Below are 57,671 nucleotides of genomic sequence, written 5' to 3'. Positions count from 1 at the left end.
TGAGCACCGTGCGCCCCAAACGTCATTACATATTGCAGCGTGAATACGTTATCAGTGGCTTTGTCTTGGTTTTCAACACGTGTATATTGCGCACGTACAGTGCCAAAGTGAGAAGAATCCCAAGCCACCATAGCTTCGATCTCGCTATCACTCAAAGAGGTTAAGTGTACGTGGGTTCCATGAGCATGACCGTCGTAACTTTCAGCATCACTGTAGCGCATACCCGCAGACCAGCTTGGTGTGAAGCGATATACTCCTGATACGTAATAAGCCGCTAGCGTATCCGGGGCATCTTTCTCCCCTTTGAATTTGCTATCCAAAATGTCATCTAACAGCATGTACTCTGCAGATAAGGTGAAATTGCTGTATTTATAATTGCCATTAGGCGCCCATTTCCAGATAAAGTCAGCGCCGTATAAATTCGCGCCAGTCACAGCGGAAGCGTGGCTGTGGTCATGACCGTGTTCATCATGACTGTGCTCTTCAAAACTCGTCACTTTACCATTTTCATTACGTAAGTAACTTAAACCAAACTGCCAACTCGATGATTCAGAGAAGTCATCACCAATCTTTAATGTCGTGGTATATACACCGACGGCGGTGCTATCATCCACAGCAGACATCTTGCTACCACTTAACGCTTCAACGCCTAGTTTTACATACATGTCAGTAGGCAATACGAGGTTGGCACGTAAACCATCATCGTAATAATGAGAGCCTAAGAAAGTACGATAAGCAACAGGTCGCTCAACGAAGCTGTCTGAATGCATATGCTGATTGTTCATGTAACCGAAGTCAGACAGGAAACGACCACCGCGGATATTAAAGCCATATGGCATCGTTAATGTTTGAATGAATGCTTCTTCTAGTAGCAATTCCGTTTCATCACCATGCGTTTCTAACACTGTCGTTAATACACCGTGGAACTTGTCGTCAATATTCGCGGACATGCTAATTTCGGTGTGGCCGAGGCCAAATCCTTCGCTACGCTCTGAGTTATTACGCTCACCATTTTGATAATAGCCATCAAGCACCACACCGATTTGTGGGTTTGACAATGTATTAGCGAAAGCTGGTGATGCCAAAATGCTACTGATTGCGAGGGAAACCAATTTCTTCTTCACTGTTTATCTTCCTTAATTGTTATAATATAACATTTCACATATTGTTATGTTATAACATAACTATACAAAGACAAGCGATAAATATAACTGTATGAAATTTAAACAGTATAAAAATAACGATAAATATTATTAAAATAATGGCGTAAGTGTGAGCGGTATTTACAGGGAGAATAGTAACGTAATTTGGTGTGATTTAACTTTTTATGATCGGGAGTGTTATTTATTCAGTGGGTGCATTTTCTATATTTACGCCTGTATCACCCTTGGTAGCGGATACCATATAAGGGGCTAATACTGTCAGCCAATTATTCGCGATCGTGTCATACTCACTGATACAAAAATCTCCACGTTCAACGGAAAAGCCGGTGTCTTCTAACAAGTACGCATAATTCACATCATCACTACCAAAGACAATCGTTAACGGCTGCGGAAAGATAAACTCTGTATTCATCAAATTAATCGCATCTTGGATACTGCTATCTGACTGCAACTTTTTGGCGATAGATTGTAACTGCGTATCATGGGTCTGCTGATAACGCACAATGACGTTATCGGCAGCAAAACTCACGCTAGAGAAAAGGACAGTAGCGGCAAATAACACCCCACGTTGATAATATTTCATACCTTTCCACTCTATCGTTTATGGCTACTATTGATGCTTAATACGATGCCCAATATTTGCGAGCAATAACATTAGGCTGATTAATTACTAATAATAGGCGTCCAGTTAAATTCAGCATTGTAGCTATTACAATCAAACAGATTGGCTTCGGCATTCGCTACATAGACTTGTTTCTTAGCTGAGCTTGGATAAGCAAGATAGGATGAGCACGTGGCACTTTGCCCTGTACCAATCACCACTTTCGCGCCTGCTTTTAAACTACACAACGTCATTTTATCTAATGGTGACCATTGGTAACATATTTGATAGTCGCGACGATATTGGGCTATTTGTCCACGCGGGCTTTTTAGTGCCCACCAATCCCCAAACTCACTGCCAGGGTTGGTATCATTCCAAGCTCGAAACAGCATTATTTGGGTGTTCTGTTTAGCGACATAGACTTGACCCTGACAGAGTTTGCCTTCATTGGCTTCACCGATAGATTGCGCCAATAGTTCGGGGTCTGATACCGCGGTAAATTTACGACTAAACTCGACAGGTAGCTCCATATCACCTGCACATTCAGCTGCCGATGTTGGCGTTGATAGTAATACCGGAACTTCTGCATCCGCGGGATCAATGACTGGTGGTAGCGGATCTTTCTTTTCTAATAAAACACAGCCAGAACAACTTAAAATAAGCATGCCCGTTATTGTATTTTTCAACATAAACTCTCCTTAGTCTAATGCCGTATTATGGGTCGACATACTAACCTGTCAAAATAATTAAAACAGGAAGTGTGAACCTTGCCCATCTTGGAGTAAATTAGCTAGCGATACAACACCTTGTTGAAAACGCTGCTCGTCATCAATAGCCATTAACGATAAACGGATATGGTTACTTTTATCACTCTGTTGCGAGAAATAACCACCACTGCTCACCAATAACTGCTGATTTTTAGCTTCCATCACAAAATGCTCTTGTCGCCAATTTTTCGGTAACTTAACCCAAATATGATAACTTGTCGGTTGACTCGAACACGCTAAGAAGCCAAGCAACTCTGCTACAAACGCTTGTCGCTGTGCAGCCAATTGTTTTTGTTTATTCGCCATAGAAAACGCCGCCCCCGAATTAATCAATTGGGTTGCCACCGCAAAATTAAGCGGTGAAGCTAGCCAGATAGAGGTACGAATACATGCCCCGACCTTACGGATCTCACTTTTTGGCGCTTTAATAAATGCACAGCGTAACGCCGGACTAATCGCTTTCGACAGACTGGTAATATGAAAGCTTTTTTCCGGTATATAGTTACTGATAGCAGGAATGACGCTTGGATTTAAAAAGCCATAAATATCATCTTCTAATAGCCAGATGTTACCCGCTGCAATCACCTTAGCAATGCTTTCTCTACGCCCTTGCGGCATAGTTACACCCGTTGGATTTTGATGTGACGGCACAATGACAACCACTTTTGGCTTATCGCTAAGCATAGTATCTTTCAGTGCAGTCGGGCACATGCCTTCGCTATCCATCGCTACTTCAACAACACGGCGACCGAGTAAATTAGCGATAGAAAGAATACCAGGATACGTAAAGGCTTCGACAGCAATGCAATCGCCCGGTTTGGTATAGGTCTGGATCAATATTGCCAGTGCATTCTGCGCGCCACTGGCAAGTAGTATATCGTCAGGATCCAATACCGATAAACCAAATTCCGCCGCCCACTTCATCCCCGCTTGTCGGTGGGATAAATGCCCAGAGTGTTCGATATAACCCAATAACTCACTCGGCAATGTCGCATAGGTTTGTTGAAAGGCGGCCTGCAACGGTAAGATATTGTGTTTTAAGCAAGGCTGTAAAATTGAAAAGTTATAATCGGCGTTATCGTCTGGCGCTTGGATCACGGTTTCCAATTCAGCACCACCACAGACAAACGTGCCGCGACCAACAAAGGATTCAACTTTGTTTTTCTCTGCTAATAATTTATAGGCTTTGGACACCGTTGTAGGGGTAGTTTCAAGCTCATCAGCGAGCACCCGATGTGGCGGTAATTTGGTATTAGCTGGATACACACCGGTATTAATTCTAGCTTCAATGGTTTCGGCGATCTGTCGAAACTTAATATCACTCATTCACTTGCCTCTAATGAACACTGCAAAAACATAATCTTAATTGCCCTTAGTTTACCTTGCTGGAATAAAACATACAGAGCTAGATCCATTACATCTGTCTATTTGTACAATTATATTTGTTAATTAATTGTACAAATATAATTGACATACCTCATGGTAATGCAATACCGTATAAATTGACATATGTCATCACAATTCGCCATCCCTGATCCAGTTAAGATCAAATAAAGATCAAATAAAGATCATCAAAATGGCCAAATTACTTACCCCGAGGAAATAATAACGATGGACATTTTTGGATCGGATATTACGTTATGGATACTGCTAGCATTAATGACAGCGGCTTTCGCGGCAGGCTTTATTGATAGCATTGCAGGCGGTGGCGGCCTAATATTGGTGCCGTCGTTCATCTTGGCGGGACTGCCACCACAAGTCGCACTAGGGCAAGAGAAGATAGTAAGTACGCTTGGTACCATTGCGGCGATCCGTAACTTCGTTAAAAATAAAAAGGTGATCTGGACAGCTGCCGCATCAGGGATCCCCGCAGGATTAGTTGGCGCTTACTTGGGCGCAGAAGCGATCCTCTACTTTGATCCTGATACTGTCGGTAAAATAATCCTCGCGATGCTACCCATAGGTATTGTCATCTCCTTTATACCCAAGCAGGATAATCATCACAGTGAACAGACTATTAATACCAAGGTTATCTATTTTGGCGTACCATTAGCGGTATTCTCGATTGGTTTTTACGATGGTTTTTTTGGACCTGGTACGGGCAGTTTCTTGATATTAGTGCTGCACTACTTATTAAAATTTGATTTAGTCTCGGCATCTGCAACATCAAAGTTATTTAACTTCTCGTCGAATATTGGTGCACTGATTGCGTTTATGCTGGCAGGAAAATTACTGTATATGTTAGCGATCCCGTTAGTTTTCATGAATCTGATGGGCAATCATTTAGGCAGTGCGTCAGCAATGAAGTTTGGTCCCGCTTTTGTACGTAAAACATTATCAGTATCGCTGATGTTATTGATGGCCTCATTAGGCTATAAGTTTCTTCTGCTATAGCATTTTCTACTATAATAAAGCTGTGCGCTAAAACTATTCTCATACCATTGAGCTGTAAAGGTGGTTAACATGTTAAGGCATTACTATATCGTCGATTCGGTTGATGAACTGGAAATTATCGAACATGAATTGCAATCCTATGGCATAGATAAAAGCCAGATCCATACCTTAAGCAATAATGATCAATCCCTAGGTAAGCACCATTTATATGAAGTGGATAACTCACTTAAGAAAGGTTTAATTAAGCCCGGTGATATCGGTAGTGTCATTGGCATTGTGTTCGCCATCAGTATCTTGTTACTGACTTATATTCAAGGCTGGTATAATGGCCCTCTGGGCGGCATGCCGATTATCATGTTCGCTTTAATGGTACTGGTTTTTTGTACTTGGGAAGGTGATCATATTGGTATTCAACTGCCCAACATTAATAGCAAAGCATTCAAACAATACCTCGAAAATGGCAAAACCATATTATTTATTGATGTCGAGCAACAGCAAGAATTAACCATTAATAAAATCATGGTATCTCACCCGAAGCTGAAGCCAGAAGGAATCACCACCACAACACCGGAATGGTTCGTGCTACAACAAAAAAAATTACGCCGTTTACTGAAGTAATAGCAAGAGATTGTTATACTTTCAGTCCACAGCACTATAACGGTCTCATCATTAATGCCAGACACAGCAGTATTCTTTAGCCAACGCTTAACCTTTACTTCGCATGCCGACTTTCCGAGCAACGCTGCTAGTGATAGTCGTACTGGGGCCATTGATGCGTATTTATTTAACAGCAATACCATAGAGAGCGAACAGATCACCGCACTGGCTAAGCAGTATTTACACCCCCATGAACAAGTTATATTCGCTAAGCGTAAGCAACTGCAAGCCAAACAAGAGTATCTCGCTAGCCGCTTTATCATTAAGACCTATGCGAGCGAGCATTTAGGCTATGATTTTGACGCATTGTGTGTGCTGTTTGATGACAAAGATACCTGTTTGAATGTCTACCATCATGACGAGATTATCTCCCTACGTTGCTGTATTTCCCACTCGCATGGTCAAGTGCTCATTGCGCTGGTGTCCACAAAAAATATGTCGACGACAAACCAAGCAACAATACCAGCCATTAAACTGGGGGTTGATTTAGAATGGATCTCGACCAAACGCTCTCTCGCCAAAGTCGCTAAGCATTACTACCATGCACAAGAGTTACAAGCCTGTCTGGCTCAAATTGAAGATGACGTTGAAGATAGCACAAACGCTGAGGAGATCGCCAAAGCAGTCCATGCTATGGCCTGGTATCGTATTTGGACATTAAAAGAAGCGTTAGCAAAAGCGATTAAGCAACCGATAGCAAAACTGTTACGTGATAATGTGTTTGAGTCTTGCCAGCCATTAAATGTGTATTCAGGTTGTTATGAAGTGGCTAATAAAGAGCACGGTAAAGCGTTTGATTTAAGCATTATCAGCGATATTGAACTCACTGATAATGCCAATATTCATATCAATATACTAACGGCAAGCTTAGATCAGGATTTTCGTAAGGTTAAATAAATAAAATACAAACTAGCTGCAAACCACAGACCGCCCCACATAAAGGTCGCACCACCCATTTCATTGGCTAACATACGGGCATCAGATAATGAGCCACTATGCACGATGGTATCTTGCCAAATATCTAACGGCACATAAATCATGCTGGCACTGGCAAACGCTAACAGCACGGTTTGCTTAATCGCCGCACTGGCATACTTTAATAACACCATGATCAGCGCAGCAATAACGCCCGCAAAACCAATAGTATATAAGGTGCCACCAAAGAGTATCGCAACCAACAACATGGTAATAGCTAATAACGCTAAGCTAATATCGGTGGTCTTGCGGCGACTACTGGCGGCATAAAATAACAGCCCAAACAGTAATGACCCCAAATAACCCGCACTCAGAATAATAAACCGTGAGCCACCCACAGAGCGAACATGACCACTTTGATAAGCCGAGACCACAAACTCCACAACCTTACCGCCAGTTAACCAAGTCGCCAGTGCATGGCTAAGCTCATGTAAGAACACCACTAGAATTTTAAGTGGTGCAATTAACGCACTTTGCCACATAAAAGCCAGCACTGTGAACACAAGTATAAATAAAATTCGTCTATCTCTTGCGATCATCTTTAATTACTCGGGTAACAAATACCGCTGCCACCTAAGCCGCAATAACCTTGGGGGTTTTTCGCCAAATATTGCTGATGATCGGCTTCGGCATAATAAAAGGGGCCAGCCAGATCAACCTCAGTGGTGATCATCTCAGTACTACCAGCATCAGTCAGCGCTTGTTGATAATAGGCTGCAGAAGCTTTGGCTTCAGACAATTGTTGCTGCGAAGTGCAATACAGTGCTGAACGGTATTGTGTACCCTGATCATTACCTTGGCGCATGCCTTGGGTCGGCTGATGATTTTCCCAAAACAAGATCAATAATTCTGCATAACTAATCACTTCTGGATCGAAAACCACTAACACAGCTTCCGTGTGCCCTGTTTGACCTGTGCATACTTGCTGATAACTTGGATTGACAGTATAACCACCTTGGTAACCGACCGCTGTAGTCACAACACCGGGTACCGACCAAAATAATCGCTCCGCGCCCCAAAAACAGCCCATTGCGAAATAGCATACGTGATATTGGGCAACAAAAGGCGGCACCATATTGGTTCCAGATACATAATGTAACGCATCAACAGGTATTGCCGTTGGGTTATCCGGCAGTGCATCCGATTTGCTGACCATGGTTAGCTTATTTTTTGCAAAAAACATAGTGAACTCCAGCGTTAATTAGTCAAAATTAATCGATCACTTAAACATGTTATCGCCAACTTGATCGATGAATAACTTGCATTTTTGTAAGGTGATCTGTTCAGCTTGCGGCTTGCTCATGCAAACATCAGAACGAATAAATTGGTGTTTTAAATTCTCAGCGTCTACATCGCCGACAACCGGCTTTTCAATTAAACCCGCTACGCGGTATTGACCGGCTTCTTCCTGTGGCATTACAAAGATAAGATAGCCATTATAATGCACCGGTTCAACGCTTGGAGTGTTGTCCACAGGTTTAATATCTGAGTCAGAAAAAAATCGTTTTAATAATCCGAACATGAAATCACAGCCAGTATAATTGTTTGATAGTTAATCAGAGTATAATCAGCAAGCTAGACCAGAGCAATAGTATTTACTAAGAATGAAACTAATTTACATCCTCATTTCATTCGAATCACACTAAGTGTCTGGTCATTAAAACGACAAAGGCTTGTTACCGAAACAGTAACAAGCCTTTATTAGCATAATTTATGCGTTTAACAATCGCTATATTATAAGATACGTTTGAGTAACATATCCAAGCGCGTGGTTTTAATACGGCGCATAAACTTCTGTACTGGAGCAGGATAGTCCGTCATGCTTTCTAAATCAGAAAGGTGTTCAATACGACGGGTATTTTTCAACACATGCTCTTGCTCAGCTTGCAGGGACTCTTTTAATAACTGTTTAGTATCATGGATCAAAATACCATTCTCTAAATCTAAACCCCATGCACGTGGATTTAAGTTATTACCTGTTAATAGGTGATACTTAAAATCACAACATATACCTTTAAGGTGGAAGCTATTACCTTCATCTTTCCATAATCTCACATTAAGCAGACCTTGGTCGATGAAAGGCTGGCAGCTTTTCACAAACTTATACAGATAGCTTTCATAGATATACGGCAACGCAGATATCACTTTAAACGGTTCTGACGGTGGAATGTAGAAGTCGTTCGCAGTTTTATCACCGATGACCAACGTCACTTTCACATTACGTTTTAATAGGCGCTTAATATCTTTGGCGATGGATAGCGGCAAATTAAAATACGGAGTGAAGATCGTAATTTCACTTTCGACCGAACGTAATAAGTTGGTGATAGTTTGATTTAATTTATTACCGTGACGACCAAAACCTGAAATAGGTGTGATACCTACTTCGTTACTTTCTGGTAGCGTGTTGATGTAATGATATTGGGCACTGCGTAGCGTTTGTTTAAACTGACGTATATCTTGTTTTATCGCTTTACTTGACGGGATCATATCATCATCAAGTCGTGTTACCGCGCTTTGACTAACAAAGTAATCTTCTAAATAAGCGACCATGCTATCTGCTAAAGCAGAGTTATAAAGTACATGATAACGATCACAACGGTATTTATCCCCTAGATGTAGATAGATATCATTAATACTCGCACCACTATAAAGCACGGTATCATCAAAGATAAAGCCTTTCAGGTGTAATACACCCAATACTTCTTTACCTTTCACTGGCACTCCAAGGATAGTCACCTTATCGCCCAGATTTTTGCGCATCTCTTTGTAGAGGTCGGCATTACCGCCATGTTCTTTTTGGCCAATGAGACCACGTTGTGCTCGATGAAAATCAACGAACACTTTAATTACTAATCCTGGGTTATTCACTCGGGCTTGGTAAAGCGCGTTAAGGATCTCTTTACCCGCATCATCATCTTGGAGATATAAAGTCGAAATATAAATGCGTTTCGAAGATGAAGCAATTAAGTCTAATATTTTTGTTTTAAAATCATGCGCAGAAAGTAAAACATCAATATGCTCTGCCGACATCGGCAGTTGCTTTAAGTTGGTAATCGTAGATTGATAAAACTCTAATGATTTCATATGTCGTTTCAAGCTGATTTATAAAAATTAATAGATAATTATCACTGATTACAATCCTGATTGCTATTTATCTCTGCAATTATTCGAACTCGGTGCGAAAAATTTACATTTCTTAACAGAAGTTATACTGATAATGTTAAATTCGTCATCAATAGCTAATTCCTATCAATTATTATTCAATAAACAATTTCATTTTATTTCAGAAAAACATATTATGTAAGCATTAAGAGTGAAGTCACTCACTAGCCACTAATACTTGTAACGAAAGTACACATAGCGTGCTAAACCAATTTTATTTTCCCGGAGTATTTAATATTATGTTTACAGTTATCTTTGGTCGTCCTGGTTGCCCTTACTGTGTACGTGCAAAACAAATTGCAGAAACATTAAAAGCTGATAATGAAGATTTCGATTACAACTACATCGATATGCTTGCAGAAGGTATCAGCAAAGCAGACCTAGAAAAATCAGCCGGTGTACCAGTAAATACTGTTCCACAAATTTTCATCGATCAAAAACACCTTGGTGGTTGTTCTGAATTTGAACAGTACGCTAAAGAAAACTTGGGTCTATATGCATAAGGCTTAACTATGTCTTTATTAAATAAAATTCGTTGTATATTTACCCTAGGGCAAGGCGTATTAATCGACTTGCCCGATCTCGATCCCAGTGTTGACCCATTTGAACAGTTCCAAAACTGGTTCAAAGCGGCGCAAGACTGCGGCATCATATTGCCTGAATCCATGACAGTGTCTACTGTGGATGCTAATGGTGATCCTTCTTGCCGTGTTGTACTACTCAAAGAATTGACCAAAGAAGGCTTTGTTTTCTTTACCAATTACGACAGTAGAAAAGGCCAAGAGCTCGCTCATAACCCACATGTCGCGTTAACATTCCATTGGAATATTTTACAGCGTCAAGTGCGAATTCAAGGTGTGGTCGAAAAGATCTCAGCTGAAGATTCTAATGCTTACTTCCAGTCTCGCGGACGTGGTAGCCGAATCGGCGCATGGGCATCACCACAAAGTACAGTGATCAGTTCACGCAAAGTCCTTGAACAACAAGTTAAACAGTTCACCGATAAATTTGCCGATAAAGAAGTACCATTACCTGAATTTTGGGGCGGCTATGTAGTGAAGCCAAGTAGTATTGAATTTTGGCAAGGTAAAGCCGATCGCTTACATGATCGCTTTAGTTATGTGAAAGATGGGGATGATTGGCGTGTTGATCGCCTAGCGCCATAGCCGAATATTATTTCTAGCAGCGCATATACACCACTATATTAAGCAGGTAACAGCGTTTACCTGCTTTATTTACTTTGCCATTCTATTGTTATTTTATTACCGATAGCTAAGCTATACGCCCTACAACCAATTCAATTTCTCGAACATATCACCAACCCGATTTAATTCAGCATCTAGACTCACAGCATGATCATCGGCTTCACCTATCCAGCCTAAATTAGCTAAAAACTGATTAATAAAGCCTTTGTTATCAAACAAACCGTGTAAATAACAGCCATAAACATTACCTTTCTGCCAACCTAAATCCGCTTCGATAAAGCCTTTACAGCCTGTTGATTGGCTAGCATCACTGATCGTAGTTTTACCATGATGAATTTCATAACCGGATAATTTAAAGCCTTGCCAGTTAATATTACGTTGCACTGTGGTTTTGGTTTGCGCATGTTCAGTGATAATAGGCAGTAGCCCTAAACCTTGTTCATCACCAGCTTCAATATAGTGCGGATCAAGGATCTGTTCACCCAACAGCTGCATACCGCCACAAATACCGAAGATTGGTTGACCACGTTGCGCCGCTTTATAGATCTCGTTGGCTAATCCTGATTCACGTAAATGTAATAAGCTCGCTGCAGTATTTTTGCTGCCAGGTAATATTATGGCGTCAAAATCAGTTAATGATTGACCATCACGTAGTGGCACAACACTGACATTATCTTGATGGATCAGATTATCAAATTCATCCATGTTGGCGGCATACGGGTAGGCGATTAAGGCTATATTAATATGGTCACTTTTATAGGCCGCACGATGATGTAAGGTATCCTCTTCCGGTAACTGATGCGGAAAGTAATGGATATTGGCCACCGTTGGTACGCCTGTTTTGGCTTCTAACCAGTCCATTGCATTACCTAGCAATAGCGGGTCACCGCGGAATTTATTTAATACAAAGCCTTTAATCAGTTTCTGCTCAGCTTCGGCAAGACACATAAAAGTGCCAAGTAAATGCGCAAATGCCCCGCCTTTATCAATATCAGCAACCAAATAAACATCGGCATTACAGGCCAATGCAACACTCATATTGACGATATCACTGGCGCGTAAGTTAACTTCTGCCGGGCTGCCCGCGCCTTCAATGATAATTTGTTGGTAGTCTTGTTGCAGATCAACAAGGGCTTTCTCAACATGATTAAAGAGGTATTCTTTACGCTCCATCCAAGGGATATTACTCAATTCAGGGGCTGGTTTACCGTTTAAAATGAGCTGGCTTTGGGTATCAGCACTAGGTTTAAGTAAGACTGGATTCATACGTACGTCAGGGATAACTTTAGCAGCAATGGCTTGTAAGTATTGGGCGCGGCCAATCTCTTTACCTTGAGCGGTAACGGCAGCGTTATTACTCATATTTTGCGCTTTAAAGGGAGCGACACTCACTCCTCGGTTGGCAAACATACGGCACAAACCAGCAACCACGAAACTTTTACCCGCGTCGCTCGTGCAGCCCATTATCATGATTGGCTTTGTCATTTCATATCGTTCTGATTACAAGTGAATATCAGCAGTGTAACGGGAAGCCTAGTCGGGGTAAACAGGCAGGTAAGATTATTGGAAAGACAAGTCAGATAATTTTAAATAAGCCCAACGTTTGCCTTTTTTATAGACTTCAATTTTCGCTAGTTGATAATCCAATTTCGGTACAAACCAGAAATAAGAAATACGATTTTTCTTGGTTACTTGCTTAAGCTTCACGGCTTGCATTTCGCCAAAGATCGTATTAATGGTTTCTTCTTGTAATAACTCGAACTCAATGGCTTCGACCTTCTCTTCAAATACCCATTGGTAATTGAATGCTTGTTTGCCAAGCTTAAGGTCATTTTGCAACAGAATAGTCATTGCGCCAACATCCATCACATGGGATTGTAATTTCACTTGCACTTGATTGTCATCGTAATCCATGACGATATTGCCTTCATCATCAAAAATACCCGATGATACCGAGCTAAAACCAACCACGGTAGTTTCATGTTTGTAACGTTGCGCGGTTAATAAACCATTGTGTAATTTAAACCAGGAGTTATTTTCATAACTGCCCGACCCTAACAATACCGAAGCAGTACTTGTTAATTTATAATCATAATTATTTAAACGGCGTAATAAACGTTCACTATTACCGAATTTTACGTCTTTGTAATAGACCGAATACTTAGCTTGAAAAGGATATAATTCAGCCTGTACGGCAGATGCAGTCATAGCATAGGTCCCTATACTAAATACGATAGTGTAAAACAAGGTGGATAAAACGTTCATCGAGCTGACTCCGTCCAAAAATAGCTCGCATAAGACGATGCGAGCCTTAACCATTTTAGTCTATAAACAGATTGGTGGTTGATAATGCTATTTTTTAGTAATTTGATAATCACGTAATTTATTCGCAATCGCAGTATGTGATACTCCTAAGCGTTTTGCCAATTGACGTGTACTTGGGTAAGACGGATATAAGCGTTGTAATAATAGTTTTTCAAAACGCTTACAGGCTTCATCCAATGAGCCATCAAACAAGGCTTCATCATAGGCTTCACTCTTGGCTTTCGGTAAGTTTAAATCACACAAATTTAGGGTGTCACCTTCTAACAAGGTTAACGCGTGATATAACACATTACGTAATTCGCGCACATTCCCCGGCCACGGATAAGATTGTAATAACTCTAATACATTACGGCTTAACTGTGGCTTAGTACGTTGCAATTCATGGCTAAACACTGTGCAAAAAGAATTGCAAAGCGGAATAATGTCTTCTTTACGTTCACGTAGCGCAGGCACCGTCATCGATAACACATTTAAACGATAATATAAATCTTGGCGGAATTTTCCGTCACTGATAAGCTTAGGTAAATCGTTTTGGGTGGTGCAAAAAATACGCACATCAACACGCACTTCTTGCTCATCACCGACGCGGCGAAAACAACCAGTTTCGAGCAAACGTAAAAACTTGGTTTGCAAGTACGGCGACATATCACCAATCTCATCCAGCAATACCGAACCTTCATTAGCCAGTTCAAAAATACCACGTTTGGTTTCACCATCATCTGTCACGACGCCAAACAATTCAGATTCGGCAACTGCATCAGGAACGGCAGCACAATTGAGTGCTAAAAATTGATTTTGTGAGCGCCCACTGGCTTGATGACAGGCCTTGGCTATAAGTTCTTTACCTGCGCCCGTTTCACCTAAGATCATTAATGGTGCGTCTAACATCGCGAGTTTTTTAGCGGTATGAATGAGCGCATTCATTTTATCGCTTTTAGCGTGAATTTCATCAAATGCGGCAAACTGAAAGGTGCGTAAAAAATTAAATTGTTTACCAATACGATCGACTGATTTTAGAATGATAACCGCACCAACAAGTTCATCAGGCCTCACGGTAGTGGCGGTTTTTGATAACGCGACTTGATTAACATCACTGCTAATGCTCAACGGTAAGATATCCCCCAAAAAGTCTTCATCCAATAACGTCAGCTTTTGTGTTTGCGCGCAAACTTCATCTGATTCTAGCCACTTAGTAATGGAAAAACCTTTCACAAAATGACTAATGCAATGCCCTTTCACTTGTGACTCTGAAAGTCCCAGCGCGGTCAATGCAGGGGTATTAACCAAAGACACTAAGCCCTTCACATCGACCGAGAATACGATGTCGGGTAAATTAGTCATCAAGGTTTGAATTTCTTGGTGTTCGAGCTCAGAAGGTAAATAACCGACTGTTTTCACATCGCATACACCGCTAATACGGCGGAGGCTTGCCATCAATGCCTGTAAATCAGAAAATTCTAGGTTCGGTGATTTAATAAATACCCGGTCAGGTTGCTGGATCTCGATAGCAGATAAATTAATATCACGCGCTAAAAAACAGTCAAGGATCTCTCGACTAATACCAACTCTATCTTCACAAACTAATTCCAAACGCATCACTGTAACCACCATAAAGTACTATGTGCTTATAATAGCATGTAAACTTGAGCCCTAGCGCCAATAAAAATGTATCCATTAATATTAATATAATCCGCATACTCGATTTAAATGAATAACTTAATAATGCTGCTAAATAAGGCACAACACAGTTAAAAACTAACTGATACGATTCGATTTTTTACATCATATTGCAATAAATTTAACTATTATGGTGTAAAAGACACGGATTAACTTGGTTGAACATTACCTTAATGATAAATTAGCAAGGTGAGTAATCGTGATAAAACAATATGCATATTCGAAATTTGATTAAATATATACTGCCACTAACCGTTGTCTTGCTATTAACGGCATGTGATGAGCAACCCCAAATAAAACAAAACGGCTTGTCTTATTGCACTGAAGGTAGTCCTAACTCCTTCAATCCTCAGATGGCTACATCTAATGTGACACTCGATGCGACGACCAGCCAGCTCTACGATCGCTTGCTATTTATCGATCCAAATACCCAGCAATTCAAAGCTGGATTGGCGATTGATTGGGAAGTTTCTGAAGACCGCCTTTCTTATCGCTTCTTCTTGCGTGAGAACGTGCGTTTTCATCAAACCGATTACTTTACGCCAACACGTACCTTTAATGCTGATGATGTGTTGTTTAGTTTCGGACGAATTTTAAATAAAAACCATCCTTATCATGCGGTCTCGAACATTGGTTATCCGTTTTTCGAAGGCATCGAGCTAGACCAACAGATTAAATCGTTAGTAAAAATTGATGATTACACCATTGAGTTTAAACTTGTGTTACCTGACTCTTCATTTATTGCTAATTTAGCCAGTGATTTCAGCGTCATATTATCTGCTGAATATGGTGATGCATTAATCGCGATAAACCAGCAAAGTGATATGGATAATCTACCGATTGGGACTGGGCCATTTAAATTCAAAGAATACCGCGCGAATAATTTTATTCGCTATCAAAGACACGATGATTATTGGGGCGACAATGCCAAAATTGAACAATTAATTTTTGATATCACTCCTAACGCATCATCACGCTTAGCAAAATTATTAACCCAAGAATGCGATATCATGGCCTATCCTGCCGCCAGCCAAGTCGCGATGATCAGTGCACATGACCGCGTTAAGATTTCGGTAGAAACGGGACTAAACGTGGCTTATTGGGCTTTCAATACTAAAAAGGCTCCGTTTAACAATCCTAAAATACGCCGTGCATTAGCCCATACCATTAATCAAGATACCTTGTTACAAGCGGTTTATTACAATACTGGTGTTAACGCTAAATCTATTTTGCCCCCCGTCTCTTGGGCCTATAATCCTTATCTTAAAAGCTACAAATATAACCTTGCCTACGCACGTCAGTTATTGACCGAAGCTGGTTATCCCAACGGTTTTAGTATGGATATTATGGCGTTAAAATCATCGCAAGTTTACAACCCTGATGCAGTCAAAATGGCAGAGCTTATCCAAGCTGAGCTAGCACAAATTGGTATCGAAGTAAGAATTATAAAATATGAGTGGCAACTCATGGAAAAGAAACTACAACAAGCAGATTATGATAGCTTCTTGCTCGGTTGGGCTGCAGATAATAACGATCCAGATAACTTCTTTCGTTTTCAACTCAGTTGTAACGCGATTAATACTGGCTCTAATTATACCCGCTGGTGTAATTCCGAGTTTGACGATTTAATCAATCAAGCAGTGACTGAAACGGAATATATTGACCGAGTCACCCTCTACTACCGGGCTCAAGAAATTATTCAGCAAGAATTACCACTTATTCCACTGGCACACTCGTTACGCTTACATGCTTATACTAGTGGCTTAACAGGCGTTGAAACAACTGCTTTCGGTGGTATCAATTTCATTAATACAGCACGGCAATAACTCATGTTTTTTTATATAATCAGACGTATTAATCTACTGGTCATTACTATTACGGCTCTCACCGTGATTGGTTTTTTTCTACGTAGCCGAGTAACTGGTGATTTAGCTTTGGATGGCAGTTTACTCAGTAATTATTTAGATTATCTGATGGCGATAGCGCAAGGTGATTTAGGGATTACTAGTGGCACAGGTCAACCAGTGATGGATGAGATATTAGTCGTATTTCCCGCCACCTTAGAACTCTGTTTCAGTGCCTTTATTCTGTCGATAGTGATTGGAGTACCCATAGGTACGATTGCAGGTATGCAACGAGGTAGCTCACTGGACAGTACCATCATGGGTATCTCGCTGTTTATCTTTTCGATACCAGTGTTTTGGTTAGCGTCATTAGTGATGATGTACTTTGCGCTGAATTGGAACTGGCTGCCTGTAACCGGTCGATTGAACTTACTTTATGAAATTGATTCCGTGACTGGTTTTATGCTTATTGATACCCTTATTTCTGATAGTCCACATAACCAAGACGCATTTTATGATGCGCTTAAACACTTGGTGCTACCTACGATTGTATTAGCGACCGTACCCACCACCGAAGTTATTCGCCAAATGCGTAATCACGTCAGTGATGTAATGAAGCAAAAATACATTAAAGCCGCGGCAAGTAAAGGCTTAAGCAAAACTGAAATTATCATGCGCCATGTGCTGCGTAACGCTATTCCCAACATGATCCCACATCTGGGTTTGCAATTTGGTACAGTATTAACAACAGCAATGGTCACCGAAGCAGTATTCTCATGGCCAGGCATTGGTCGTTGGTTAATCAACAGTATTTATCAACAAGATCATGCGGCGATCCAAGGGGGTATGTTAACGGTGGCTATTTTCGTGGTGACTGCCAATGTATTAACTGAAATACTCACGGTCGTCATTCATCCAATTCGCAGGAAAGAACTTTATGCCCAACATTAATATCTTTGCGGATGAACATATTCTTTCTCCTGCCGAGCAAACCTGGAAGCATTATTCATCACAACAAATCGCCATGGCTGCATTATGGGCGCTTGGCTTCTTGTTTTTCTTATTAGTATTTGGACCTTTGCTTGCGCCTCATGAACCTGATTTAAGACAAGCTCACTTACTATTGCAACCACCATCATGGGATGATCAAGGTACTGTCGATTACTTTTTTGGTACCGATGATTTGGGCAGAGATGTACTTTCGCGTTTATTATATGGTTTGCGCCTTACCTTTGGTAACGCCGTGCTCGTCAGTGTTATCGCCCTCATTATCGGCACGACAATTGGTATTTCTGCTGCCGTTAGCCGTGGTTTGCTGTCGAGTACCTTGCACCATATTATGGATACGGCATTATCAATCCCATCACTGTTATTAGCGATTATTATTATCTCTATCCTTGGCCCAGGTCTAGACCATAGTTTACTGGCGATCCTATTAGCGTCCATCCCACAATTTATTCGCGGTGTATACTTATCGGTTTACCAAGAGCTGCAAAAAGAATACATTATTGCGCTAAAACTCGATGGAGCTAATAATTACCGGATTATCCGTTATGGTGTGTTTCCGAACATTATTGAAACACTCGTTAACTTACTTACACGCGCGATCTCGTCAGCTATAATTGATATTAGTGCGTTAGGATTTTTAGGCTTAGGTGCACAGCGTCCTCTTTCTGAATGGGGCACTATGTTGTCCGGTGCAACCGACTTGGTATTTATTGCTCCTTGGACTGTTGTTCTACCTGGCTTAGCCATTTTAGTGACTATTTTTATTATTAATATCGTTGGCGAAAGTTTAAGACAATCAGTGATTGCGGGAGTTGATTAATGGCGTTACTCGATATTAGAAATCTAACCATTGAAATCGAAACGCCACAGGGTGTACTGAAAGCAGTGGATAGGTTTAACATAACTCTCAGTGACGGTGAAGTTCGTGGCCTAGTGGGTGAGTCTGGTTCAGGTAAAAGCTTGGTTGCAAAAGCGATTATGGGCATTGCCAAAGATAACTGGCGGATCCGCGCAGACCGTTTACGATTAGGTGATATCGATTTACTTAACTTAACCCCTGTGCAACGTCGCCGAGTGATGGGTAAAGAAATTGGCATGATCTTTCAGGATGCTGCCGCACATTTGGATCCATCAGAAAAAGCTGGCGATCAACTTGCCGAAGCTATCCCGTGCGATCAATTTACTGGCCATTTTTGGCAGCGCTTTAATTGGCGTAAAAAACAGGCCATTGCCCTATTACACAAAGTCGGTGTAAAAGATCACAAGAAGGTCATGAACAGCTATCCATTTGAGCTATCTGAAGGCCTTTGTCAAAAAGTAATGATAGCGATGGCGATTGCCAAAAAACCACGGCTATTAATTGCTGATGAGCCGACAACAGCAATGGAACCGAAAACACAGAATCAAATTTTACGCTTACTCGATAAACTGAATAAACTATCGCATACCACCATCCTCTTAATCAGCCACGATTTAGAAACAGTGAGCTTGTTAGCGGATAATATGACCGTGATGTATTGCGGCCAGATGGTTGAGAGTGGTACGCGAGACCAAGTTTTTAATCATACCCATCACCCTTACACCGACGCATTATTACGTGCTAATCCAGATTTTAATCAAGTGCCGCATAAAGCACAGTTGAATACGTTAGCCGGACAAGTTCCGCTACTACACCATCTACCGATTGGTTGCCGACTGGGACCTCGCTGTCCTAATGCGCAAAAAAATTGTGTGGTCACGCCACCGATGCAAAAGATAAAAGGCCATATGTTTAGTTGTCATTTCCCATTAAATGTAGATGAGTTAAAAGGTAAGAAATGTCAGAAGAAATAACCGACATCACGACGGATAAACGTGTGCAACCTTTACTGCGCGTAGAAAACCTAGGTAAAACTTATATCAATCCAACTAGTTTTTTTAAACGTCAGGAAGTGGTCGCGGTAAATGATATTTCATTTAATTTACAACGTTCTGAAACACTCGCCATTATTGGTGAGACAGGCTCAGGTAAATCGACGCTAGCACGCTTACTGGCTGGTGTAATAACACCAACCAAAGGCAGCATTTATGTTAATGGTTGTAAACTTGATGACAGTAATACCGATTTACGTTGTCGTTCAATCAGAATGGTATTTCAAGATCCTGAAACATCACTCAACCCACGAACCAGTGTTGGCCAAATTCTCGATGCACCACTGCAATTAAACACTGATATGACGGTAGCTCAACGTACCAAGAAAATTATCGATACGTTACGCTTAGTTGGCTTACTGCCGGAGTATGCAACTTTTTATCCACCGATGCTTTCAAGTGGACAAAAGCAACGTATTGCGTTGGCGAGGGCGCTGATTTTAGATCCAAAAATTATCATTGCAGATGATACATTATCAACATTGGATATCTCATTGCGCTCACAGATGATTAACTTAATGTTGGAACTACAAAAAACCATCGGTATTTCGTATATCATCGTGACCCACAATATGGGCTTGGTGAAGCATATCAGCGATAAAATGATCGTGATGCATCAAGGAGAGTGTATTGAGCAGGGCCGTACTGAACAGCTATTCTCGAATCCTACGGCGGCATTGTGCGGACAGATACTGTCTAATCAATATAATATGAAAAAAAGCAGCTGTTGATTGTTCTTTTATTAATGCTATTTAACTAATAACTTTGGATTAATCGTTATTATTCTTGATTGTAACGGTTTATTTCATTCTTATTTATTGCCTGTTGCCTGTCTTCAAAAGCACTCGCCCGTAAAAAGAAACGCCACCTTTGACGTGGTATGCGCTGCTTAATCATATTTTTGCTAACAACTAAATACTCAGTGCTTGCCACATTCGTTATCACCGTCACTTTCTTACGTGAGATATCAAATTTGGCGGGCACATGACGACCATTTTTAAACATCCCAAATTCAGTAAAGACTAATTGCTCAGGCTGCCCATATATATCATCTGTCGACACCCATTGACCCAACAGCGAGTTCTCCTGTGGTAAATTAAACCACAGTCCGACAAGCAAGATCCCGATCGTCATAATAAAGGTGATAATATATTTAATCATGGCCATCACTTTTAATAAAAAAAATCTCGATGCAATATAAAATCACACCGAGATCTAATCAATAAAATGACTTAGCGTCGATCTCAATAAAAGCCTAACTAAGTCACTCCAGTAGGTTTTAACAGACTATTTACCTGCTCTTATTCTGCAACCACAGGATAAGACACATCACCGGTTTTAATCAGCGTTTGTATTAGCATTTCATAGTCAGCCTGTGCATTAATGTTCTTTAATGTCTCAGCCAGACGAGCGGCTTCTTCTACATTCATTTCAGCATCACGTACAGATGAGAATTTAAGCAGTGTCACATCGCCATTAAGTGATGTTTCAGTCGCTACGCTTGCTTGTGCTGCCGCAGGTTTAGGCATTGAGAATAATTTGCTCAATACTTTGAAATCTGCTTTAGTATAATCAAAACGGCTTAACCATTCCGGCGCAGTAAAGCTAGCATCAATATTAGCTAGTTCAGCAGTAACACTTTCACCGGCGTTAATTTTAGCTGAAACAGTACTCATAAAGCTTAAGGCTTTTTGCTCTGCTTTTGTTGCTGTTAAGCGTTCAACGATTTCGTCATTAACATCTGCTAATGCTTTCGTCGTTTGCGGCTTGTATTCGTTAATACGAACAACAATGCTTTGCGTATCAGAAATATTAATAATTTCCGAGTTTAGTGATTCCGCAATAAAGTCTTGATCAAATAATGTTGCTGTTACTCTTGGGTCATTTAATGGAGCTGGTACTGAACTCGCAGAAAACAGTTCAGTTGAAACAACCGCTAACCCCGTTTCTTCAGACGCGACATCCAATGAATCAGGTACTTCAAAGGCTTGTGCAGCTAACTGCTCTGCTAATTCATCAAAACGAGAAACAGCCTGCTCATTTTTAAGACGTGTTTCAATTGACGCTTTAACGTCAGCAAATGCTTTTACTTCACCTGGTTCAACAGCTAATAACTTAATGATATGGAATCCAAAATCACTGCGTACTAGTTCAGTGGTTACGTCACCATCGTTCACTAATGCAAATGCAGCAGTTTCAAATGCAGGGTCCATGATACCTTTTTCTAACCAATCTAATTCACCGCCATTCTCACCACTGAACGTATCATCTGATGATGATTTCGCTAACTCAGCAAAGTCTGCGCCTGATTGGATTTGTGTTAACAAATCTTGTGCTTTCTGTTCAGCCGCTGATTCATCATCATTGAATGCAATAAGGATATGCGCAACTTTACGCTTATCTTCTTGTGCATAAGATGATTGATGTTCGCTGTAATAACTCTCAGCCGCATCAGCAGCTAATTCGATATCAGCACTGATGTTCTTCATATCAACAAGAATATACTCAGCAGATGCTTGCTCTGGCGTTTGGAAAAAAGCTTTGCTCTTTTCATAATAGCTCGTTACCTCTGCATCAGTGATGGTAATATCGCTAGCAAACTTGTTCACTGGCACGATAAGTTGGCTTAATTGACGTTGCTGATTTTGTAATGCCGCTAATTGCTGCACTTCATTTGGTAAACTAAATTCAGAGTTCACTAATGCGTCAGTCAATTGTTGTTGAGCAAAGTCGCTACGTAAACGTTCAACGAATTGTGCTGGAACCATGCCATTTTGACGTAATAAGCTGATATAACGCTCATCATTAAAAACACCGTCAGTTTGAAATTCTTGCATTGCAAAAATATAACCACGGATCTTGTCATCACCAATACGTAACGCTAGGTCAGCCGTCATTTGTTGTAACAAGTTTTGAGCAACTAACGTGTTTAGTGACTGTTGGCGAACTTGATTTTGGAATTCTGGTTGTTCCCAACGAGCGGCGAATGATTCACCTTGTTGAGACTCTAAACGAGTACGATCATTTCTAACTTGATTTTCAAGTGCTTGTGTTGAAATGTCGACACCATTCACTGTTGCAGCGGATTGAGTGCTACCACTACCTAGATAGCTACTGACACCAGCAAGGGCAAATGTAACGATCACTGCGCCTAAAATAATTTTAGCACCCGGTCCTTGTGAACCTTCGCGAAACTTCTCTAACATAATAGTATTCTCTAAACTGCAATACAGTCAATAACAATAAAAACGCACCCAATGGTGCGTATTTACTCAAAATTTAAAACCAATAGCTTAAGATTTCAATGCATCTTTTAATAATTTTCCGGCTTTGAACCCCGGGAGCTTCGATGCTGCTATTTGAATTTCCGCGCCTGTTTGTGGGTTGCGCCCCGTGCGTGCAGCACGATCACGAACACTAAAAGTACCAAAACCCACTAACGTAACAGCTTCTTCTTTTTCTAGCGTTTCAGTTACAGATTCGATCATTGCATCAATAGCACGGCCTGCAGCAGCTTTAGAAATATCAGCTTTAGCGGCAACACAATCTATCAGTTGAGCTTTATTCACTTTCGTCCCCTAATTATGAACATTGATATGTAATAGTTGAACATCAATATAACTAACTTTAACAGTATTTATAACAAGGTTAGAGTGACTATTCAAGTCTGGGTAGACACTCTAACCAAGGTATTACACTATTTTGATACCACTTCAAAAGCATCGGGATGATACTCTAGCGCAAGCTCTAGTACTTCATCAATCCAACGTACCGGATGGATCTCAAGATCGCCAATCACGTTTGCTGGAATTTCTTCCAAATCACGCTCATTTTCTTTGGGAATCAAGACACGTTTTATGCCACCACGATGTGCCGCTAATAACTTTTCTTTCAAGCCACCGATAGGTAATACTTCACCTCTTAACGTGATCTCACCTGTCATTGCAACGTTTGCACGTACAGGGTTACCCGTTAAGCTCGATACCAACGCTGTGCACATAGCAATACCTGCACTTGGACCATCTTTTGGTGTTGCACCTTCAGGTACGTGAACATGAATGTCACGCTTCTCGTAGAAATCATTATTGATGCGTAGTTTTTCCGCACGAGAACGAACAACTGTCATCGCAGCTTGAATAGACTCTTGCATCACCTCACCAAGCGAACCGGTGTAGTTCAGTTTGCCTTTACCTGGTACTGATGTGGTTTCAATAGTCAGTAAATCACCGCCTACTTCTGTCCATGCTAGACCAGTCACTTGACCAACGCGGCTTTCACTTTCAGTCTTACCAAAATCAAAACGTTGTACGCCTAAATACTCAGATAAGTTTTCTTGGGTGATCGTCACTGATTGAAGTGATTTGTTCAGCAAAATCTGTTTCACTGCTTTACGGCATAATTTAGAAATTTCACGCTCAAGTGAACGCACACCCGCTTCACGCGTGTAATAACGGATAATGCCCATTAAGGCGCTATCTTCAATGTTAATTTCTTTGGCTTTTAAACCGTTACGCTCAATTTGCTTGTCCAGTAGATGCTGTTTAGCAATATTTAGTTTTTCATCTTCGGTATAACCCGATAAACGAATCACTTCCATACGGTCAAGTAATGGACCAGGAATATTCATTGAATTCGATGTCGCAACAAACATTACGTCAGACAGATCGTAATCAACTTCTAAATAATGATCATTGAAAGTGGTATTTTGTTCAGGATCTAATACTTCCAGTAGTGCCGAAGCAGGATCGCCACGCATGTCCGACGCCATCTTATCAATTTCATCTAACAAGAATAGTGGATTGCGAACTTCAACCTTCGCCATTTTCTGGATAATTTTACCCGGCATAGAACCGATATAAGTACGGCGATGTCCACGAATTTCCGCTTCATCACGTACGCCACCCAGTGCCATACGCACGTACTTACGTCCTGTCGCTTTCGCAATAGACTGACCCAAAGATGTTTTACCTACACCTGGAGGACCGACAAGACATAGAATAGGACCTTTAAGTTTATTAACTCGGCTTTGTACCGCTAGATATTCTAGAATACGTTCTTTTACTTTATCGAGACCAAAGTGGTCTGAATCAAGTATTTCTAGCGCTTTTCCGATGTCTTTTTTAACTTTCGAGCGTTTCTTCCAAGGAACTGAAATCATCCAATCGATATAACTACGTACGACAGTTGCTTCTGCAGACATAGGCGACATCATTTTTAATTTATTTAACTCAGCAATGGTCTTAGCTTTTGGTTCCGCAGGCATGTTAGCTTGCTCAATTTTTTCAGCTAATTGTTCAAATTCATCAACACCATCTTCAGATTCACCGAGCTCTTTTTGAATCGCTTTCATTTGCTCATTCAAATAGTATTCGCGCTGGCTTTTTTCCATCTGTTTTTTAACACGTGTACGAATTTTCTTCTCTACGTGTAATAGGTCAATTTCAGATTCCATTTGTGCCATTAGGAACTCAAGACGTTCTGCAACGTTACTCAGTTCTAATACCACCTGCTTGTCTTCTAATTTTAATGGCATATGGGCAGCCATTGTATCTGCAAGACGCGCAGCTTCGTCAATCGCCATCACTGAGGTGAGTACTTCAGCTGGGATCTTTTTGTTTAGTTTTATATAACCTTCAAACTGACCGATTGCAGAGCGAATAAGTACATCTTCTTCTTTGTCAGATACTGACTCAGAAATAATGTATTCAATCTCGGCTTGGAAGTAGTCATCGCCATCATTCAAGCTATTTAATTTAGCTCGTTGTGTGCCTTCGACCAATACTTTAACCGTGCCATCAGGCAACTTTAACATTTGTAAAATATTAGCGACTGTACCCACGCTATTCAAATCATCGACTTGGGGATCATCTTGAGCTGCATCTTTTTGTGCAACTAAAAATATTTGCTTATCTGTATCCATTGCGGCTTCAAGACAACGAATTGACTTTTCTCGGCCAATAAACAAAGGAATTACCATGTGGGGATAAACCACAACATCACGCAATGGTAATACAGGTATATCTACGCGTTCCGTACGCTCAAAATTCATCTTGTCCTCACTTATAAAACTGGACTAAGGGCTAATATTGAATATATAGGGCTTTTTACTAAACAATCAATGCCAGGGGCTTAAAATATGAAAAATAATATAAAAAAAGGGGCATTGCGCCCCTTTTTAACAGTAAGTGCTTAAAAATCTAACACTAGTCTGCTGATACAGCCTGATTTTCAGTATTTTCATAAATCAAAATTGGTGCTGATTCTTCTTTAATTACAGACTCATCAATCACAACTTTGCTAATATCTTCAACTGAAGGAAGATCATACATAGTATCGAGTAAAACAGCTTCTACAATAGAGCGTAAACCACGAGCACCGGTATTTCGAGACATCGCTTTATGTGCAATTGCAGCGAGTGCATCTTCACGGAACTCTAATTCAACACCTTCTAAATCGAATAATGCAGCGTACTGTTTAGTCAGTGCATTTTTCGGTTCTGTTAAGATCTGAATCAATGCAGCTTCATCAAGTTCTGTTAATGTCGCAGTCACAGGTAAACGACCGATAAACTCAGGGATAAGACCGAATTTAACCAAATCTTGAGGTTCAACTTTTGCGAAGATTTGAGATAAAGTTGCTTTTTCAGCTTCACCCTTCACTTCCGCCGTAAAGCCGATACCGCTACCAACGTTATTACGCATTTCAATCACTTTGTCTAAACCAGCAAATGCACCACCACAGATAAATAAGATCTTAGATGTGTCTACTTGTAAAAACTCTTGTTGAGGATGCTTACGACCACCTTGTGGTGGTACTGAAGCAACAGTCCCTTCAATAAGTTTTAGCAATGCTTGCTGAACACCTTCACCCGATACGTCACGAGTAATAGATGGATTATCAGATTTGCGCGAAATCTTATCAATTTCATCGATATAGACAATACCACGTTGGGCTTTTTCTACGTCATAATCGCATTTTTGCAATAATTTCTGAATAATATTTTCAACATCTTCACCAACATAACCAGCTTCAGTTAATGTTGTTGCATCAGCCATAGTAAAAGGTACATCAAGAATACGTGCTAGTGTTTCAGCTAATAATGTTTTACCACTACCAGTTGGACCAATTAACAAGATATTACTCTTACCTAGTTCTACACCATTGGATGTATCGCCATTGCGTAAACGCTTATAGTGATTGTATACCGCAACTGCTAATACTTTCTTAGCATGATCTTGGCCAATGACGTAATCATCTAACTTGCCACGAATTTGATGCGGTGTCGGTAATTCATCACCTTCACGTTTTGGTGCAATTTCTTTAATCTCTTCACGAATTATATCGTTACAAAGATCAACACATTCATCACAAATGTAGACAGATGGGCCAGCAATTAACTTACGTACTTCATGTTGGCTTTTGCCACAAAAAGAACAATAGAGTAGTTTACCGTTATCCCCATTTTTTGTTTCTGTCATTCGATAACCTCACATTACAGGTGAAAGCCCCATGCCTAATCTTATTATGGCTAAAAGACAATCGACCTGTCAAAAATTACTTAGTCACGTTTTGTTATTACTGTATCGATAAGACCGTAATCCATCGCTTCAGCTGACGTCATATAATTATCACGATCTGTATCAGCCGCAAGACGATCAAATTCTTGACCTGTATGTTCAGCTAATATTTCATTTAATTTACGCTTAGTTTTAATAATCTCATTGGCGTGAATTTCAATATCAGATGCTTGACCTTGATAACCACCTAAAGGTTGGTGAATCATAATCTTAGCATTCGGTAATGCGTGACGCTTACCTTTTTCGCCACCAGCAAGTAGGAATGCACCCATACTCGCAGCCATACCCATACAAATGGTAGATACGTTTGGCTTAATAAATTGCATCGTGTCATAAATTGACATACCAGCACTAACAGAACCACCTGGAGAATTGATATAAAGGAAAATATCTTTATCTGGGTTTTCTGATTCTAAGAAAAGTAACTGTGCAACAACAAGATTAGCCATATGATCTTCGACCTGGCCAGTCAAAAAGATTACACGGTCTTTTAAAAGTCGAGAATAGATGTCATAAGAGCGCTCGCCTTTAGCTGTTTGTTCAACAACCATTGGTACTAACGCGTTTGACGGAGACTCTGTGATATCATTAAAGAATTGTGACATATTATCATCCCTAAATAAAAATGGCCCAAGTGAAATACCCTCACTCGAGCCATTATAGCGCTTAATTACGTATTTTGTTCAATCTAATCAACAATTATGCGTTTTGACTCGCTTTATTCATTAGCTCTTCAAACGCAACTTCTTTTTCTGTCACGTTTGCTTTTTCTAATACTAAATCAATAGCTTGGTCTTCAACAGCTACGTTACGAACGTTTTCTAGTGCTTGTTCGTTGTCTTTGTAGTGTGCGATTACTTCAGCTGGATCTTCGTATGCAGAAGCCATAGATGCGATCATATCTTGAACACGTGCGTCATCTGCAGTGATTTCGTTTACTTTGATGAATTCACCAAGAACTAGACCGATTTTAACACGACGGCTAGCTTGCTCTGTGAATAATTCATCAGGAAGTTCTGGTGCGTTTTGTGGTGCCATTTGGCCAAAACGTTGCATAGCTTGTTCACGTAATGTAACGATTTCTTGCTTAACTAGTGCAGCAGGAACGTCGATGTCATTTGATGAAACTAATGCGTCAAGCACTTTAGTTTTTGTGTCAGCTTTGATAGCTTGCTCAAGTTCACGGCTCATGTTTTTGCTGATTTCAGTTTTTAGAGACTCAAGAGTACCGTCTTCAACACCGAATTTACCTACGAATTCAGCATTAATTTCAGGAAGTTCTTGCGCTTCAACAGCGTTTAGCTTAATAGCGAAGCTTGCAGTTTTACCTTTCAGGTTTTCTGCATGGTATTCTTCTGGGAAAGTTACTTCAACAGTGAACTCTTCGCCTGCAGATTTACCTACGATGCCTTCTTCGAAACCAGGGATCATACGACCTTGGCCCATAGCTAGTGTGAAATCTTCAGCTTTGCCGCCTTCAAATTCAACACCGTCGATGCTACCGTTAAAGTCAACTTTAACTTGGTCGTTAGCTTCAGCAGCGCGATCAGCAGTAACCCACTCAGCGTGTTGCTTACGTAAAGTTTCGATCATGCCATCAACATCAGCGTCTGTTACTGAAGATACTGATTTTTCGATTTCGATTGCTTCGATACCAGCAACTTCGAATTCTGGGTAAACTTCAAGCGTTGCAGTGAAAGAGAAATCTTCGCCTTCTTTAACTTGTGCAGGTTCAAGTGTTGGAGCACCAGCAAGGTTTAGTTTTTCTGCTACGATTGCTTCGTAGAAGTTACGTTGCATGATTTCGCCAGCAACTTCTTCAGCTACAGCAGCGCCAAAGCGTTTTTTGATTACTTTAGCTGGTACTTTACCTGGACGGAAACCATCGATACGTTGAGTTTTTGCTAAACCACGTAAACGGTTGTCGATTTCTTTGCTAACTGTTGCAGCTGGAACTGTGATAGTTAAACGGCGCTCTAGGCCTTGAGTCGTTTCTACAGAAACTTGCATTTAGATACCTCTAATGAATTTATTAACATTTCCAACTGGAAATTTAAGACGCGATATTATAGCTAGCAGCAAGAAAAAAATCGAGCATTGCCACTCTAAATAGCACTTTAATATTTTATTTGCTTATAATGTATGGATGAAAAGTTAAAATTCAAGAACAAAAATGACTTTTATGGCTAAATAAGATGAAAAACAACAAATTTACAGTTTTATATCTTCACTTTGGTTAATTACTCACCATCACCGATAAGATCCAGAATCTCCGCTAATCTAATCGAGTCTCACTACGTTGATGTAAATTCCCCATAGCGCCAACCCATAACAAACAGTATTGCTGAGCAGTATAAAATTAAAAATTACACTATAATCAATTTGACGTTAGCCAGATTAATTCCTTTAAATTGCAGTTCGGAGTTGCTATGACCCTTATCGAGATTGAGCGTGCATTTCTAGATTTTACCAATCAGCTAGAATCGCTCAAAGAAAAATACCCCAACCCAGAAATGATGCAACATATTGATAATCTCATGACCGACACCCAAATTATCAAATTAAAAGTAATGCGCTTAGAAAGTGTCAAAGAGCAAGACCTGCAAGACTTGTCGCTATCTGTGGCTTGTCACATAAAGAAGTTACAAGAACAAATATCAGCACTAAAACAATCATTTGAAATCGTCACCTTCAATGCTTGAGGCTCATAGATAAAGTACTTTATCTTCATCATAAATAGCGCAATTAACATTTCTGTAACTATACTTCGGCAAATAACAGTGGATTGTTAAGTGCTGACAGTTGTCACAGAGAGCTAACACAATTCACTCATTATCTAATCTATATTTTGCGAGTCATTATGGATAATTTTGAGGGAGGTTATGTGCGCTTATCTAAACTAACAATAACATTAATCGCATTTGTACTAGGGATTGTATCAACACCACTACTTGCCCAGCAGTCGACACTAAATATGACCGAGGGCGTCACCGGTATCAGTAATACCGTCTATAACTTACACATGACCATTCTCTATATCTGTATTGCTATTGCAGTGATCGTGTTTAGCATTATGTTCTGGTCTTTATATCGTCATCGTAAGTCCAAAGGGGCTGTAGCAGCCAAATTCCATGAAAGCACCACAGTCGAAATTATTTGGACTGCTATCCCCATTGTTATCTTAATTGGTATGGCGATCCCCTCAACACAAGCGCTAATTCTGATGGAAGATACCACAGAAGCGGATATCACCATTCAAATCACGGGGTCACAATGGAAGTGGCATTATCGCTATTTCGATGATGATCTTGAGTTTTACAGCCGTTTAACCACCAGCCAAGCAGAAATCAATAATGAAGTAGAAAAACAGCCGCATTACCTCAAAGACGTCGATAACCCGCTAGTATTACCCACCAATAAAAAAATCCGTTTTTTGATCACCGCTGATGATGTTATCCATTCATGGTGGGTACCAGCCTTTGCCGTAAAGAAAGATGCCAATCCGGGTTTTATTAATGAAGCTTGGACCAAGATTGATACACCAGGAACCTACCGCGGCCAATGCGCTGAGTTATGTGGTAAAGATCATGGTTTCATGCCGATTGTGGTCACCGCGCTAGAGCCTGCAGCATTTGATACTTGGTTAGCGCAAGCAAAAGTAACAGCCAAACAACAGCTACAAGCAGAGCAGCAAAGTCTGACGCAAACGCTAGATATGCCGGCAATGATGACGCTCGGCGAGGAAGTCTATAACCGTACTTGCGCAGCTTGCCATCAAGCTGGAGGGCTCGGTATTCCTGGCGCATTCCCAGCACTTAAAGACAGTCCAATTGCACTTGGCGATGTGAATAAACACATTGATATTGTCCTGCACGGAGTGTCCGGCACCGCAATGGCAGCATTTGCCAAACAATTAACTAAAAAAGAGCTCGCAGCAGTTATCACCTATGAACGTAATGCTTGGGAAAATAATACCGGTGACATTGTACAGCCAGCGCAAATCGACACTGCATTAAGCAATGGCAACTAATCGGTAATTCAAGGGACTGCACATGAGCGATATACATTTGAAAAATAATGCAGAGCAAGTAATTAACTCTATTTCTGATTCACACCACGATGACGAACACCACGGCGCACCAAAAGGTTACAAACGTTGGTTGTTTTCGACTAACCACAAAGACATTGGTAGCCTGTATCTGTGGTTTAGCTTAACCATGTTTTTTATTGGTGGCGCCATGGCCATGATCATTCGCGCAGAACTATTCCAGCCTGGTCTGCAGTTAGTTGAACCTAATTTTTTCAACCAAATGACCACATCACATGGACTCATCATGGTGTTTGGCGCCGTTATGCCGGCTTTTGTTGGCTTAGCTAACTGGATGTTACCGCTGATGATAGGTGCGCCGGATATGGCGCTGCCACGCATGAATAACTGGAGCTTTTGGATTTTACCGTTTGCCTTTTCATTATTGCTGTTATCACTATTTACCGAAGGTGGCGGCCCTAACTTTGGTTGGACCTTCTATCCACCGTTATCAACTAAATACAGTCCCGATAGTACCGCTATGTTTGTATTCTCAGTGCATTTAATGGGGATAAGCTCAATAATGGGCGCAATTAACGTCATCGTGACAATTTTAAATATGCGCGCACCGGGCATGACATTAATGAAAATGCCAATGTTCGTGTGGACTTGGTTAATTACCGCATTCCTATTAATTGCTGTGATGCCAGTATTAGCGGGTGCAGTGACTATGATCTTGACCGATAAGTATTTTGGTACCAGTTTCTTTGATGCGGCAGGTGGTGGTGATCCGGTACTCTTCCAACATATATTCTGGTTCTTTGGTCATCCCGAAGTGTATATTATGATCTTGCCATCATTTGGCATCATCTCAGCGATCATTCCGACCTTTGCTCGTAAACAATTATTTGGCTATCACTCGATGGTGTACGCCACAGCATCCATTGCTATTTTGAGTTTCACCGTGTGGGCACATCACATGTTTACTGTCGGCTTACCGCTCGCCGCAGAACTATTCTTTATGTATTGCACCATGCTTATATCAGTGCCAACTGGGGTAAAAATATTTAATTGGGTATCAACCCTGTGGCGTGGTTCAATTACTTTTGAAGTGCCGATGCTATTTTCACTGGCATTCATCGTCCTGTTTACTATTGGTGGTTTCTCAGGATTAATGCTGGCTATCACCCCCGCTGACTTCCAATACCATGACACCTATTTTGTGGTGGCTCACTTTCATTACGTACTGGTGACTGGCGCGGTGTTCTCGATTATGGCAGCGGCCTATTACTGGCTACCGAAATGGACAGGTTATATGTTCAATGAAACATTGGGTAAATGGCATTTTTGGTGTTCACTTATCTCGGTCAACATCCTGTTTTTCCCTATGCATTTCTTAGGGCTTGCCGGTATGCCACGCCGAATTCCTGACTACGCATTGCAATTTGCTGATATCAATAAAATAGTCAGTATTGGTGGTTTCCTGTTTGGGCTGTCTCAGTTGATTTTCGTTACTGTAGTTATTATGGCGGTTCGTGGTGGTCAAAAAGCCCCAGCAAAACCATGGGAAGGTGCTGAAGGGTTAGAATGGACAGTGCCTTCACCAGCGCCTTATCACACCTTTGACACACCGCCAGAGGTGAAGTAATGACAGCGCCGAAAATAAAACAACACTTACGCCTGCTAATTTTTAGCGCCGTCGGTATGTTCGGTTTTGGTTTTGCCTTAGTGCCACTCTATGATGTGTTTTGTGACATTACCGGGCTAAACGGCAAAGATTATAGCCGAGAGTCATCCGTACCGATGACAACTGTCGATAAGTCTCGCACTGTAAAGGTTGAGTTTGTCACCTATCTAAGCAAGCAGCTGCCTTGGCAATTTAAACCTGAGATTAACAGCATTGAGTTACATCCCGGTGAGCGTTATCAAGTCAGCTTTGTCGCCACCAACCAAAGTGCTCAAGACACCTTTGGCCGCGCCGTCCCGTCGATTAGCCCTGGGTATGGCGCACAGTACTTAGTTAAGACTGAATGCTTTTGCTTTCAAGAGCAAATGTTAGCGGCCAATGCAGAGGCAATGATGCCACTCATCTTTTATATCGACCCTAACATCCCCGCAGATATATCGACATTAACCCTCGCCTATACTCTGTTTAAAAACGAGCCAGCACCCTCTTTAACAGTGAATCAATAAAAGTAGCGATGCGCTAGGAGCCTTGTAATGCCAGATAATAACGAATATGCCAACGCCCCAAAGAACTATTATGTACCAGCCAGTAGTGCTTGGCCTTTAGTCGGTGCCATTGCACTTTTTATCATTGCCATTGGCGCTGCCACGACAGTACAAATGGTCGGTAAGGAAGGCAGCAACATCGGCATACCGATTTTATTTGTTGGTATCGCGGTTTTATTGTTTATGCTTTTTAGTTGGTTTCGTAATGTCGTTAGCGAATCAATGCAAGGGCTCTACAATGAACAGCTCGACCGTTCATTTCGAATGGGCATGTTATGGTTTATATTTTCTGAAGTGATGTTTTTTGTGGCGTTATTCGGGGTTTTATTTTATCTGCGTAACTTGTCGATTCCTTGGCTCGGTGGTGAAGATAATAATGCCATGACCCATGACGTGATTTGGTCTGAATTTATCCCCACATGGCCACTAACAACGACACCTGATGGTCGAGAAACCCAAGCAATGCCTTGGTATGGATTACCATTAATTAATACAGTGATTTTGATTAGTTCATCAGTGACACTACATTTTGCTCACCATAATCTGATTGCCAAACACCGCGGTAAATTAGTCACTTGGTTATTTATTACCGTGGTTCTAGGTATTACGTTCTTATTTTTCCAAGCTGAAGAGTACATACACGCCTATCAAGCTTTATCGTTACGCTTTGATTCGGGCGTCTATGGCAATACTTTTTATATGCTCACTGGTTTTCATGGTATGCACGTTACCTTGGGTGTGATCATGTTAACTGTAATGCTATTACGGGTCATCAATGGTCACTTTACCCCAGGTAAACATTTTGCCTTTGAAGCCTCCGCTTGGTATTGGCACTTTGTGGATGTAGTTTGGATTATTTTGTTTATTTTTGTCTACATTGTTTAGTGACTCAGCCCCTATGTATCGCTAACGTCGATATCAAATAAGCTAAAATTAACAATAGGCTTGTTTGGTATCGTCTTTTCTCATCAATAGTTACTAGCTCTTTGACTTCACCAGCATTAATCTTTAGAATCTGCGGAAATTAGCGATGGAGAAATCAAATGGAAACTTTAACGATCACCCGCCCAGACGACTGGCACCTGCACCTTCGAGATGGTGATGTTTTAAAACATACTGTTGCGGACATTAGCCGTTACATGGGTCGCGCTATTATTATGCCTAACCTAGTACCGCCAGTAACGAACGCTGAAATTGCCAAAGATTATCACCAACGTATCTTAGCTAACGTACCTGCAGGTTCTGCATTTAGTCCATTAATGACTATCTATTTGACTGACCAAACCACAGCTGAAGATATCCGCGCAGCAAAAGCAACCGGCATCGTTTATGCGGCAAAGCTTTACCCCGCTGGCGCAACAACAAATTCATCATCCGGTGTAACCTCAATTAAGAATGTTTACCCTGCACTACAAGCATTACAAGATGCGGGTATGCCACTGTTATTACACGGTGAAGTGACAGATGCAGATATCGATATTTTTGATCGTGAAAAAGTATATTTAGATACTGTGCTAAAACCAGTTATTGCTGATTTTCCCAATTTAAAAATTGTGCTTGAACACATCACCACTGCAGATGCGGTTGAGTTTGTGAATAATGCTAGCGACAATATCGCAGCAACAATTACCGCACATCACTTATTATTCAATCGTAACCACATGTTAGTGGGCGGTATTAAGCCGCACTATTACTGTTTACCAATTTTGAAACGTAATACCCATCAAGCAGCACTGATTCAAGCGGCGACAAGCGGTAGCAATAAGTTCTTCTTGGGTACAGATTCTGCGCCTCACGCTGATGATAAAAAAGAGTCAGCTTGTGGTTGTGCTGGTGCTTACACTTCACATGCTGCAATTGAACTTTACGCTGAAGTATTTGAGCAAGAAAATGCCCTTGATAAACTAGAAGCATTTGCCAGCTTCAATGGCCCTGATTTTTATAACTTACCACGCAACGCTGACACTATTACGTTAGAAAAATCTGCATGGCAAGTACCAACAACGCTGCCTTTTGGTGATGCTAAAATGGTACCAATCAGAACTGGCGAAACAATCGCTTGGCAAGTAAAATAACACCTCACTCATAATGTGTTACTATCCCAGCACCCTGTGCTGGGATATTCCTCTATAAGCTGCTAATAAATTTAATCTTTCTGCTGTTTACCTACCACTTTATTAAAACAACTCTATCCTTAATATTATGCTCAAACAGGCGCTTATAATATTGCGCTAAGCGATTATTGATTAAGGCTAACGATGCAAAATAAGGCTAATACCATAGCAAAGCATAAATACCCTAAACGCTTAATTGGATTTGTGGTCTTTAGCCTGCTCGCTATTAGTGTTTGTATTAAACTCGGTAGCTGGCAACTCGAACGCGCACAACAAAAACAAGCGCTACTCGATATTGATCAAACAGTCATCACCAGATTAAGCCAGATAACGCCAGATAGCTTGCATCGTCAGGTGGCATTGTCCGGTTTTTTTGATAATCAGCATCCCATCTTACTCGACAATCAAACCAATAATAAACGTATCGGTTATCACTTATATCTACCTTTTTATAGCGGTGAACATCGCCTATTAGTGAACCTCGGATGGTTAGCTGCGCCATCGTCACGACTATTACTACCTATCATCCCTCGCTTTACGGGCAATTATCATTTAACTGGCACGTTAAGCGCGCAGCAAGGCTCACCTTGGTTACTTGGTGGCAATCTGCATACTGCAACAAATAATGTATTAGTGGTGCAGCGTACGGTTATTTCACAGTTACAAACATACCTAAATACCCCACTCAAACCATTATTACTGCAACTTGATAAAGATTCACCAGTTGGCTTTAGCAAAAGCTGGCGTATCACAGTGATGCCACCAGCAAAGCACACCGCCTATGCAGTGCAATGGTTTGCGTTGGCATTTGCATTAAGTCTGTGCAGTGGTTATTGGTTGAAGAAATATCAAGTAAATAACAGCAATACGCAAGATAAGGATTAGTCATGCAAAAGAAACCTCTAGTTATTATGTTCAGTTTATTTATCGCGCCTATTCTCGTCGCCAAACTGGTGCTCGTTAATGATTGGTACCAGGGAGCAGAAACCAATACGGGACAACTAATATCACCGCCCCTAACATTAGCATCCGCTCCTAAAGCATGGTTACTGCTCTATAACCCAAACCATGACCCAAGCACTAGTTCAAACAATAGCCAGACCGACAGTTGCAGCGCGGTTTGCAAACAGAGCTTATGGCAAATACAGCAAGTACATACCCTACTCGCGGCAGAGGGAAGTCGCGTTAAACGCTATGTCACCGCGCTCCCTACACTTGAGTCAGATAAGATCGATACTCTGGCCCTCACAAAATTATCATTGAGCACCTTAAACCAGCAGCAATTAGTCACGGATACACTATATTTAGTTGATCCATTGGGAAATATTTTCATGCACTATCAATTTCCTGCAGATAAGACGGCAGCATTGAAAATATCAGCGGGTTTATTAAAGGATTTAAAGCGCTTACTTAAAATATCGAAAATAGGGTAAGCATTGCAATAAACAAGGATTGTCTATGCCAAAACTGCTCAACCTAACGATACTACTCGCCTTCATCGTCATAATGCTTGGCGCTTATACGCGCTTAACCGATGCTGGACTCGGCTGCCCAGACTGGCCAGGTTGTTATGGCTTTAATACGGTTCCGACAAATAGCCTAGATATTGCTTCAGCGCAGCTCGCCTATCCCAATGATCCTTTACACGCAGAAAAAGCCTGGAACGAAATGATCCATCGCTATATTGCCGGTTTGTTAGGTATGCTCATTCTGCTGATTTTCATCATCAGTGGTAAACAGAAACAACAACTGCGGTTAGCAACATCGCTGATCCTACTGGTCTTATTTCAAGCTGCATTAGGCATGTGGACTGTCACCATGAATTTACAGCCCATCATCGTAATGGGGCATTTGTTAGGTGGCTTTAGCATTTTAGCGCTACTGGTCTTATTCCGATTACGCTTATCTCACCCGCCAGTCGTCCCTTCCCTATTAACTCAGCCATTCAATGTCCGGGCTAATGACCGTGAATTAACCTTACAGCGACAGCGATTAACCCGAGTGCAATTATATTGTTGCGTCGCCCTACCCATCGTCATAATTCAAATTGCACTCGGAGGCTGGACAAGTTCAAATTACGCCGCCATTGTCTGCACCGAATTTCCGTTCTGTAATGGTGATTGGTTAAGTCGCTTTAATCTCAGCGATGTATTTAGCCTCAGTCCAGCGGCGGAGACTTATCAATATGGTGTCCGAGATACTATCGCCAGAATGAATATTCATATCAGCCATCGGATCTGGGCAGGGGTGACCATCACTTACCTGCTATTAACCGTCTATCAATTACTCAAGCATCAAACCGAAAGAAGAATACGTGTTATTGCCAAAACACTGATCATCATTCTCTGTATACAAGTCAGCTTAGGCGTCGCTAACATTATATTTCAGTTACCGCTGAGTATCGCACTCGCCCACAACCTAGTCGCGGCAATTTTACTGATAACCTTAGTCACCCTACTTTGGTTCAACCAACAGCAACTGCAAGAGGTGTTATGAATACGCAATCGATTAAATTAACGCTTACACCAAACTGGCGCGCTTATTACCAATTAACCAAACCCAAAGTGGTGGCGCTATTATTACTCACAGCCTTAGTCGGCATGGTACTTGCGCTACCCACACTGCCGACATTACGCTTATTAGTACCCGCATTAATTGGGATTGGCCTATTGTCTGCGGCAGCGGCGGCCTACAATCACATTCTTGATCAACGTATTGATGCCATCATGACCAGAACCCACCAGCGGCCACTAGTACAAAATACCATTAGTACCGCCAAGGCATTGGTCTTTGCCAGCAGCATGGCAGTCATAGGTATGCTGACATTGTTTGTCTTTGTTAATGCATTAACGGCGTGGTTAACCTTTGCCAGCCTGATTGGTTATGCGGTTATTTATACCCTGTACTTGAAACGCGCAACGCCACAGAACATTGCCATCGGCGGACTCGCAGGAGCCACTCCACCACTACTTGGTTGGACCGCTATGACTGATGAAGTTACCGGTCAAGCATTACTGTTAGTGATGATTATTTTCATCTGGACGCCGCCACACTTTTGGGCGCTCGCCATCCACAAAGAGAAAGAATACGCCAAAGCTAAGATCCCGATGCTGCCAGTGACCCATGGCGCAGAGTACACTAAAACACTGATATTGCTTTATACGTTACTGCTACTACCGGTTACCTGGCTACCTTGGCTCACCCAACTGAGTGGTGATCTGTATTTAATCGGCTCGACACTCTTAGGTATGACCTTTATTTATTACGCTTTTCGCTTAAAATTCAAACCAACACGCAAAATGGCATTTCAAACATTCAAATTTTCAATCGTACATTTAATGCTATTGTTTATACTATTGTTAGTAGACCACTGGGTTATCCACTATTAACAGGCAATTCATACCTCCCGCTTAAACCATTAATTATTAAAGGTAATAATTCAGCATGAAATATACGCGTTTATTACCTTTAGTACTTAAAACACCCGCATCAAATAAAATAAACGAAGCTTTACACTGCATTTTTTTAACATAATAAATTGTTATATGGGATCCACCTCTAAATAACAGTGCTGCCTACTATATTGGCAGTTGTTTTTTAGAATTAAATCGCTATCATAGCGACATAAAAATTTGAGGGATTAAAAAAAAGTTTAACCCCCTCGTTATTCTGCCTAACAGAAACTGTTAGCGCGCTAATTATTTAAGCTTATATAACTTAAGCATCTGCTGAGGAATTACTATGATCAGTGTATTCGATATCTACAAAATTGGTATTGGTCCATCAAGTTCTCATACTGTTGGTCCAATGAAAGCTGCCAAACAATTTATCGACGACCTACGAGCGACAGGGAAGATCCGCGAAGTCACTCAAATCACAGTGGATGTGCATGGTTCATTATCGTTGACTGGTAAAGGTCACCACACTGATATTGCTATCTTAATGGGTTTAGCAGGTAACTTACCTGAAACTGTTGATATTGATGCAATCCCAGAGTTTATTCACCGTGTTGAACAAACACGTCGTTTACCGATCGGTCTACACTGTCATACTGTTGATTTTCCCGCTTCAGCGATGAACTTTATTGATGAGCCGCTTGCACTACATGAAAACGGTTTGAAAATTCATGCTTACATCGATGGTGAAGTTGCATTTACAAAAACTTACTACTCTACGGGTGGTGGTTTCATTGTTGACGAAGAAAACTTCGGTCTAACACAAGGTGAAACAGCGGACGTTAAATACCCATTTAACAGTGCTGCAAAACTGGTTGAACACTGTAAAGAACACGGACTATCTATCAGCGCACTAATGGCTGAGAATGAAAGATCATTCCGTAGTGAACAAGAAACGTATCACCAGTTTTCAAACATTTGGACAACAATGTCTGAAGGTATTGAGCGTGGCTGTAAAACCGAAGGTTTATTAGCGGGTCCATTACGTGTGCCACGTCGTGCCGCAGCACTGAAACGTCAGTTAGAAGCAACCGACGGTTTTAACTCAGATCCAATGAACATCATTGACTGGGTTAACATGTTTGCGCTTGCAGTAAGTGAAGAGAATGCAGCTGGCGGTCGTGTAGTGACGGCACCAACTAACGGCGCAGCAGGTATCATCCCTGCAGTATTAGCTTATTATGACAAATTCATTCGTCCGCTAACACGTGACGAGTACACTAAATTCTACCTCGCATCAGGCGCAGTTGGTATCCTATACAAAACTAACGCATCTATCTCAGGCGCAGAAGTAGGCTGTCAGGGTGAAGTTGGCGTATCATGCTCAATGGCTGCAGCAGGTCTTGCTGAGCTAATGGGTGCAAGCCCTGCGCAAGTTTGTGAAGCGGCTGAAATCGGTATGGAACATAACTTAGGTCTAACTTGTGATCCAGTTAGTGGCCAAGTACAAGTACCTTGTATCGAACGTAATGCAATCGCGGCTGTTAAAGCGATTAATGCAACTCGAATGGCAATGCGCCGTACCAGTGAGCCTTGTGTATCGCTAGACAAAGTTATCGAGACTATGTACGAAACAGGTAAAGACATGAATGCTAAATACCGTGAAACATCACAAGGTGGTTTAGCAATTAAAGTATTAAATGTTGGCGATATCAAAAAAGCTCACACTTGTACTTAATCTGATTCTAAGCTAAATAAGTCTCACTGATTTAGCGCTAGAAAGAATAAAAGCCAGAATGTGTTTATCACTATTCTGGCTTTTTTATATCCATAAAAAAGTGCCCCTACCCAGCCTCATAACAGGTATTACCCTCTCCCCACCCCTTTGATTACTCATTTATCTAAATGCTCATTACCCCATGAGAAAAATCCTCATACTTTCAGGTGTAAATAGCAGTGAATAGAGCAGCAGCTAATGACTTTAGCGGCTAATTACTCTCTACTCATTAGGTCACTTATTCTATGTATTAATCGTATGACCTAACCAGCTGTCCGATCTGCAAACATTAGGGAAATATAAATGAAATCACTCACTCTACCCGACATGGGGTTCCTATATTGTGAAACAGTATCACGACCAAACCATGTCGCTGCACTGCAAATATTCGATATTCCAAGCGATTATCAAGGTGATTACGGTAAAGATTTGTACCAACAACTGATGCGATTCACACAAGTAGAAACCCCTTTCAATTATAAATTACACACCACTTATTCAGGTATGATGAACTGGCAAGAAGATGATAACGTTGACCTTGATTATCATGTGCGTCGTATACGGTTACCAGAACCCGGCGCACGAGAGCAACTCATTGAATATATAGAACACGCACACTCAAACCTAATGGATCGTGGCAGGCCGTTATGGGAGATGCATTTAATTTCAGGTCTGAGTAATAATCAATTTGCCATCTATCTTAAATTACATCATGCATTTACCGATGGTGCTAAAGCGAACAGAATTATCCTTAGCTATTTATCAGCACAAGCCGACGGAAAGTTACAAGCATTTTGGAGCCAAAAAGGCTTTGAGGGTAAACAAGACAATAGTAAAGTCAAAGCAAGTTTAGTTAATAAATTAAAGCACAACAGTGCTGTATTAACCAAGCAAGTACGCGCAATACCCTCAATTCTAGGGCTTGGTTCTAAGTTAATATTACAAGGCGTGAATATCTATAAAGCCAATATTCCAACTCCTTTTACTGCACCTAAAACCCCTTTTTCTGTTAGTCCGAAACGGGCGCGTCGAGCAGCAACCAGCATACTTCCCCTCTCACGTGTAAAGAACATTGGAAAAATAGCGGGAACAACGATAAATGATGTCGTGGTATGTATTTGTGATATTGCTTTACAGCGTTATTTAGCTACTCTTGACTATCAGCTTAAACAACCACTCACAGCGCAAATTCCAGTGAGCTTGCGCGACCCGAACGACATCACATCGAATAATCGCATTGCCATCACCATGGTTGAATTAGCACACAGTGAAGCCGAGCCGTTGGCTCGTTTAATGGCAATTAAAAAATCTTGCGATAAATTAAAACAAGAAGCCGAGTTATTATCCGATGAGGCACTAACAAGCTATACACTCGCAAGCCAAGGGTTGGCGGTCATCAGCGAACTATTGAAACTGGATACGATATTACCACCGGTTGGCAATGTACTCATCTCCAATGTACCTGGCCCACGTAAACCTATGTATATGATGGGAGCTAAAATGCAAGAGTGCTTCCCGTTATCAGCATTACCACCTGGAATGTCACTTAATATAACCTTGTATAGCTATATGAATAACCTCAACGTGGGTTTGATCGCATGCCGAACTAACCTTCCTGATTTGACTAGGTTATCCAGCTACATCGAAGACGCATTTGTAGAGTTAGAGCAAGTCGTGATGGCGAGTGCAATCGATATTGTCAGTGAACAAATAGCAAAACTGGACCACGATGACGCGCTATCGCAAAGTATCCATGAAGTAATTAATGTGATTAACGAGAATGCTTGTTCAACAATCGCTGACCAAACAGCTCACAATGAGGTGCTTAAATTAACAACGGAGCATGAGAAAGAGGTGAAAAAACCGGTGACTAAAGTAAAAATACCGACTGAATGTAGCCTCGGCTAAGCAACAAATGTTAGCCGAGATAATACGATTTCGTTATCTTGTTGGTAGCGGGATCTCTTTAAACATATCATCAATCTCTTCAGCTGTTTTTAGCATGATCGCTTTATCAACAATATCTCGCGTTAAATGTGGTGCAAATCGTTCCATAAAATCATACATATAAGTACGTAAGAATGTGCCTTTACGGAAACCAATTTTAGTGGTGCTCGAGGTAAATAAATGGCTAGCATCGATGCGAACTAAATCATCATCGGTAGCATCATCAAATGCCATTGTTGCCAACACGCCAACACCTATGCCTAATTTCACGTAAGTTTTGATCACGTCAGCATCCGTTGCGGTAAATACAATTTTAGGCTCTAAACCTGCGGCATCAAACGCACAATCCAATTCAGACCGGCCGGTAAAACCAAACACATAAGTTACCAATGAATATTTAGCGATATCTTCAACCGTGATCTTACCGACTTTGGTTAATGGGTGACCCGGCTTAACGATAATAGAACGGTTCCAGTGATAACAAGGTAACATCACCAAATCACTGTATAGATGCAATGCTTCAGTGGCAATAGCAAAGTCAGCAGTGCCTTTAGAAACCGAATCGCTGATCTGTGCAGGCGTACCTTGATGCATGTTGAGTGACACATCGGGATAGCGTTCAATAAAGCCTTTAATCACTTTCGGCAACGCGTAACGGGCTTGGGTATGCGTGGTCGAGATATTTAGCGTGCCTTTAGAAGGGTGCGTATGCTGACTCGCGACCGCTTTAATACTTTCAACTTTGCCTAGAATATCAGCAGCAATACGAATAATATCTTTACCAGCAGGTGTCACTTTAGTGAGATGTTTACCGCTACGTTCGAAGATCTGCACACCGAGTTCATCTTCTAACATACGAACTTGTTTACTGATGCCGGGCTGCGAAGTATAAAGACTTTCTGCGGTCGCAGACACATTCAAATTGTGATTGAGAACTTCGACTATGTATCTAAATTGCTGTAACTTCATTCGTGATGTGCTCTATATTCCAAATAATTAATTATATTCTAACAAAACCGTAGCAGAATACTGTTATTTCTTGTCAATAAGATATGCTAAGGATCATTACTTTCATGTTAGTCAACGATAATATGACCTCATTAGACGATAACATTAAACCAAGTAAAGACACAGTGGATTATGCATTAATCCTGACATCTGCCGTCCATGATATGAAAAATTCATTATGCTTGTTATTACAATCCATCGAGTCAATTTCTGCCGATATGAATACCGTGCCAGAGAAAGATAAGCATGCTGCTAAACTCGCTGATTTGCACTATGAAGTATTACGTCTTAACAGTAGTTTAATTCAAGTTTTGTCACTTTATCGTGATGAGAAAGATCAACTACCATTGAATATTGCTGAATGTTTTATTGCCGATTACTTCAATGAATTTTGCATTACAAACCAGCTATACAGCGATAACAACAACATTGAAATTAACATCGATATTGATCCTGACCTCGCTTGGTATTGCGATCATAACTTAGTCAGTTATTTGTTATCCGATGTCTTTATCAATGCTCTGCGTTATAGTAAAGGTAAAATAATGGTTACCGCGAGTATCCTTGATAATCAACTTTTCATTGAAATATCTGACAACGGCAGCGGTTATCCAGAGAGTATGTTAGAGGCGCAACACAACTCAATGGCGGCATTAAGTTGTAAACAAGGGCGTACCGGATTAGGGTTATACTTTGCACGATTAATTGCTAATGCACATAAAATCAAAGGTAAAAAAGGCCATATTTCACTGACTAATGGCGGTCCGCTTGGCGGAGGTATCTTTACGTTAACACTACCTTAACTAAGGTATTTATAGTAATATCTGAGTACTGCAGCAAATTTAGGGTTATTATACAATGAAGCTCACCTTTATAGTCATCGCGATTGCTGTCCTATTATTCTTAGTGATCGGCTATAACATTATCTTACAGTTCAAGCGTAAAGCTGAAACTGAAAAGCGCCAAATCATCATCAAGCACAAACAAGTCATTCAAGAAACTGAAGAATTGCTGCTAAACGCAACCTCACTGCCGTACAGTAAAGTGCTTACGTTGGTATTAAACAGCCGTATGCATGATTCACTTACCTCGGCATTACAAATGGATCCAGGTTTACCGCAAATACGACAGCGCTTAACGAATGTCAAAGCACAAATGGCACAATTAAAAGAAGCGCCAGGACAAAGCGAAGAAAAAATGTTCCGCTCTCCGAATTCAGATCGTGAAGCCATTGTATTACTACAACAAATTAAAAAAATTCGGGCGGTATTACGCGCTGAACATGCAAAAAGTAAATTGAATACCCAAACATTTGTGATTGAAGACCGTAAACTCGAATTAATGCAACTTAATGTCAACATCGATAATTTATTAAAACGTGCTTATGAAGCGCGTGCAACACGTCAATTTGGTTCTTGTAAGCAACTGCTGCGTAAAGGTATTGATACCCTAAACAGCATTAATGATAAGAATGAAGTTCTTACCAGTAAACAACAGACATTAGTTTCTTTACTAAGTGACGTCAATGAACAGCTTACTCAAGCATCTTCAGATGACTTAAAAGATCGCCAAGAAAAAGAAGACGAAAAGAACGAATTAGACCTACTGTTTCAGCCAAAGCAGAAATGGTAACAAGCGGTGATGGTTGGATTATCCGCTCATCACGCTGTTTTTCTTAGAGAGTGATACGAGTAGAACTTATCGCATTACTTATCAACAATGCGGTAATCACGACGCTCTATCGAACCAAATTCCGCGGATAAATCTAACCCCAGTAATTCTCTTCTCAACATATCTAGCGCAATATAAAGTGCCACACCTCTGATACCTTGACGGCTCCGGCGTGGGATAAAGAGTAATTGACTGTAAGTATGTGTTTTACTTGCCAGCGCAAAGGCAACCGTACCAACAGGTTTATCTTCGCTGCCACCGCCGGGTCCGGCAATCCCTGACACCGCAATACCAAAATCGACACCCGCATTTAACATGGCGCCTTCTGCCATTTCAGCAGCCACTTCCATGGATACTGCACCGTGCTGAGTAATAGTAGTTTTATCAACATTTACTAAACGGCTCTTCGATTCGTTACTGTAAGTAACATGACTTGAATCCAGATAACCAGAACTGCCCGCAACGGCAATCAACTCACTAGCAATTAAACCACCAGTGCATGATTCAGCAAGGGATAAGGTATGCCCTTTTTCTAGCATTACATTTTGTAAATACGCAGCAAAACTACCATCACCTTCATATAAGATCAATTCACCTAGTTCAGCATTGACTAAGGCACGTGCTCTGCTTAAATCAGCTTCAACCGTCGATAACAATTTTACTTCAACAGTGGGAAAATCGACTCTAAATCCTAACGTGATAGAGCTCGGTAATGATAACGCCGCTAAGCGTTCAGTTAACGCCGACTCTGAAATACCAAAGGTTTTAATCTTGAGCAGTGTTGGTATGGTAACCGGTGTAAAACGCTGCTGAATGTCAGGCAGTATCTGTTCGGTCACCATGTGCTTAAATTCACTGGGTACCCCAGGGGTAAAATAAAAGCGCGCGCGATTAAATTGAAAGCTAAAGCCACATGCTGTACCGACTGGGTTATCAACGATTTCACAACCCTTTGGTAACCAAGCTTGTTTTTCATTACTCACCGACAAAGTACGATTGGACTTGGCATATTTAACCACTAAATGATCGTGCCATACTTGCGAGAGTATTAATGGAACGCCCATGGCTTTCGCCGCTGCTTCAGCGCTTAAATCATCTGATGTTGGTCCCAAACCACCATTAATGATCACCACATCTGCTCTAAGACTGGTTTCAGTTATAATATCAATCAACGACTCGAGATCATCCGCCACGGTATAACGACGTGTAAACTCACGACCTTGGTGAAAAAAATATTGTGATATCCATGCCGCATTCGTATCGACAATTTGGCCTGATAATACTTCGTCACCAGTACTAATAAATTCAATCCGCATTAACTGTCCTTATTTGCTCTATCCGTCAATATGAAATAACTGAGGAAGGATAATATCCCACAGCCACTAATAACCATAATCATGGGTAACGGAGTACCATCGTGTAATAGGCTGATGACGACCCCTGATAGTGCACCAAATCCAAATCTGATCGTGGCAGCCAATGCTGACGCTGTTCCAGATATATGGGGGAATTCAGCTAATACCCCTGTCATCACATTCGACCCAATTAAGCTAATTAACGAAACATAGGCCACCGTTGAGATCACCAACCCCGTTAAACCAAATGTCAGGTTGGCGTTAAGTAACCAAAACAATACCGAGATCACCGCACTAATAATAATACCAGCACGTAATATCTGTTGATAACCAAAACGCATGACTATCTTAGCATTCGTCCATGTCACGACCATCATGCCAAGAATATTACATGCAAACAGATAACCATAATTCTGCGCGTCAACACCAAAATACTCAATATACACAAAGGGTGATGCGGTTAAAAACGCAAACATACCAGACACATTAAAGCCACCACAGAGCATTAAACCAAGCGCTTTTCGGTTCTTTAGGATCAACCAATAATTGGCAAATATACTTCGTAGATTAAACGCTACTCGACGCTCTTTCGGCAGTGTTTCTTTAATTCCGACATAGCTAATCAACAAACATATCAAGGTCACAATTGCCAAAGCTACAAAAATACTCGGCCAGCTAAACCAGACTAACAACTGCGCCCCAATTAACGGGGCGACGAGCGGTGCCAATGTCATTGACAGCACCACATAAGACATCATTTTAGAAAATAATGAACCGGAAAAAAGATCCCGTAACAATGAGCTAACGACGACCGATGCAGCCCCACCACCGATGGCTTGTAATAAACGTAACCACTTAAATTGTTCAATAGAGTCGCCATAAACAATACCCACACTGGCAATTAAATAGATCATAAGTCCACAAATAAGCACAGGTTTACGGCCATAACTGTCCGCCAATGGGCCATAAAAAAGCTGACCAATTGCAAAACCCAATAGGTAGGTACTGAGTGTGGTTTGAATGATTTCAATAGAGACATTAAAATCGCTGGCAATACTAGGCATTGCCGGTAGATACATATCAATAGCAAGCGGCGTTAATGCTGATAATAATGCGAGGAAAGGAATTAAAAAATATGTTTTCATCATAAGCCAAACAGTCTGAGTGGCTTATAATTATATACCTAAATAATAGTAAGATGCAGCCTTATCAGCCCACTTTCATTTTTCTTACCGAAATTTGCTTAACACAGCAGCATCCCGCTATTTCCAAAAACCTGACACATCGGTTTGATCTACTTCAAAGAGTTCTCGCTGATATTTCACCTTTGCTGCTTCTAGGTAGTTAATAAAAATATCGAGGCCCTGTTGATAGTAAATTAAGCCTTGCTCAGGGGATGCAGGCAAGAGCAACATTTTAATTAATGCCGCATGGCAGTGCTGTAGGGTACCGTTTAATAACTCCACTAAAAAGGCATGCTTGGTATTATACTGACTATTTAATAACTTAAGTTGCTGATGAAGTTGCTCTAATGCATCGTAACGAGTGACAATCGGTGATTTAATCAAAGCGATCATCTTATCGACAAAATCAGCAAAAATATCTTGTTCTAAAATAGCACTGTATTGCTTAGCTAATACTTGTGTATCCGCAGAGTAATGTGCCAACATGCGATCAACAAATTCGGCTTTATCAAACACCTCGTCTGTCAATACAACATCTTCTTGGTAAGTTGGTATGGTATTTTCGATCTTAATACCACTACCCAAATTATAGCATTTCACTTCTGGATAGTAGGCTAATAACTCACCCATACCTTTGCCTGACATTTGGAAAATCATCGTCGTTTCGACTTCCTCGGCATGGTTACCAGAGGACACAAAGCTAGATAATTCTTTCTTATTAAACAATAACTTATCTTCGCCAGACTGGTTATAGTAAATACTTTTTTTACTGTGATGGGCTTTACCCGCAAAACCAAGATCAACACCAAACAAGTAAATATTTTTGAAACCCATTCGGGTAAAGTATGACAGTGCCAAGTTAGATACGGTTGGATTAGCAAATATTAATGTCGTTAGATTGTCACTGTCACAACCTAATTTCGGATTGGTAATGATCTCAGTTGATGGTTCTTGCAGTTTCATGCCCATCAATTTTCGATCAAATAAATTGGTCACATCAGGCGTGATGGTATTTAGGGTCAGTAACGGAATTGATTTTAAATATTCATCGTCATCAACCGACTTTAATACGGTATAAGTAACCTTAGTACGCTCCATTTCCAAATGGAAATCAGGGGTAATTCCGTATTGCTGTAGCGCCCTAATTGTCGTCCCACCACTCACCAGTAATACCTTGTCACGATGCGCTCGAATGAACTCTATATGTTCATCAAGTGACGGACCATTCCCCAAGATAAATACCGAACGGGTTTCACATTCAGGTAACGGTTCAACATCCGCAAGTAACGGTATGTGTTGATTCAGGGTATGATATTGGTGTGCGAGCGCCAGTAAACTATCATCAAAGAAGCCTAACCCAAAGGCTATGTGAAAGTTCTGCTGATTGAATTTTTCTAATGCACTATTCGTTTGTTCGGTTTCATAATGCTGATAGCAAAAGCTGAACGTTGAATCATAACGTCCTTTAACCATTAATTCATGCGAGATATCATTAAAGAATAACTCTTCGTCAGCGCCCAGACACAAGTGCAAACTACTGCCACTTTCATCAAGACGTTGTAAAATACTGGCCCAATCTAACGTAAACAGACTTGCATAAAAGAAGTCATTTTCAGGTTCATAGATATATAACCGTTTAACACTGTGCTTATCGAGCATTTCAGGTAAGAAGTAACCTAAACCTAAACCAAAGAATACCATCATGTTAACCGCTTCCGGCAACACGAATTCGGCTTTATGTTTTTGGTTAATCCCCTTTAATGCACGAATAAATTGGTTGAGGTATTTAACATGAATAAAATCGCCAACGCTGTTAATTTCTTCTTCAAAGTCAATACGCGCCAACTGCGGATTAATACGGTATTGCTCAAAATCAATCAGGCTATCGTGAAAATAATTCTCGCCCAGCACTAGGTTATTATCAACATCGACTAAGTGCAAAGCATCACCAACATGTGCTAATTCAAACTTACTCGGCTGGTAATTAACAAAAGACTGATGAACATCGGGAATATACTGCTTAAAAGCCTGCATATTGGCACTATATAAGGCCATTGGATCAGCTATAGGTTGTGTTCTAGCATTAATGGCATCAATGGCATGCGCTAGGCTTACCTGCTTTTTACGCTGCTGCTGCTGCGCCTCTAACGTGGCTATTTGTGCGCTAATGTCGAGATTTAAAGAGTCCATAATTACAACCTAAAACTGTTTAATAGTAAGGTACCGATTAATAGATTTAGCACTACGCCGATTGGTAACTTGCTGGGATTCAAGGACTGATTTTGATCTTTTTAGTGCTGTAACTTGGGTTTGATCATCAGTCATTAATTGGGTTAGAAAAGCATGTGTACAGGGGCATTGAGCAGGGTTTGCGAGTATAACTAACTGCTCAATTAAAATCTGACGTTGTATTAATAGTTGATCACATTGACTCAACTTATCTTCTATCACCGCTTGCTTTGCTTGCGCAGAAAGTGCCGATATTTGGCTCATCAAGTCAACGTCAGTAATATCCATCATTAAGCACCGTTAGCTTGCTTTCGAACTAATTCCGCTTTTTCTTTTTCTGCTTGAGGGATGTTTATCCACGCGTCTTTAATCGGTGTTATTAATGTAGTAATTTCATCTAATGGTTCTACTGACTGCTCTAATGCCGCATCATTTAAACGCAATTGTATATAGCGGTATAGCGCATCAAAGTTTTCACCAATCTCCGGATGAACCTTATGATTAATACCATCAATTAAACCCGATGTAATATTGATTGATTTGTTAATTGCTTTCGCTCTACCTTCAATATCTTTACGTAAAATGCAGCCTTTTGCTACAGCTACAGAATCCAACAATCCCTGTAACAACATAAAAATCACTTGGTGGTTATCAGCGCTAGCAATACCGCTTTCTCGGCTTACTTGCTGATAACGTCTTATATTAGCTCTCATGTTTTTTTACCTAACTATTAATGTATTTAAATACCGAAGAATAATATGATTAACCTAATACATTCCGAATGTAATCACCGGTGGCATTATAACGTGTGACCGTATTATCTAAGGCGGTATATTTCTTTCGTAATGTATCTTCAAACGAGGTGATATGACGATCTAATTTAGCCCGATCATCACCAATATCGCGTAAATTTTCACTCAACATGTTTTCTTGCTGAGAGATCATGCCCTTATTGCTCAAATTGTTTGCCAACACGCGATTCACTTGTGCCGCAATACCGTTATCACCTGCAAAAAGTTTGCCAAGATCATCTAATGAGTTATTAACTGCGTCATTTAAACGTTCAGCGCCCGATTTAGCACCACCCATTCCAAATGGATTAACAGCTAGCATCCCACCCTCTTCTAATGAGATACCCGCACCGTATAAGGTGTTGAGACGCTTATTAGCACCATCAACTACGCCGCCGGTAATACTCTGAAGTTGTTGCTTGATACTTCTTGCACTTGAATCAAACTTCAAAATACCGGTCTCAGGGTGGGTCAATTCATTGATACTAGACATCAAGGTATTATAACCATCGACAAAACCATAAACGAGTTCTTGAACCGCAGCATGATCTGTCGATGTTGAAAAATTGGCAGGCTCGTTCAGCTTAGTCAAACTATTGGCAGTGATCGTAACCCCAGATACCGCATGACTAAAGATATTAGTATCTTTGGTTATGGTGTTTCCATCAACCGTAATTATCGCATCAGTAGCAGGGGGACCTTTCATTCCAGATGAAATGATATTCAAACTTGAATCAGAAGTGAATACAGCTAAATCATTTGCTTTACCGCTTTTATCTGAGGTATAGACTATTTTAGCACCGAGATCAGAACTAATGACATTGGCACTAATACCGTAATTGTCAGGCGCATCGTTAATTTTTTTTTGAATGCTTTGCAAAGTATCATTAATATTAACATCCACTTGGAAAGTATCTTTACCGGCATCAAAATACAGCATCCCCTGTCCCGGTTTAGTCTCGCGGCTGGGTAAAAAGTCAGATTCTAATCGTGCACCCTGTGCAAGTTGCTTAACTTCAACATCAAATGCACCTTTTGGTACCACACCTTTAGTCTGAATAGTGATGGGTAAAGCGGCGCTATCACCAGCACCACCCGCCGTTGTTTGCTCAACATCACGACCTTGATAGTTAATATTGGTTTTACTTTGATAAAAAGAGTCCGGATTACCCAATATGCCTGTAATTACCTTAAAATCGGCCAAACCCGCTTTTAAAGTACCAACACCAGATAACTCTGTTGTAAGGTTGGTTTCTTTTTTATTCAAGCGTGTTTCTTTTGGCGTTTTTTCAGCAGTAACAAATGTTGAAATGATCGTTTCTAGATCTAATCCAGAACCTGAACCTGCCATCGTAATACCGGCCATGCGTATCCTTAATTTTCATCAATAGCAGTACGATAGGCAAAAAATTGCCTATCGTACTAAACATCCGACTATTTTATCACGCTATGTTAATCAAACCATCTCATCAAATAAGAGACCTGAACTAGCAGATATATTGTCCTGAAACTTTTCAATGTCAGTTGCCATCTTTAATACCGCTTCTGACGGCAGCTCTTTAAGTATTTCTCCACTCTCGGGATCAACCACTTTAACAACCAGACGGCCAGTGTCACCATGAACACTAAAGTTTAGCTTTTTGTTATTAACATCAAAATGCGTTTGCAGCGTATCCTTTGCCTCTTGCAAATTTTGTTCCAAATCTACATTACTGGCCAATTCTGGTTTAGATAATGGATTATTTTCAGGTAAAGGCTTATCGACAGGTGAAATTAAAACGGCAGGATTGGTAATGACAGGTTCTTTTGTCACTATAGGGTCAGGATAAACACGAACGCTCTTATTATCCACATTGTTATCAATGGACATAGTAACCCCCAAAGACTAAAATGCCCCGCAAGGTGCAGGGCAAAAATAAACCGAAATGATTACAGTAGTGATAAAGCTACTTGTGATGTTTGGTTAGCCTGGCTTAGCATCGAACTTGCCGCTTGTTGTTGCACTTGAGTTTGAGCCATTTTAGCTGATTCAGCCGCAAAATCGGTGTCAACAATACGAGATTTAGATGCCGATACATTTTCTGAAATATTCGAAATGTTACGGATTGTTGATGAGAAACGGTTTTGTTTCGCACCAAGATCAGCACGCGTACCCGTTACCGATTGAATTGCTGTATCAAGTAGATCAATTGACGCCTGCGCACCTGCTGCAGTTGAAATGTTAGCAGCAGCACTGCCCACACCTAATGTCGTTGAATCCATACCTGAAGTCATTTTCAATGCAATAACTTGGTTAGAATCAGCACCAACTTGAATCTGTTCATCATATGAACCATCAAGCAGTTTTTTACCACCGAATGTTGTATCTGTTGATACACGGGTGATTTCAGTTTGCAATTCATTAAACTCTGATTGCAGTGCGTTACGGTCAGCGTCACTATTCGAACCATTGGCAGATTGAATTGAAAGTACACGCATACGTTGTAGCATATTCGTTGTTTCGTCTAATGCACCTTCGGCTGTTTGCGCGAGTGAAATACCGTCATTTGCATTTCGTGATGCTTGGTTTAAACCACCCACTTGAGCCTCTAAACGAGAACCAATTTGTAAACCAGCAGCATCATCAGCAGCGCTATTGATGCGTTTACCAGATGATAAACGTTGGAAAGAGGTTTGTAGCTCATTGGTAGCGTTGCTCAAATTACGTTGTGAGTTTAAAGATGCTACATTAGTGTTTACATAAACAGCCATATTCGTCTCCTAAAAGAAATCCTGTAAAGGACTGCTGTGTATGTAAAATACAGCCCTTATTCATAATCGGTTATTTGTATTGTCATAAAAGTTATCGACCCTAAAAATACATCCTTTAGGGTTATTTTGATTTTTTTCAGTTTATTTTCAAAAAAAACAAACACATAAAATATAACACTTAACTTTCAACAACTTATGAGGTTTATATTTTACAAAATACAGAGTAGACGACTGATTAGCATAGGGAATACAGAAATATAGTAGGCTTAATGCAGAGTAAACAAGTAGTACTAGAAAGGAAGGAATGCTATTTGGCTCTCTCGAGCCAAAATAATTATCAGGTTAACCTTGTAGCAACGTCATCGCTACTTGTGATTGCTGATTTGCTTGACTAAGCATCGTACTTGCAGCTTGTTGTGAGACTTGATTTTGTGCCATTTTAGCTGATTCAGCAGCAAAATCTGCATCCATAATACGCGATTTAGACGTAGATACATTTTCTGAAATATTAGACAAATTACGGATTGTTGATGAAAAACGGTTTTGCTTAGCACCAAGATCACCTCGAGTTTCAGTGACTTTAGCAATTGCGGCATCTAAACTTGCAATCGATATTTGCGCATTAGCTTCTGTTAAAATATTAGATGTTGCAGTACCAACGCCTAAGCCTAATGCATCCATATTGGTGGTAATTTTAACATTAATAATTTGATTCGCATCCGAACCAATTTGAAAATCTCGATTGAAACTCGCATCAAGTAAATTTAAGCCACCAAACGTTGTATCATACGCAATCCGGTTCATCTCTTCTTGCAACTGACTGTATTCTCTATTAAGTACGCCACGATCTGCATCATTGTTTGAACCATTACCAGATTGAATTGATAATACCCGCATACGTTGCAACATGTTGGTTGTTTCGTCGAGTGCACCTTCAGCTGTTTGCGCTAATGAAATACCGTCATTAGCATTACGTGAAGCTTGATTCAAGCCGTTTATCTGAGACTCTAAACGAGAACCGATCTGTAGTCCTGCGGCATCATCAGCAGCAGAGTTAATACGTTTACCAGACGATAGCCGCTCAAATGATGTTTGCAACGCATTTGTAGAGGTCGTCAAATTACGCTGTGAATTTAATGATGCTACATTTGTATTTACATATAAGGCCACTGTATCTTCCCTTCTGCTGATTTAAAGTTAAAATTCATATCTTATTTTTAATGCAATATATAAGCCAAGAGATAAAACAACAAAAAATATGTAAGCCTCTGTTTTTAATTAATTAAAATACTCACCACTAGAATATATCAATCCCGGCTTCGATTTATTTTAACCAAGTCAAAAATTTGCCGTCAATTTGCCGGAGCATAATTCCTGTAACATAATGCTCCGTTACTGAGGGCTCCTAATGGAGCAGTAATAGATGCAGATAGAAACAAGAATAGCCAGAAAGATAAACTAAGAAGAAGTGATTAAAAATAGGGAATAAAAATAATACTTTTACCTATACGCTTAGACAGGGCTTAGCGATAAGGACATAGGTAAAAGCAATATATTAGGCGGCCCAAAAAGGGCCAGAGGGGGCAGAGGGAGCCCACCCTCTTAGCCTAATAATGACATAGCAACTTGAGACTGCTGATTTGCTTGACTTAGCATTGTACTTGCAGCTTGCTGTGATACTTGGTTTTGCGCTAGCTGCGCAGATTCAGCAGCAAAGTCAGCATCCATAATACGTGATTTAGATGCCGATACATTCTCAGAAATATTACTTAAGTTACGAATTGTTGATGAGAAACGATTTTGCTTCGCACCCAAGTCGCCTCGAATATCGGTTACTGATGCGATCGCAGTATCTAAAGAGTCGATTGCCGTTTGAGCGCCTGCCGAAGTTAGGATGTTAGACGTTGCAGTACCAACACCCAAACCAAGTGAATTCATGTTTGTCGTAATTTTAACATTAATAATTTGGTTAGCATCAGCACCAACTTGAAAATTATTATTAAACGATGAATCAAGTAACGTCTCGCCACCAAACGTTGTGTCTTGTGCTACACGGTCGATTTCATTTTGAAGTTGACCAAATTCTTTATTTAACGCGCTACGATCTTCGGCACTGTTTGAACCATTCGCAGATTGAATTGAAAGAACACGCATACGTTGTAACATGTTCGTTGTTTCGTCTAATGCACCTTCAGCAGTTTGTGCCATTGAGATGCCATCATTAGCATTTCGAGCACCTTGATTTAGGCCGTTAACTTGTGCTTCTAAACGAGAACCAATTTGTAAGCCAGCCGCATCATCTGCAGCTGAATTGATACGTTTACCTGAAGATAAACGTTCAAATGATGTTTGCAGTTCATTCGTTGAGTTCGATAAATTACGTTGTGAATTTAAAGATGCAACATTAGTATTTACATATATAGCCATTTCTATTCCCTCTGTATGTAACTTTATTAAGCAATAACATAATGAATGTGTAGTTCTTGCTTGATGTTAGTTTGTAAATTAATTTTTTTGTTAACCGTTAATAATATAAGAGCAAGTTGTGTGCCAATTACTATATTGAATTAAATAAACTTAAGTCATTGATCTTATTAAACGACTTATAACTCATTTCTAAAATATTTTGTTCTTTAGTAAGGTCAGTCATTGCCGCGGCAAGATCTGTCTCGGTAAGAATTGCCATCGCCTCCTGATTAATGATCTTAAAAGACGAGTTTGATTCATTCACTCGTTCGATCGTATTATTACGACCACCAATCATTGATATTGTTGATACTACTGAATATTGTGCATTCTCAATACCAACTTGCGCATCAGCCATACTTTCGCGAAAATCAACTTTTTCCAATGAAGCGTCTGATAATGCAGTCTTTAATGACTCTAACGTATTAAGAATATTGGTATTAACACTTGGCATTAACGATATATCAACACTACCCGGTGACGAACCTTGTGCCGAAATATTGACACCATTAAAGCGAACACCTCTATCTGAAGAAAAATAGCCACTTTGCAGTACGTTATTTAAATTATCTTGGATCTCATAAGTATCTCTATCACCAGGAACTAACGGTGCCATGATGTTTAATTTGAACGTATTATTTACCGGATTATTATGATCATAATTGTGAGTATGAAAATTATCATATTCACCTTGATCAACAACTTCGCTTTTCGCAGCAGTAATAAGCCCAGTCAGATTACTTGTGTTGACGGTTAACCGAGCAGGGGAAGATTCAAAGACTCGCCGACCATTATCGCCACTACCAATGTAAACATTGGTAGCGATTTGAATTTTATTATCTTGTTCGTTACCACGATAAGTATATAGACCCGTTTGATCATCCTTAATATACGGTTGTAATTGCGAAGAAGTTCCAGAAAAAATATAATCGCCATTGGCATTTTTCGTATTTACCAAACTAAAAACTTCTTTTTGTACTTGCCCAATTTCTAACGAAATTGCATGTCGATCTTTTTCACCAACCGCACCATTTAATGCTCGAACAGAAAGCACTCGCCCACGTTCCATCGCGGTGTGTAAATTATTAAGAGTCGTCTCTTCCAAACCTAATGTACTTTTCAACATCGAGCTATTCGTTTGGTATTGGGTATTTTTTTTGATTTCATCATTCAAGTAACTCGACTTCGCTATTTCAGCAGGTGCATCGCCCGAAGTTTTAAATTTTTCTTGCGTAGTTACTTGCGCATGGGCTGAGTTCAAACGTTTTTGAGTCTGCGACATATCTTGAATTGATCGCGAAAACATTTGATTATTAGTTAACCTCATACTTGCTACCTCGCCGCATTCAGAATAGTGTCAAATATTTTTTGAGAAATACTCACCACTTGCGCAGATGCGTTATATGCTTGCTCATAACGAACCATGTTTGCCGCCTCTTCATCAAGGTTTACCCCTGA

At 40.6% G+C, this 57,671-nt stretch carries 56 protein-coding genes (2 of these 56 only partly in view); 24 read left to right on the top strand and 32 right to left on the bottom strand.

Features of this window, described 5'->3' with window-relative positions; translation table 11 throughout:
- Position 1, bottom strand: a 1-nt sliver of a protein-coding gene (locus QNK26_RS00975; RefSeq protein ID WP_319220394.1) for a metal ABC transporter solute-binding protein, Zn/Mn family. The gene continues 905 nt to the left of window position 1, outside the view; just 1 of its 906 coding nucleotides falls inside the window; only part of the start codon is in view: it crosses the left edge, with 1 base visible at position 1; the stop codon falls past the left edge of the window.
- Positions 1–1,124, bottom strand: partial view of a hypothetical protein gene (locus QNK26_RS00970; protein ID WP_319220393.1) — the 5' portion only. The gene continues 10 nt to the left of window position 1, outside the view; the window shows 1,124 of its 1,134 coding nt (coding positions 1–1,124); it begins with the start codon at positions 1,122–1,124; its stop codon lies beyond the left edge, outside the window. The genes QNK26_RS00975 and QNK26_RS00970 overlap by 11 nt, the downstream gene beginning before the upstream one ends.
- Positions 1,125–1,344: 220 nt before the next feature.
- Positions 1,345–1,746 carry a hypothetical protein gene (locus QNK26_RS00965; protein WP_319220392.1) on the bottom strand — a complete coding sequence of 134 codons (402 nt, stop codon included), beginning with the start codon at positions 1,744–1,746 and terminating at the stop codon, positions 1,345–1,347.
- An 80-nt stretch (positions 1,747–1,826) separates the two neighbouring features.
- Positions 1,827–2,453, bottom strand: coding sequence for a hypothetical protein (locus QNK26_RS00960; RefSeq protein WP_319220391.1), 627 nt, complete (start codon positions 2,451–2,453; stop codon positions 1,827–1,829).
- Positions 2,454–2,510: 57 nt separating this feature from the next.
- On the bottom strand, positions 2,511–3,857 hold the full coding sequence (locus QNK26_RS00955) for a PLP-dependent aminotransferase family protein (protein WP_319220390.1): 1,347 nt from the start codon (positions 3,855–3,857) through the stop codon (positions 2,511–2,513).
- A gap of 285 nt (positions 3,858–4,142) precedes the next feature.
- Here QNK26_RS00955 and QNK26_RS00950 point away from each other — a divergent pair, with 285 nt between their 5' ends.
- The 3 genes from QNK26_RS00950 (at position 4,143) to QNK26_RS00940 (ending at position 6,479) form a co-directional block, all read left to right on the top strand.
- A complete protein-coding gene (locus tag QNK26_RS00950; protein WP_319220389.1) occupies positions 4,143–4,925 on the top strand; it encodes a sulfite exporter TauE/SafE family protein in 783 nt (260 codons plus the stop codon).
- 69 nt (positions 4,926–4,994) lie between these two features.
- Positions 4,995–5,543 carry a hypothetical protein gene (locus QNK26_RS00945; RefSeq protein ID WP_319220388.1) on the top strand — a complete coding sequence of 183 codons (549 nt, stop codon included), beginning with the start codon at positions 4,995–4,997 and terminating at the stop codon, positions 5,541–5,543.
- Between the two features lie 54 nt (positions 5,544–5,597).
- Complete coding sequence (locus QNK26_RS00940; RefSeq protein ID WP_319220387.1) at positions 5,598–6,479, top strand: 4'-phosphopantetheinyl transferase family protein; 882 nt, start codon at positions 5,598–5,600, stop codon at positions 6,477–6,479.
- Here QNK26_RS00940 and QNK26_RS00935 read toward each other — a convergent pair.
- The 4 genes from QNK26_RS00935 to pssA all read right to left on the bottom strand — a co-directional run bounded on the left by QNK26_RS00935 (position 6,455) and on the right by pssA (position 9,641).
- Complete coding sequence (locus tag QNK26_RS00935) at positions 6,455–7,096, bottom strand: M50 family metallopeptidase (RefSeq protein WP_319220386.1); 642 nt, start codon at positions 7,094–7,096, stop codon at positions 6,455–6,457. The genes QNK26_RS00940 and QNK26_RS00935 overlap by 25 nt on opposite strands.
- Before the next feature lie 2 nt (positions 7,097–7,098).
- Entirely contained in the window at positions 7,099–7,740 is a 642-nt protein-coding gene (gene msrA / locus QNK26_RS00930; protein ID WP_319220385.1) for a peptide-methionine (S)-S-oxide reductase MsrA, read from the bottom strand.
- Positions 7,741–7,776: 36 nt separating this feature from the next.
- Entirely contained in the window at positions 7,777–8,079 is a 303-nt protein-coding gene (locus tag QNK26_RS00925; protein WP_319220384.1) for an HlyU family transcriptional regulator, read from the bottom strand.
- Positions 8,080–8,291: 212 nt separating this feature from the next.
- Entirely contained in the window at positions 8,292–9,641 is a 1,350-nt protein-coding gene (pssA, locus tag QNK26_RS00920; protein ID WP_319220383.1) for a CDP-diacylglycerol--serine O-phosphatidyltransferase, read from the bottom strand.
- Between the two features lie 317 nt (positions 9,642–9,958).
- Between pssA and QNK26_RS00915 the strand changes: the two genes are divergently transcribed.
- Together QNK26_RS00915 and pdxH are read left to right on the top strand one after the other, a co-directional pair.
- The gene (locus QNK26_RS00915) at positions 9,959–10,222 is read left to right on the top strand and encodes a GrxA family glutaredoxin (RefSeq protein ID WP_319220382.1); all 264 of its coding nucleotides are present in this window, start codon (positions 9,959–9,961) and stop codon (positions 10,220–10,222) included.
- A gap of 9 nt (positions 10,223–10,231) precedes the next feature.
- Positions 10,232–10,885, top strand: coding sequence for a pyridoxamine 5'-phosphate oxidase (pdxH, locus tag QNK26_RS00910; RefSeq protein ID WP_319220381.1), 654 nt, complete (start codon positions 10,232–10,234; stop codon positions 10,883–10,885).
- 120 nt (positions 10,886–11,005) lie between these two features.
- On the opposite strand, the gene QNK26_RS00905 is transcribed toward pdxH, so the two are convergent.
- The 3 genes from QNK26_RS00905 to tyrR form a co-directional block, all read right to left on the bottom strand.
- Entirely contained in the window at positions 11,006–12,409 is a 1,404-nt protein-coding gene (locus QNK26_RS00905) for a cobyric acid synthase (protein WP_319220380.1), read from the bottom strand.
- A 75-nt stretch (positions 12,410–12,484) separates the two neighbouring features.
- Positions 12,485–13,132, bottom strand: a complete 648-nt coding sequence (locus QNK26_RS00900; protein WP_319220379.1) for a DUF3108 domain-containing protein — start codon at positions 13,130–13,132, stop codon at positions 12,485–12,487.
- A 144-nt stretch (positions 13,133–13,276) separates the two neighbouring features.
- Complete coding sequence (gene tyrR, locus QNK26_RS00895) at positions 13,277–14,845, bottom strand: transcriptional regulator TyrR (protein WP_319220378.1); 1,569 nt, start codon at positions 14,843–14,845, stop codon at positions 13,277–13,279.
- Positions 14,846–15,138: 293 nt separating this feature from the next.
- On the opposite strand from tyrR, the gene sapA reads away from it, so the two are divergent.
- Genes sapA through QNK26_RS00870 form a run of 5 tightly spaced genes read left to right on the top strand, consistent with a single transcriptional unit; the run spans position 15,139 to position 20,420 of the window.
- Complete coding sequence (sapA, locus tag QNK26_RS00890; protein WP_319220377.1) at positions 15,139–16,752, top strand: ABC transporter substrate-binding protein SapA; 1,614 nt, start codon at positions 15,139–15,141, stop codon at positions 16,750–16,752.
- Between the two features lie 3 nt (positions 16,753–16,755).
- Positions 16,756–17,721 (top strand): ABC transporter permease, encoded by a 966-nt coding sequence (locus tag QNK26_RS00885; RefSeq protein WP_319220376.1) that lies wholly within the window; start codon positions 16,756–16,758, stop codon positions 17,719–17,721.
- The gene (locus QNK26_RS00880; protein WP_319220375.1) at positions 17,708–18,598 is read left to right on the top strand and encodes an ABC transporter permease subunit; all 891 of its coding nucleotides are present in this window, start codon (positions 17,708–17,710) and stop codon (positions 18,596–18,598) included. Before QNK26_RS00885 ends, QNK26_RS00880 begins: the two co-directional genes overlap by 14 nt.
- The gene (locus QNK26_RS00875; protein WP_319220374.1) at positions 18,598–19,611 is read left to right on the top strand and encodes an oligopeptide/dipeptide ABC transporter ATP-binding protein; all 1,014 of its coding nucleotides are present in this window, start codon (positions 18,598–18,600) and stop codon (positions 19,609–19,611) included. The genes QNK26_RS00880 and QNK26_RS00875 overlap by 1 nt, the downstream gene beginning before the upstream one ends.
- Entirely contained in the window at positions 19,596–20,420 is an 825-nt protein-coding gene (locus tag QNK26_RS00870; protein ID WP_319220373.1) for an ATP-binding cassette domain-containing protein, read from the top strand. The genes QNK26_RS00875 and QNK26_RS00870 overlap by 16 nt, the downstream gene beginning before the upstream one ends.
- A 49-nt stretch (positions 20,421–20,469) precedes the next feature.
- Here the strand turns inward: QNK26_RS00870 and QNK26_RS00865 are convergent, their stop codons facing one another.
- From QNK26_RS00865 to tig, 7 genes are all read right to left on the bottom strand, one after another.
- Positions 20,470–20,850 carry a hypothetical protein gene (locus tag QNK26_RS00865; RefSeq protein ID WP_319220372.1) on the bottom strand — a complete coding sequence of 127 codons (381 nt, stop codon included), beginning with the start codon at positions 20,848–20,850 and terminating at the stop codon, positions 20,470–20,472.
- A 140-nt stretch (positions 20,851–20,990) separates the two neighbouring features.
- Positions 20,991–22,895, bottom strand: coding sequence for a SurA N-terminal domain-containing protein (locus tag QNK26_RS00860; RefSeq protein WP_319220371.1), 1,905 nt, complete (start codon positions 22,893–22,895; stop codon positions 20,991–20,993).
- A gap of 87 nt (positions 22,896–22,982) precedes the next feature.
- Complete coding sequence (locus tag QNK26_RS00855) at positions 22,983–23,258, bottom strand: HU family DNA-binding protein (protein ID WP_319220370.1); 276 nt, start codon at positions 23,256–23,258, stop codon at positions 22,983–22,985.
- A gap of 128 nt (positions 23,259–23,386) precedes the next feature.
- A complete protein-coding gene (lon, locus tag QNK26_RS00850; protein ID WP_319220369.1) occupies positions 23,387–25,738 on the bottom strand; it encodes an endopeptidase La in 2,352 nt (783 codons plus the stop codon).
- Between the two features lie 154 nt (positions 25,739–25,892).
- On the bottom strand, positions 25,893–27,167 hold the full coding sequence (clpX, locus tag QNK26_RS00845; RefSeq protein WP_319220368.1) for an ATP-dependent protease ATP-binding subunit ClpX: 1,275 nt from the start codon (positions 27,165–27,167) through the stop codon (positions 25,893–25,895).
- A gap of 80 nt (positions 27,168–27,247) precedes the next feature.
- A complete protein-coding gene (gene clpP / locus QNK26_RS00840) occupies positions 27,248–27,871 on the bottom strand; it encodes an ATP-dependent Clp endopeptidase proteolytic subunit ClpP (RefSeq protein ID WP_319220367.1) in 624 nt (207 codons plus the stop codon).
- 94 nt (positions 27,872–27,965) lie between these two features.
- The gene (tig, locus tag QNK26_RS00835) at positions 27,966–29,276 is read right to left on the bottom strand and encodes a trigger factor (RefSeq protein ID WP_319220366.1); all 1,311 of its coding nucleotides are present in this window, start codon (positions 29,274–29,276) and stop codon (positions 27,966–27,968) included.
- 419 nt (positions 29,277–29,695) lie between these two features.
- Between tig and QNK26_RS00830 the strand changes: the two genes are divergently transcribed.
- From QNK26_RS00830 to QNK26_RS00775, 12 genes are all read left to right on the top strand, one after another.
- Positions 29,696–29,968, top strand: coding sequence for a hypothetical protein (locus QNK26_RS00830; RefSeq protein WP_319220365.1), 273 nt, complete (start codon positions 29,696–29,698; stop codon positions 29,966–29,968).
- 158 nt (positions 29,969–30,126) lie between these two features.
- The gene (gene coxB / locus QNK26_RS00825; protein WP_319220364.1) at positions 30,127–31,296 is read left to right on the top strand and encodes a cytochrome c oxidase subunit II; all 1,170 of its coding nucleotides are present in this window, start codon (positions 30,127–30,129) and stop codon (positions 31,294–31,296) included.
- A 22-nt stretch (positions 31,297–31,318) separates the two neighbouring features.
- Entirely contained in the window at positions 31,319–32,941 is a 1,623-nt protein-coding gene (gene ctaD / locus QNK26_RS00820) for a cytochrome c oxidase subunit I (protein WP_319220363.1), read from the top strand.
- Positions 32,941–33,486 carry a cytochrome c oxidase assembly protein gene (locus QNK26_RS00815; RefSeq protein ID WP_319220362.1) on the top strand — a complete coding sequence of 182 codons (546 nt, stop codon included), beginning with the start codon at positions 32,941–32,943 and terminating at the stop codon, positions 33,484–33,486. The genes ctaD and QNK26_RS00815 overlap by 1 nt, the downstream gene beginning before the upstream one ends.
- Positions 33,487–33,513: 27 nt before the next feature.
- Positions 33,514–34,410: a cytochrome c oxidase subunit 3 gene (locus QNK26_RS00810; protein ID WP_319220361.1), complete on the top strand. Its 897-nt coding sequence runs from the start codon at positions 33,514–33,516 to the stop codon at positions 34,408–34,410.
- Positions 34,411–34,568: 158 nt separating this feature from the next.
- Complete coding sequence (pyrC, locus tag QNK26_RS00805; RefSeq protein WP_319220360.1) at positions 34,569–35,600, top strand: dihydroorotase; 1,032 nt, start codon at positions 34,569–34,571, stop codon at positions 35,598–35,600.
- Between the two features lie 183 nt (positions 35,601–35,783).
- Positions 35,784–36,524 (top strand): SURF1 family protein, encoded by a 741-nt coding sequence (locus QNK26_RS00800; RefSeq protein ID WP_319220359.1) that lies wholly within the window; start codon positions 35,784–35,786, stop codon positions 36,522–36,524.
- 2 nt (positions 36,525–36,526) lie between these two features.
- The gene (locus QNK26_RS00795) at positions 36,527–37,072 is read left to right on the top strand and encodes a hypothetical protein (protein ID WP_319220358.1); all 546 of its coding nucleotides are present in this window, start codon (positions 36,527–36,529) and stop codon (positions 37,070–37,072) included.
- Between the two features lie 25 nt (positions 37,073–37,097).
- Entirely contained in the window at positions 37,098–38,135 is a 1,038-nt protein-coding gene (locus QNK26_RS00790) for a COX15/CtaA family protein (RefSeq protein WP_319220357.1), read from the top strand.
- Positions 38,132–39,028 carry a heme o synthase gene (gene cyoE, locus QNK26_RS00785; protein ID WP_319220356.1) on the top strand — a complete coding sequence of 299 codons (897 nt, stop codon included), beginning with the start codon at positions 38,132–38,134 and terminating at the stop codon, positions 39,026–39,028. Before QNK26_RS00790 ends, cyoE begins: the two co-directional genes overlap by 4 nt.
- Positions 39,029–39,380: 352 nt before the next feature.
- Positions 39,381–40,772 (top strand): L-serine ammonia-lyase, encoded by a 1,392-nt coding sequence (locus tag QNK26_RS00780; protein ID WP_319220355.1) that lies wholly within the window; start codon positions 39,381–39,383, stop codon positions 40,770–40,772.
- 342 nt (positions 40,773–41,114) lie between these two features.
- Positions 41,115–42,719 (top strand): wax ester/triacylglycerol synthase family O-acyltransferase, encoded by a 1,605-nt coding sequence (locus QNK26_RS00775; RefSeq protein ID WP_319220354.1) that lies wholly within the window; start codon positions 41,115–41,117, stop codon positions 42,717–42,719.
- Between the two features lie 33 nt (positions 42,720–42,752).
- Here QNK26_RS00775 and cysB read toward each other — a convergent pair whose 3' ends face one another.
- Complete coding sequence (gene cysB, locus QNK26_RS00770; protein ID WP_319220353.1) at positions 42,753–43,727, bottom strand: HTH-type transcriptional regulator CysB; 975 nt, start codon at positions 43,725–43,727, stop codon at positions 42,753–42,755.
- 104 nt (positions 43,728–43,831) lie between these two features.
- On the opposite strand from cysB, the gene QNK26_RS00765 reads away from it, so the two are divergent.
- Positions 43,832–44,569, top strand: coding sequence for a sensor histidine kinase (locus QNK26_RS00765; protein WP_319220352.1), 738 nt, complete (start codon positions 43,832–43,834; stop codon positions 44,567–44,569).
- A 55-nt stretch (positions 44,570–44,624) separates the two neighbouring features.
- Complete coding sequence (locus tag QNK26_RS00760; RefSeq protein WP_319220351.1) at positions 44,625–45,398, top strand: DNA repair protein; 774 nt, start codon at positions 44,625–44,627, stop codon at positions 45,396–45,398.
- 74 nt (positions 45,399–45,472) lie between these two features.
- Here the strand turns inward: QNK26_RS00760 and QNK26_RS00755 are convergent, their stop codons facing one another.
- From QNK26_RS00755 to QNK26_RS00700, 12 genes are all read right to left on the bottom strand, one after another.
- Positions 45,473–46,753: a CinA family nicotinamide mononucleotide deamidase-related protein gene (locus tag QNK26_RS00755; protein WP_319220350.1), complete on the bottom strand. Its 1,281-nt coding sequence runs from the start codon at positions 46,751–46,753 to the stop codon at positions 45,473–45,475.
- Complete coding sequence (locus QNK26_RS00750) at positions 46,753–47,940, bottom strand: Bcr/CflA family multidrug efflux MFS transporter (RefSeq protein WP_319220349.1); 1,188 nt, start codon at positions 47,938–47,940, stop codon at positions 46,753–46,755. Before QNK26_RS00750 ends, QNK26_RS00755 begins: the two co-directional genes overlap by 1 nt.
- A gap of 114 nt (positions 47,941–48,054) precedes the next feature.
- On the bottom strand, positions 48,055–50,166 hold the full coding sequence (locus QNK26_RS00745) for a 6-hydroxymethylpterin diphosphokinase MptE-like protein (RefSeq protein ID WP_319220348.1): 2,112 nt from the start codon (positions 50,164–50,166) through the stop codon (positions 48,055–48,057).
- A gap of 9 nt (positions 50,167–50,175) precedes the next feature.
- A complete protein-coding gene (locus QNK26_RS00740; protein ID WP_319220347.1) occupies positions 50,176–50,496 on the bottom strand; it encodes a hypothetical protein in 321 nt (106 codons plus the stop codon).
- A complete protein-coding gene (gene fliS, locus QNK26_RS00735) occupies positions 50,496–50,918 on the bottom strand; it encodes a flagellar export chaperone FliS (RefSeq protein WP_319220346.1) in 423 nt (140 codons plus the stop codon). Before fliS ends, QNK26_RS00740 begins: the two co-directional genes overlap by 1 nt.
- 49 nt (positions 50,919–50,967) lie before the next feature.
- Positions 50,968–52,362: a flagellar filament capping protein FliD gene (gene fliD / locus QNK26_RS00730; RefSeq protein ID WP_319220345.1), complete on the bottom strand. Its 1,395-nt coding sequence runs from the start codon at positions 52,360–52,362 to the stop codon at positions 50,968–50,970.
- 90 nt (positions 52,363–52,452) lie between these two features.
- Positions 52,453–52,866 (bottom strand): flagellar protein FlaG, encoded by a 414-nt coding sequence (locus QNK26_RS00725; protein ID WP_319220344.1) that lies wholly within the window; start codon positions 52,864–52,866, stop codon positions 52,453–52,455.
- Positions 52,867–52,925: 59 nt separating this feature from the next.
- Complete coding sequence (locus tag QNK26_RS00720) at positions 52,926–53,747, bottom strand: flagellin (RefSeq protein ID WP_319220343.1); 822 nt, start codon at positions 53,745–53,747, stop codon at positions 52,926–52,928.
- A gap of 342 nt (positions 53,748–54,089) precedes the next feature.
- Positions 54,090–54,917 carry a flagellin gene (locus QNK26_RS00715; protein ID WP_319220342.1) on the bottom strand — a complete coding sequence of 276 codons (828 nt, stop codon included), beginning with the start codon at positions 54,915–54,917 and terminating at the stop codon, positions 54,090–54,092.
- 432 nt (positions 54,918–55,349) lie between these two features.
- A complete protein-coding gene (locus tag QNK26_RS00710; RefSeq protein WP_319220341.1) occupies positions 55,350–56,174 on the bottom strand; it encodes a flagellin in 825 nt (274 codons plus the stop codon).
- A 130-nt stretch (positions 56,175–56,304) separates the two neighbouring features.
- On the bottom strand, positions 56,305–57,540 hold the full coding sequence (flgL, locus tag QNK26_RS00705; RefSeq protein WP_319220340.1) for a flagellar hook-associated protein FlgL: 1,236 nt from the start codon (positions 57,538–57,540) through the stop codon (positions 56,305–56,307).
- A 5-nt stretch (positions 57,541–57,545) separates the two neighbouring features.
- The coding region (locus QNK26_RS00700; protein ID WP_319220401.1) for a flagellar basal body rod C-terminal domain-containing protein at positions 57,546–57,671 on the bottom strand (126 nt) is incomplete at its 5' end.

Origin of the sequence: Moritella sp. (assembly GCF_033791185.1) — a bacterium.
Lineage (GTDB): Bacteria > Pseudomonadota > Gammaproteobacteria > Enterobacterales > Moritellaceae > Moritella.
This window is presented reverse-complemented; position numbering and strand designations above follow the sequence as displayed.

Excerpts from the sequence above, each read along its gene's own strand:
- QNK26_RS00760 (WP_319220351.1), top strand. The coding sequence starts at position 44,625 with ATGAAGCTCACCTTTATAGTCATCGCGATTGCTGTCCTATTATTCTTA.
- QNK26_RS00935 (WP_319220386.1), bottom strand. The coding sequence starts at position 7,096 with ATGATCGCAAGAGATAGACGAATTTTATTTATACTTGTGTTCACAGTG.
- QNK26_RS00870 (WP_319220373.1), top strand. The coding sequence starts at position 19,596 with ATGTCAGAAGAAATAACCGACATCACGACGGATAAACGTGTGCAACCT.
- coxB (WP_319220364.1), top strand. The coding sequence starts at position 30,127 with ATGGATAATTTTGAGGGAGGTTATGTGCGCTTATCTAAACTAACAATA.
- pdxH (WP_319220381.1), top strand. The coding sequence starts at position 10,232 with ATGTCTTTATTAAATAAAATTCGTTGTATATTTACCCTAGGGCAAGGC.
- QNK26_RS00815 (WP_319220362.1), top strand. The coding sequence starts at position 32,941 with ATGACAGCGCCGAAAATAAAACAACACTTACGCCTGCTAATTTTTAGC.
- QNK26_RS00725 (WP_319220344.1), bottom strand. The coding sequence starts at position 52,866 with ATGTCCATTGATAACAATGTGGATAATAAGAGCGTTCGTGTTTATCCT.
- QNK26_RS00965 (WP_319220392.1), bottom strand. The coding sequence starts at position 1,746 with ATGAAATATTATCAACGTGGGGTGTTATTTGCCGCTACTGTCCTTTTC.
- QNK26_RS00745 (WP_319220348.1), bottom strand. The coding sequence starts at position 50,166 with ATGGACTCTTTAAATCTCGACATTAGCGCACAAATAGCCACGTTAGAG.
- tig (WP_319220366.1), bottom strand. The coding sequence starts at position 29,276 with ATGCAAGTTTCTGTAGAAACGACTCAAGGCCTAGAGCGCCGTTTAACT.
- sapA (WP_319220377.1), top strand. The coding sequence starts at position 15,139 with ATGCATATTCGAAATTTGATTAAATATATACTGCCACTAACCGTTGTC.
- ctaD (WP_319220363.1), top strand. The coding sequence starts at position 31,319 with ATGAGCGATATACATTTGAAAAATAATGCAGAGCAAGTAATTAACTCT.
- QNK26_RS00885 (WP_319220376.1), top strand. The coding sequence starts at position 16,756 with ATGTTTTTTTATATAATCAGACGTATTAATCTACTGGTCATTACTATT.
- pyrC (WP_319220360.1), top strand. The coding sequence starts at position 34,569 with ATGGAAACTTTAACGATCACCCGCCCAGACGACTGGCACCTGCACCTT.
- QNK26_RS00790 (WP_319220357.1), top strand. The coding sequence starts at position 37,098 with ATGCCAAAACTGCTCAACCTAACGATACTACTCGCCTTCATCGTCATA.
- QNK26_RS00865 (WP_319220372.1), bottom strand. The coding sequence starts at position 20,850 with ATGATTAAATATATTATCACCTTTATTATGACGATCGGGATCTTGCTT.
- QNK26_RS00955 (WP_319220390.1), bottom strand. The coding sequence starts at position 3,857 with ATGAGTGATATTAAGTTTCGACAGATCGCCGAAACCATTGAAGCTAGA.
- QNK26_RS00875 (WP_319220374.1), top strand. The coding sequence starts at position 18,598 with ATGGCGTTACTCGATATTAGAAATCTAACCATTGAAATCGAAACGCCA.
- QNK26_RS00830 (WP_319220365.1), top strand. The coding sequence starts at position 29,696 with ATGACCCTTATCGAGATTGAGCGTGCATTTCTAGATTTTACCAATCAG.
- QNK26_RS00740 (WP_319220347.1), bottom strand. The coding sequence starts at position 50,496 with ATGATGGATATTACTGACGTTGACTTGATGAGCCAAATATCGGCACTT.
- clpX (WP_319220368.1), bottom strand. The coding sequence starts at position 27,167 with ATGACAGAAACAAAAAATGGGGATAACGGTAAACTACTCTATTGTTCT.
- QNK26_RS00795 (WP_319220358.1), top strand. The coding sequence starts at position 36,527 with ATGCAAAAGAAACCTCTAGTTATTATGTTCAGTTTATTTATCGCGCCT.
- QNK26_RS00720 (WP_319220343.1), bottom strand. The coding sequence starts at position 53,747 with ATGGCTGTTTATGTAAACACTAATGTAGCATCTTTAAACTCACAACGT.
- QNK26_RS00950 (WP_319220389.1), top strand. The coding sequence starts at position 4,143 with ATGGACATTTTTGGATCGGATATTACGTTATGGATACTGCTAGCATTA.
- QNK26_RS00765 (WP_319220352.1), top strand. The coding sequence starts at position 43,832 with ATGTTAGTCAACGATAATATGACCTCATTAGACGATAACATTAAACCA.
- cyoE (WP_319220356.1), top strand. The coding sequence starts at position 38,132 with ATGAATACGCAATCGATTAAATTAACGCTTACACCAAACTGGCGCGCT.
- QNK26_RS00900 (WP_319220379.1), bottom strand. The coding sequence starts at position 13,132 with ATGACTGCATCTGCCGTACAGGCTGAATTATATCCTTTTCAAGCTAAG.
- flgL (WP_319220340.1), bottom strand. The coding sequence starts at position 57,540 with ATGAGGTTAACTAATAATCAAATGTTTTCGCGATCAATTCAAGATATG.
- pssA (WP_319220383.1), bottom strand. The coding sequence starts at position 9,641 with ATGAAATCATTAGAGTTTTATCAATCTACGATTACCAACTTAAAGCAA.
- QNK26_RS00905 (WP_319220380.1), bottom strand. The coding sequence starts at position 12,409 with ATGACAAAGCCAATCATGATAATGGGCTGCACGAGCGACGCGGGTAAA.
- clpP (WP_319220367.1), bottom strand. The coding sequence starts at position 27,871 with ATGTCACAATTCTTTAATGATATCACAGAGTCTCCGTCAAACGCGTTA.
- QNK26_RS00750 (WP_319220349.1), bottom strand. The coding sequence starts at position 47,940 with ATGATGAAAACATATTTTTTAATTCCTTTCCTCGCATTATTATCAGCA.
- QNK26_RS00880 (WP_319220375.1), top strand. The coding sequence starts at position 17,708 with ATGCCCAACATTAATATCTTTGCGGATGAACATATTCTTTCTCCTGCC.
- msrA (WP_319220385.1), bottom strand. The coding sequence starts at position 7,740 with ATGTTTTTTGCAAAAAATAAGCTAACCATGGTCAGCAAATCGGATGCA.
- QNK26_RS00860 (WP_319220371.1), bottom strand. The coding sequence starts at position 22,895 with ATGTTAGAGAAGTTTCGCGAAGGTTCACAAGGACCGGGTGCTAAAATT.
- QNK26_RS00755 (WP_319220350.1), bottom strand. The coding sequence starts at position 46,753 with ATGCGGATTGAATTTATTAGTACTGGTGACGAAGTATTATCAGGCCAA.
- fliD (WP_319220345.1), bottom strand. The coding sequence starts at position 52,362 with ATGGCCGGTATTACGATGGCAGGTTCAGGTTCTGGATTAGATCTAGAA.
- QNK26_RS00960 (WP_319220391.1), bottom strand. The coding sequence starts at position 2,453 with ATGTTGAAAAATACAATAACGGGCATGCTTATTTTAAGTTGTTCTGGC.
- QNK26_RS00940 (WP_319220387.1), top strand. The coding sequence starts at position 5,598 with ATGCCAGACACAGCAGTATTCTTTAGCCAACGCTTAACCTTTACTTCG.
- QNK26_RS00800 (WP_319220359.1), top strand. The coding sequence starts at position 35,784 with ATGCAAAATAAGGCTAATACCATAGCAAAGCATAAATACCCTAAACGC.
- QNK26_RS00810 (WP_319220361.1), top strand. The coding sequence starts at position 33,514 with ATGCCAGATAATAACGAATATGCCAACGCCCCAAAGAACTATTATGTA.
- QNK26_RS00915 (WP_319220382.1), top strand. The coding sequence starts at position 9,959 with ATGTTTACAGTTATCTTTGGTCGTCCTGGTTGCCCTTACTGTGTACGT.
- QNK26_RS00775 (WP_319220354.1), top strand. The coding sequence starts at position 41,115 with ATGAAATCACTCACTCTACCCGACATGGGGTTCCTATATTGTGAAACA.
- cysB (WP_319220353.1), bottom strand. The coding sequence starts at position 43,727 with ATGAAGTTACAGCAATTTAGATACATAGTCGAAGTTCTCAATCACAAT.
- QNK26_RS00780 (WP_319220355.1), top strand. The coding sequence starts at position 39,381 with ATGATCAGTGTATTCGATATCTACAAAATTGGTATTGGTCCATCAAGT.
- lon (WP_319220369.1), bottom strand. The coding sequence starts at position 25,738 with ATGAATTTTGAGCGTACGGAACGCGTAGATATACCTGTATTACCATTG.
- fliS (WP_319220346.1), bottom strand. The coding sequence starts at position 50,918 with ATGAGAGCTAATATAAGACGTTATCAGCAAGTAAGCCGAGAAAGCGGT.
- QNK26_RS00945 (WP_319220388.1), top strand. The coding sequence starts at position 4,995 with ATGTTAAGGCATTACTATATCGTCGATTCGGTTGATGAACTGGAAATT.
- tyrR (WP_319220378.1), bottom strand. The coding sequence starts at position 14,845 with ATGCGTTTGGAATTAGTTTGTGAAGATAGAGTTGGTATTAGTCGAGAG.
- QNK26_RS00710 (WP_319220341.1), bottom strand. The coding sequence starts at position 56,174 with ATGGCTATATATGTAAATACTAATGTTGCATCTTTAAATTCACAACGT.
- QNK26_RS00925 (WP_319220384.1), bottom strand. The coding sequence starts at position 8,079 with ATGTTCGGATTATTAAAACGATTTTTTTCTGACTCAGATATTAAACCT.